Here is a 50,431-nt window from a genome sequence, read left to right as displayed (position 1 = left end):
ACCGGAGAGGTGGCCGAGTGGTCGAAGGCGCTCCCCTGCTAAGGGGTTATTCACTTCCGGATTTCCGCTTATTTTTCATATTCTTACCTGCATTGTCCGAAACGCCCTGTTTCGATTTTGCAGATTTCTCGATTTTCCCGCGGCGGAACGCATCATGAATAGATGCGGAACTGTCCTCCGCGTGGGCATAGGTGTCAAGCAAAATTCTCGGGCTTGACCAGCGGCCATGTTTTGCCGCCGTCACCGGGTCGATACCCTGCCGGACGGTCAATTCCGTTCCGAATCCGTGACGCCCGGCAGCATGCGGAGCTATGTACTCAATCCCCGCCCTCTCGCATGCCCTTTTCCAAACCTCATATACCCCGTGCCGCGAGGCATAGCCGAACACCTTGCCCTTTCTTGGCGGCAGGTTCGCCAGTTCCACAACAAGCTCGGTCATGATCTCGACCCATTGGGCCTGATGCCCCTTGGCCGGCGGCATGACGAGGCGGTGATTTTGCAGGTCCAGGTGATCCGGCGTGATCTCGATTGCCTGCCCGATCCGCGCGCCAGTTGTGAACATGAACAGCGCCATGGCAGACAGATAGGGGTTTGCCTCAGAGCGGAACGCAGAGAGCCATTCCCATGATCCGGGTGTCTTTGCCTGTCGCGATACCTTGTTGCGTCTCTTGTCCTGCTCTATGCGCTCCTGAGCGGTATAGGCGCGGACACGGATCGGCTGGCACTTTCCGAGTTCGTGCGCGTTGTTGATCACGGCGCATATCGGTGTGACGACTTGCCGCCGCCATGTGTCAGTCGCCGCGTCGGGGTAGATCCTCGCGCCAAGGTCGCGAACGAATTTCGGTTTGATCTCGCGAACCTTCATCTCGCCGATGAACGGCATTGCCTTTGCCAGAAAGCCCATGTTCGCCTCGCTGCTGCGATAGAACATGAAGGCTTCGGCAAAGGTTAGCTCGTCCTCGTCGCTTGGCGCATCGTTTCCAAGTATCGCACGTTGCCGCGCTTTCCGCTCGATTTCCCGGACTTTGGCTTTCGCGACATCTTCATCGCTCGTTCCAAGGCTTCGGTTGATGTAACCGGAATCGCCTTCAGGCCTTCCCCGGACCCACCATTTATTCCCGCGTCTGTAGTGTTCAAGCGGCATGCTGCGGCCTCAAATATCCTGTCGATGTGTTCCGGCTTCAAAAGCATAGCGTTACCGATTTTGCAAAAACTGCGAAGCCTCCGGGCTTCCTCGCGAATGGTGCGGGGCGAAACCTTGATACCCTGCTCGGCGAACACCTCCGCCCATTGCTCCGGGGTCTTTCCTGTCTCAAGGATTTTTGGGAGTGTCATAGGTCTTCTCCGACTTATGCAGCATTCTTTGGCCCAATGGCGTGATATGCCACCGTCTACCGTTCCCGCGATCTTCGCACTTCACATAGCCGACGCGGCGCATACTTTGTCGAACTCGGTCTTGCGCTCTGTCGGCATGCGGCAAATCTTTCCCGCGCGCGCCATCCATGCAGCGTTCCACCGCTCTCAAGAACTTTTCTGCCTCTGGTGTCATTCCCCGTCCTCCTTTCCTTCCTGTAGGGCTGCGTCGATCATTAAGGACCACCAGTCTTTGTGATCGCGATCGGGGGGGGGTACCCAAGTCTGTGTCGTAGCCGTCAATCGTGCCAGCATGGACAAGCATCGCCGGCATTGGTTCGCGCATTGCCTCAATGGCAGCACGGGCGCGGTCCATATACCGCTCGCGCTCACCTCGTGGCATGCCCTGAAGGGATCGGCCATCGAACTTCGCCTCACTTTCTGCAACGCGCTCAATCATTCCGGTCATATCTGCTTTCCTCTCTGCGTTCATAGGCGCGGTGGGGTTTCATAGTTTGGGGCCTCAAATTTCACCAGATCGATAGACGCCAGCTTGCCATCATTAAAGTGCGCCCGATATTTCCACCATCCACCATGATCTTCATCATCTGTGTAGAATTCTATGTCCCCGTGAAAATTGACCTGCTCAGGGTCATTCTCTTCGCGCCTCAAGCTACCGCACACAACCAGAAATTCATCGCCATCTGGATAAGGTCGTTCTTCCTTTGGAACCTCAAGCATCCTATATGGTCGCCACGTTAAACGTCCATCCGTAGTTATCGTGTAGACGGTTAGGTATTGATCCGGAGTGTCCTTCGTCTGAAACGGACCACATGGCGGATCGATGGCCGTCTTTGGCAGATCAGCCTCACACACGATATAGTCGAACATTCCCATCCGTTCACTCCTCTATATCGTTTCCGTTCCGCTCTCGCGGGTGTTGGTCATATACCTCTTGGGCTCTCGCCATTGCCTCAGCATCCGTCGCAAAAATATCGAATTTCTCGCCGGTTGATCTTGGGCATGAAAGCCCCCATTGCCTAACAGGGTCGCTTGGCCAATATATCTCGAATGTTCCGATATCGGTCTTTGCGTAAACCATGGCCTCTTGCCGTAATGACCCGTCCGGCCAAAACAGATCATTTTGGAATGTCCATTGTAGCCTTGATGCCGACGCCTTGGCCCCAAAGAGCCTACGTAGCAGCCAGCGCATCATGATGGCTTCCCTTCCCCCGTTCCCTGCTCCACAGGGTTTGTGTTGCTGTCGTGAGAGGCAAACAGATATGTGATCTGATATTTCCCGCCGAAGGTATCAGCGTTGATCCGTTCAATGTTCGCCACGTCACGGGACATGTGCTCGCAGCCGGTCGCATCGATAAAATAGGCGGCGTCTGGTTCTGTGTTTCCTCCGCGAGAGGCAATTGGCCTCCAAGCTGTCGGCTGAGATGATGGCATTTCGTCAGCGTTGCTTTCCCAGCATGCACCATCAGACCAGTCTTCCGGGTGTTCTCCTTCATGCACGGCTTGCCACTGATCGCAGGATTTTCCACCTGAATTCAGTGACGCATCAGGCATAAGCCGGGCTTCGAATGTCATACTGTTGCCTACCTTCACCCGCACGACGGTTTTGTATGGGGCCGTCTCGATTGGCCTCCACTTTTCATCCACGGCAGGGACAGGGGCGGCGTAGATGTGGCGCTGCTCAAACTCAATTACGCCGTCGAATGCGCGTGAAGGTAGGAGGCCATTGATCCAGTCAGACCACGGCCCATCAGGATCACGAAAACGGTGCTGCCTTCCAACAGGCTCCTGCTCCTTCAGCCCGGCAAGCTCGGCGCGCAGGCGTTCGATCTCGTCTGCTGCCTTGTGTGACCACTCTGCGATTTCACCAAGCGAGACGTCTTGCGGATCGTCGCCATACCCTCGAAGCCTTTCCACGATGTCAGTCATTGCCGTTCTCCTTATCCGCCGCATCCGTCTTGACGAGCATGCTCCGTATGAATTCGTCTGTGCAGGCTTCGCACTTATCGCGCGTTGGGTCGGGCCACGTCAAAATTGCGGGCGTGAATACCTTTCCGCACTTTCCGCATGGCCGCTCAACTGGAATGCTTTCCTTTACGCTCATTCTGTCTTCTCCTTCAGTGCGCGGATGGCGGAGGCAAGTCTCTCGGCAGCGTCGGCAAGGCCGGAAAACCTCAGTATCCCATCGCTGTGCTTTTGCTTGTCCATGGCGTCTTCGTACCTGCGCATTTCGTCGTCGCAATGTTTTGCCGCTTCCTCAAGCGCCTGATTGCGGGCCTGCTTCTCCCGCTCCATTGCATCGGCTCCGGCCCGTAGCATGGCGGCAACGCCTTCACCGTCGCATGCGTCGGCAAAACTGCGCAGGTCTTCAGGTGTGTAGGTCATCGCTTCTCACTCCATAGGCCGACGCAGATCACGGCGGCAATTGAAATAAAGACGCAGCTTGTCACTATCGCTTCAGGCCAATTCATCCCGTCACTCCCTGCATAATGACCGCCGTAGCGGCCTCGGTTGCAGCCCGGCATGCCGCCCGGCCCTTGTCAGTGATTGAATATATTCGGCGCGGGAAACCTTCGATCGTCTCCTCCTGCTCCTCCTCAGACGAAACAAGGCCTGTGGCTTCCAGTCTTGCCAGATGCACGTAGACTGATCCTCTCTTGAGGATACTCGACCGTTTCACCATCTGAATGCCATAGAGGCGCTCGCCTGAAGAAAGCAGCACCAGGATTTCCATATTGGCAGAAATCATGCTCAATCCCTTTCCATCACATGCCGGCCCTTTGACCAGTCGAATTTAGCGCCCTTTGGCTTCCGGAAGCCGCGTGACGGCTTCTTGATGCCGATGTGCTTCTGTCGCGTTCTGGCGATTTTGGCTTTGATCTTCATTTCGGTTGCTGTCTTGCGCTTGTGGGCTTCCTTCAGCGCCGGCGCGAGGTTGCTTTCGCGGTGCTCGCCTCCGAGTATTAGGGCATGGACATGTTCAAGCTCCCATGCCTCGCCGGGGCAGATCTTGCGGCCTGTCAGATGACAGATGCCGCCGTGCCGGTCGAACACGCGCTGGCGGACCTTTGGCGGAACCTTCTGGTCATCGTGCTTCGCTATCCATTCCGGCACTGATCTTGCCATCACGCATCCTTTCCGAATATCCAACGAATGAACCGAAGTCTCTTTCTGGCGCGGTACTCTCTCATGCAAAGCTCGTTCTCCCGCCGCAACTGCGCTGTCATGGCGTCTCTCTTTTCCTTTTCAGCACGGCGACGTTCGAAGGTTCCTAGCCTTGCATGGGGGTGCTTGGCGGCGGTGGTGTGGAGGTCGGTCATTTGTAGCCCTCCATCGCGATCAGGGCCTTGAGGATTGCGGTCAGCCACGCTCTGACCGGGTTGCCGTCGCATTTCGTTTCAATCTCATGGCTCTCCTCGTCACCAAATGGAATTGATGCCACATACGCGCTACTGTCTCTTGCGCTAATGATCCAAATCCTATCTGGCAAAACCGTCTCATGCAGCGCCTTGGCGGCGTCAAGTGATCCGTGAAATGCCGGGTGTACCTTGTGAAAAGTGCAAGGGCCTCCCCCGCTTTCCGGCGGGAAGACAGATGCGGCGAGATCAATCATCCTGCGGATGTCTTCCCCGCCTTCGATCACCTTCAAAAGCTCCAGAAGCGCCACTTTCCTGTTCATGCCACCCTCCCTTTCACCCACCGCTTTTCCTTCGCGGCATATTCCTCTGCCTTGTCGGTCAGCTCGACCAGCCCGCGATACTGTTTCGATCGCCGAAGCCATCCGCCCGCTTCCATCGCATTCATCAGCCCTGTATCCGTGAACCAGAAAGGCTTTCCGCTTCCGGCGTTCTGCATTATCTTGGTGTGGATGGCGGTGTTCATGCCGCGCTCTCCAATTCCCGCTTCTCGACGCCAAGTAGTTCCGCGACATAGCTCAGAACGGCGTCCTTCGATTCCTGAAACCGCCTCTTTCCCATCGCCCTCATGGATTGTGAGTGCGCAGTAAAACGGTAGATTGTCGGCCCATCGACCTTGTAAATGCGGTATTCACTGTCGCCAGACTTGAGGAACGCAACGAACCGTTGCGCCTCAGCCTTGCTGGAACAAACGAATGTGGCGCTGTCGCAGAAGCCGCCCTTGATCAGCGCGAACTTGCGAAGCTCGTCTTCATTTGCAAACTTCTCCGCAATGTGCTCTGGAAGCGAAAGCCAAGCCTCGTGAAGCCATGCGAATTGATGCTTGTGCGAAACCCACGACCTGTACTCTTGCACCTCCATCTTGTAGTGTTCACCGACCACGAATTCAGCATTGGCCTTGTTGTGGTATCGGCTCATGGGGCGCATCGTTTCGCCGTCCCATTGAAAGATCATGTCTGTTGTATCTGCCATGGTGCCGTCCCTTGTCGATTAAAACGGAATCGTATCTCCGTCGAGATCATCAATCGGCCTCCGCCAGCTATCTCTCTTGTCGTATCCAGCCGAGGAGTCACGCTGGGGCGCTTCACGCTGCTGACCGGCGTCTTCGTTGCTGCGACCGTCCAGCATCGTCAGAACTGCATTGAATCCCTGAAGGACTATCTCAGTTGAGAACTTGTCCTGTCCGCTCTGGTCGGTCCATTTGCGCGTGGCGATCTGCCCTTCCAGATAGACCTTGCTGCCCTTGCGGAGGTACTGTTCCGCGATCTTGCAGAGGCCTTCCGAAAACACAACTACGCGGTGGAACTCCGATCGTTCCTTGCGTTCCCCGGTGGACTTGTCGCGCCAGCTTTCCGACGTGGCGACCCGCATATTAACGACGGGGTTGCCATTGGCCATGCGCCTTACCTCAGGATCGGCCGTGAGGTTCGAGACCAAAATTACCTTGTTGACTGTTCCGCTCATTCTGCCGCTACTCCGCTGTAGTTTGTTTCGTTCGATCCGGGAAAGCCGTCATCACTTGCCGCCTGAATTGCGTCTCTTCGCTGCTTGAATTTTGGAGGGACGCAATCCATGAAATCTTTCGGCCACTGGTCGCGCTTCATGATGTTGCCCCAAACCTTAGCGCATTTGTCCACGTCTGCGATGGTGACGCAGTCGACCAAGTCTTCGTCAATCTCCTCAAGCTGTTTCTTCATTGATGCGCTGGAAGGCTTAACTGATGAATTTGCCGCGTCGTCAGTATCCTCAAATGACTTCCGGACATCTGCGACGTACTTCTGATCATCCCATCGTCCAAGGAAAATGTTCGCCGCAATTCCAAGGTGGGATGCAGCTTTAACGATCGCATCAGTCTGGCTTTTCTTAGGTGCATCCTCATCGGACATAAGGCCACTTTTCGTTTTCATCAGTGCCTTTGTCTGCCCGTACTCCTCGAAGGTGTTATCTCTGCTCGTATGCCAAAACCGGATGCGACACCAGTGAAGAACCTCATCCCCTAGAGGCTGAAAACCTTCAGCAATGACTTCCCATCCAAATCCTTGACCCACCGGACCAAATAACTCCGTCAGGCATTCAATGACATGCTGAGGGCTGGGAGACGTTCCCTTGTATGCCTTGCCAGAGATCGGTTTGGTGTATTTCGGGTTGATGTCAGCAAATCTATTCCAGATGGCTTTGTTATCAGTCATGCTGCTTCTCCCAATGCCTTCATCATCTTTCGGTGGATTGACCGAACCCGTTCAACGTCATCGCGGCAGTACTCTGCGATTGCCTCATGCTCGCCGCGCTCGAACATTCCCGCGACCATGCTTCCGTCAACGCCATCCTTGCCGCCGACGCCGAACGCCTTGCAAAGACGGTCCAGTCCGATTGTGTCCCGCGCGCCGGCCCAGGCTGTCATCGTGTCGAATACCATCGCGTCCCACGGCTTCGGGTCTCTCGGAAGCCATGCCGGGACGCGGATGCCAAGAACCATACTTCTCTGCCAGAGAAATCGCAGGTCAAAGCCGGTGATGTAATGGCCGACAATAACCGGAAACGACATGTTCAGGGCATCAGAAACAGTATCATAAAACCCGCCCAAAAGCAGCCTTTCACCGCTCGCATTCAGGGGAAAAGACATGGAAGTCACAGGACTATCATCGACCGCAAAGCCGATGCAGGAGACGCTTCCATAAGCCCCGTCAAAAGACGTCTTGTCGATCGCCTCCTTGATCGCATCCGGCTTTTGTTCCGCTTCCCATTTCGCAATGGTTTCCTCTTTCTTCATCGAAGCAGGCGGACGGATATTAGCCGCGATATCGCGCTTAACCTCGTCGTCCTGTGTCGGGATAGTTTCGATATCAAGATACAGGTACGTCATAGCCAAACATCCTCATTCTTTCTTCGTACCAGCCCGCGTTGTCATGCATGCGTTGTGCCTCGCTTTTGAGGTAGTTCTGGCGGATCACGTTCCGCTCATCCTCCGCGTCTTGCTCGTATTCCATCGCCAAGTGCCGTGCATTGACGAGCGCGTATTCAAGTGCGTCGTTGTATGCCGTCTTTGTCATCGTCCGTCCTCTTGTTAACCAGCCCTGACGCGCCGTATAATCACGTCCTCGCGGGGCTTGAGCCGTGGCGGGTCCACTATGTTCTTCGCAGTCGCCAGTTCCTCGGCATCATCGTGTTTGTAGATTTCGCCGATCGATACGCCATCGGCATCGACCAGAGCCCATATTGGGCCTTCGCCTTCGACGGTGATGGGGGTCTTGATGGTCATCCGAAACGCTCCACCAAAGCGCCGGCTAGGAAAGCGATAGGAACCGCCGTAACCAGAGCAATGAAGTAGCCGGACCAGAACCGCTCTTGTGTGTCTCGCGCCGTCCGGTTGAATTTGTGGATGGTGATCATGCGTCACCGCCTTTCTCTGCGCGGTCAAGGCGCTCGATTTCTGCGAGGATGAGGGCTCCGGCCTTCACGAGGTCGCACCGACGACTGGTCGGCTTCCACCATTCATCCGCGAACGGCCATATTTCGGTGCTGATCATGCGAGGGTGCGGTCCGTCGGTATCGTCCGCCGTGTTCAGGGCGTAAGCTGCGCCTGCAACGGCAAGTTCACCTTGTGACCACTGCCGATCATGCTCCGGCGTCCATCCCTCGCTGTAAATCTGCCGATACCGTTCGCCGAGAATGCCCATCATAGCGATAAGCGTTTCATCTCTGCCTTTCGGCGGAAGCTTTCGGGTCGCCCCGGTGTCTGCCGGTTCGAGGGCGGAAAGGAGGCGGCGTTCGTAGTCGGCCTTGATGTAATCCTTGGCTTCATCCGGAGTGTCAAATGCATCCACGTGGCCATACTTTTTCGCAAGCATATAGTGACCGTTATGAAGCGGTTCCCATTTGCTCATAAGCCCTTGAACGCTGTAAGCGCCAACCACGGATGATGTCTCAAGGCCATCCCATTTGAGCGGCTTCACCTTCACCTGGCCCTCTGCGCTCTGAGGGGCGCGGGTGTTCCATGCGACGCGTGCGAGATCGAAAGCCTTTTCATCATCAGTGAGGTTCGGCCCGCGTGCTCTGCAGTCCTTGCAAATTGCCTCAGCGCCGATCGCTCTGCTATTCGCATCAAACTTGGTGCCGTGAATTGTGGTCCTGGTGCTGCCGCAATGAGGGCACGGCTTTATTTCCGTATTACTCATTCTCCTGTTCCTTCGATCTTGGCGAGGATGGCGCGGGCGCTATTGGCGATCCTGCGGGCGTCTGCCTGCTGTTGGGCTACCAATGCGTTAATTTCTTCCTGGCGCACAAAGCCGACAGCGGCGCGAACGTCGTCAAGGTTTTTTATGCCTTCGCGGTTCATTGCTCTATCCTCTCAAGCCGCTCTGTCTGCGGCGGTCTCTGCCTGGATCGTCGGCAGGTCGGTTATCGGTGTCTTGGTGATGCGGTAGGCGTAGGTTGCGCCGCTCTGAAAGGCGCTGACTTGAATGTCGCCGACGATGGCCTGATCAACGTGCCGAGGCTTGATGCCAGCGGCGCGAAGCACGTCCTTGACCTTGTGCAGCGTGGCCCGGTCGCCTTCGATGCGGCTGATTTCCGAGGCAAGGTCTTCAAGTGCGATACGGGTCATGATGTTTTCCCTTCTGCCTTTGCGAGTGCCGCTCGGGCATCTCTCAGATGATGGCAGCACACGTTGTCTTCGTGCTGGCCTTCGCAAACCTGCTCGAGCGTGATGACCGCGTTCTGAAGCGCCTCGTACATCTCCGGCGCTGCGGCGATCAGGTTCGCGTGTGTGCGCTGCATCTTCTTCGTGATGAAGTTCCTGCCGTGCACTTCGCTCGGGTCTGAATTCATGACGATCGCGATGTCGTCCCATTCGTAGGTCGGCAATCCTGCCTGCACGATCCACAGTCCGTTATCCGCGCCCATGGGGCTTTCGACGGCCCACGGACCCGAGATGATCTTACCCAACGACATGACCGGCCCCCGTGGTGTAGAGCGTGCTGTAGGCTCGGACGGGGCTGAAACCCTTCTCGATACGATAGTCTTCCGCGTAGGCTTCCAGCGCTTCCGAGTTCTTGACGAAATCGGGCAGACGGTCGTCATCGGGATCGCCGTCAAAGGTCGCCATGAACGCCTTGGCGCATTCCTCGGTGATGTCTTCCAGCGTCATCGTCTCGCGATCGAGGCGGAAGGCACGGACGAATTCAGCGCCCTGGATCGCATCGGCTGCGGTCGCATAGGTCGTGCCGTAGCAATCGCTCTCCGCAATGAACCGGGGTGCGCCGGCGATCTGGTCTTCCAGAAGCAGGGTCTCATGCGCTTCGATGAATTTGGTACGGTCTGCCATTGGTCAGTCCTCCGGTTACGCTGATCACCACATGCGGGCGAAAAGCTTGTCGCAGTGAGCGTGCCAGTCCTTGACGTATTGCTGGTACGTGGCGTCGTGTTTCAGTTCATTGGAATATGCCTGAGCGGCCAACTTCGACGTGAATGCGTAGTGGCAGTTGCCGCCGAACGATTCGATGTTGTAGGAGCCAAGGATCTCCTTGGTTTTGAACCATCGGTCGTTGGTCTTCTTGCGTCCGATGCACGCATGATCGTCGATCACATCAACAAACCATTGTCCCGGGTCGTTCTCTGAGGTGAAGCTCAGTCCAGCGTCCTCGGGCTTATGAAGCCGCGAACGGGAGTAGATATAAAAACAGTCCAGCCGCCCGCCCTGTGTGACGGTATAGACGCGGATAGCCTTCTTTCCCTTGCGAGCCTCAATTACGAGGTCGCGGATTTCCTGCCGATACAGGATTGCGCCCGCTGGCGGCTTCATCTCAATGCGACGATCTTTCGGTGATCCAAACATTGCTTCGTCCTCTCTTGTTCATCACTTTCGATATGCCGCTGTGGTGGGCGGCATGCCGCAAGTGATCAGGTGTAGGGAGCGAAACGCAGGTCACGGACCGATGCCAACGGAACGCGTTCCCGTCTGGAACTCACGAAGAAGAATTCTTCGTTGAGGACAAAGCCGCCGCGCAGAATGCTGCCAACGCGAGCTTCCGCCTGTTTGCCGCTCTTCTGAAGATCATGGTATTCTTGCGTGGTCATCTCTCTCATTCCTCTCGTTATCCGCTCCGTTTCGCGTCTTCGCCTTGGCGGGCTCATTCGGTGCGGGGTTGATGAGAGGAATGTAACGCGACACGTTACTGCGGTCAAGAAAAATCGTAACGCATGGCGAGACAATTTTATTGACGGGGGGTAAGGGGCTGGATTATCAAGGCAAAAGAAAAACCCCGGCGGGGTGATCCGACCGGGGCTTTAGACGCCAAAAATTGTGATGATTTCCCTTAGCACATTGTGCTGATTTGAGAAATAAAAAATGGCGTCTGAAGGCGAGAAATTCGCAAAATATTGGGTCCGCTCGGAGGTTCCCGCCAATATTTTGTGTCTCGATCGCGAACAGACGCGGTTTTTCATGGATTTCTCCCGCGCCTACCGATCAGCCCGGCTCATGAAATTCGAGCGGTACCGGTGCCAGGCTCACCGGGCGAAGTCACACGGGGTTGATGGCCCGCCCGATCAATTGTTTTGCAAACCACGGGATAACCAAGAGCACCTTTCGAGGAGCCCGGAGAAATCCGGGACACTGGCATAAATCCGATTGCACCGCCTGACCAGCGGGAGGAGCCACCTCACAGCGCAGTAGCGGCTGCGAAAACAAACCGAGCTCTTGGGCGATATGGACTTCTCGGATGCTTGGCGCTGGAAGACGGCGCAGGGTTTGATGCTCCTCCTCAGGACCATCATTTAGATAGCGTATTGCCTAAGCCGCGCCGCTCTCTTTCGTCGGCAGTGCTGAGAGAATGGCCTTGATGGTGTCGATGTCTTTCCCGCGCACCATGTCTTTCAATTCCACGACTTCGCTTTCGACCGCAGGATTTACCGTGAGCAAATCCGCGACGGTGCACTGAAGCGCGACCGCCGCCGCCTCCATAATTTCTTGGCTGTATTGCTGCTGCATCTTCTCGATGCGGCCCAGGTTCGCAAAAGACGTGATGGGGACGCCCGGCTGCGCTTCCATGCGGTCGGCAAGCTTCCTCAACGAGAGCCCACGGTACTCTCGCCATTCCTTAAGGTAGTGCCGGCCAAGCTGCTTTTTTTCCATGGCGAAAGTCATATCACCAACTGTGTGACGTGTGGTAACGCACAACGTTACAAAAAACACTTGCGTGCAGTAACGTTCAGCGTTACAGTCGTGATCATGAAACAGCATCCTTTGCACAAATACGTGGAAGACACGGGAAACTCGATCGCCAGCATCGCGGCCAAGGCCGGATGCAGCCGCATGACGGTCTACCGGGTCATTGATGGAAGCCAGAACCATACGGTTCGGCTTCTCGAGAGGATCAGCGCCGCCACCGATGGCGTCGTTTCTGTTGCGGAGCTTCTTCCGAAGAATGAGAGCGCAGCATGACCGGCTGGAACTTCGACATATCCGCAGCGCCTCAAGGACATCATTCCGTCTCCACCTACAAGACGAACACCGGAGAGACGCGAGAGCGCCGGGACTTCGTGCCGGAAAAGGTCTGGATCGCGACGAAATGCGAAAAGGTCTTCCCGAGCTACCGGCTTGAGAATGGCCGATGGGGAGGACTTGCGACCGGCGAGGAGCCGATTGCCTGGATGCCGTACGATGTGCCGGTTCATCCCGACCTCGTGGAGGTTTCGGTATGACACCCCGCCAATTCGAAGAAGGCTTTTCTACGGATTACCACGCGATCCAATCCTTTCTGGAGCGGCACGGCTACTGCCTTCGGCAGAGCGTGGGCCGGTGTCAGATCAAGAAGCCCGGATCGCGGAAGTGGAGCAAGAACATGCACTGGACGAAAGTTCTGGATCTTGTTGACGACATTCGGGCCGCACAGGGCCTGACAACGATCAAGGTGAGGGCGGCATGAAGGACGATTTCGGAACGACAGATTGGGATCGCTACGGCGAAGACGACGATCACACCTATTACCCCAATGACGAAGCGCCTTCGTTCGCGATGGCGGCTTTGGCCCTGATATTCACCGTCCTTGGTGGCGCTGCATTTCTGGTGTGGTTCAATGGCCTCTGAAGCAATGACTGCTCCCAAGCGCAAGATCAGCGTTAGCAAGGACGTCAAGACCTCCGACAAGAAATATGAAGCGATGATTGAGCGCCGCAATCTAGCTGCTCTCCGCAAAGCATTGGGCTGCTGACTTCTCCCTCAGTGCCCATAGGCGTCCCGGTTTTCCTCTCCCTCCGTTGGCCGGGACGCCACCTTTTTCAGAGCGACAACGCTCAACAATTTGAAGCGCCAGAGAGCCGAGAGGGACGGCGGTTTCTAAACTCTCTGGCGCGGCAATGACCGGTAAGGACGGCAATCTTTCCCGGTCAATGCAATCAGTTTTTGGCTTTGTGTGGTTCATCAAAAGCCCCTTTGGACGAGGAGTAATGAACCACGGTGAGGCTGGAATGTCCGACAATAAAGTTTCCGATTACGGAAAGGTTTTTTCCGAGGAAGACATGAGTGACACGGCGTTAGATGAAGCGGTCAAGTGGACCGACTTTCTGTTGAAGAACGAGTACCGAGGTCGGGGCGATAAGGAATACCTGGCTCGCTACCGACTGGCGAAGCGCACGGGCGTTTCGGAGAGCTATATTTACCGGCTGACATACAAGGCCGGTGAGATGAGAGACGTTGCCGGAAGCGTTTATAAGGCACTCCGGGAAACGTACATCAAGGCATGTGAAGCAAACGAACGAGAAGCGGACCGCATGGCTGCGGAGCGCCGGGAGCTAAGCAATGAAAAGACTGACGAAAAGTCTGGTGCGCAGGTTTTGGGAGAGGATCAGGCTTAGGTGGGCAAGATGGAGGCGCGGGAAATGACCGAACGAATGACAGCAGCGGAAGCCCGCGAACACCTGAAGCCTGCCAAGCAGAACAAGTACCGCAACAAGCCGGTGGTGATTGACGGCATCCGCTTCGACAGCACGGCAGAGGGCAATCGTTATAACGATCTCAAGACGCTTCAGAAGGCCGGAGAGATTGTCGAGCTACAGCGCCAGGTAAGCTACAGGCTGGACGTAAACGGCGAACATGTGTGCGCCTACAAGGCCGATTTCGTTTATTTCGATTGCCGGGAAAAGAGAACGGTCGTTGAAGACGTGAAGGGCGTACGAACCAAAGATTACGAGATCAAGAAAAAGCTCATGCGGGCTGTTCACGGGATCGAAATTCAGGAGATCAGCGCATGACTGAAGGTCCGGAATGCACGGTAGAGATTGAGGTGGTGGAATGAGCGACGAAGACGACGAATGGAAAAGCGCAGGTGAGTTCGCGGCGGAACTGATCGAGAAGCTGAGACAGAAGCAGACGGCAGACTGAAGGCACAAAGGACGGCAACCGATGGACGGCACATTTCAGAACATTCCTATTCACGGCGTCAGTGCATCCGATCGTATCCGCGAGTCGGACGCGCGGCAGGTGTCCGCGCTTGCTGAGAGCATTCGTGAAGTTGGGCTTTTGAACCCTATCACGGTCGCGCCTGAAAGCTACAGCTACAAGCTCATTGCCGGACTGCATCGTCTTGAGGCTTGCCGCTCGCTTGGTATGGAGCAGATAGCGGCCTTCGTGGTCGATCTTGATGATCAGCGCCGCATCATTGCTGAGTGCGACGAGAACCTTTGCGCGCCAACGCTCACGCCGGCAGAGCGGGCGACATTCACGGCAAAGCGCAAGGCGGCTTACGAGGCGCTGCATCCAGAGACGGCCCACGGTGCAATTGGCGGAGGGCATGACCAGAGTCGCCAACTTGGCGACTCTGCCAAAGCCGACCGCTTCACCGCCGACACTGCCGCGAGAACAGGCCAGTCAGAACGCGTTGTTCAGCGTAACGCAGAGCGCGGCGAGAAGATCGCGCCGGAAGCGATCGAGGCGGTTCGCGGGACGAAGCTGGACAAAGGCTCATACCTGGACGCGCTCAAGAAGGTTCCAGCCGAGGAGCAAGCCGCGAAGGTGAAGGCGGACCTTGAGGCGCCAGAGAAGCCGAAGACCGCAGCAGTCGCCGATACGCCCCCTGACGATCCTTATGCGGACGAGCGCAAAGAGCTTCGCGGGCTGACGCGCGAGGGACTTGAGGATGAGGTGATCGGGCTGCGTGAGGAGAATGCAGAGTACCGCGCCGCGATTGCAAAGCTGAAGCGCGAAAATGAGGAATTGAAATGCGCAAACCGCGATCTGTCATCGAGCAATCAGGGCGCTGTTATCTCGCGGCTGACGAAACAGCTTCAGGGGATGAAGTTCGAGAAGCAGAATGCACTTGAGGATGCTCGAAAGGCGACTTGGCAGCTGAATAAGATGAAGAAGGAGCAAGCGTCATGAACCTTTTTCAACCTGAATCACAAGAGATTGTCTTGCGCCCCTATCAGTCGGCTGCGATTGATGCCCTTCGCGATAAAATCAGGGAAGGCAAGCGCCGCGTTATCCTTTGCGGGGCAACGGCGTTCGGGAAGACGGTTTGCGCGTCGAAGCTTCTCAAGGAAGCAGACAACAAGGGCAGCTATTCGGCATTCATCGTTGACCGGATCACGCTGGTAAACCAGACGAGCGATGTCTTCGACCGGTACGGGATCGGTCACGGGATTGTGCAGGGCATCAATGATCGCTGGTCGCCGTTCGAGAACATTCAGGTGTGTTCGGCGCAGACCCTTGCGCGCCGGATGCTCCCCCGTCCGCCCAAGCTTATTGTTGTCGATGAGGCGCACGCGCAACACAAATCGACATTGAAGTTCATGGAGGAAAACCCGGATGCGGTTTGCGTTGGGCTGACCGCAACGCCATTTTCCGCCGGGATGGCCGATCATTGGGACGGCATTGTCGATACCGTGACGGCGCGACAGCTTATCAATGAGGGTTATCTGATCGAGCCGAAAGTTTTTGTCGCCAAAAGCCCGGAGGATTCGGAATATGGCCGCAACAGCTTTGGCGAGTTCTCGGACGAAAGCGCGGCATCCGCAGGCATTCGGATTGTTGGCGATGTCGTCAAGGAATGGATATCGAAAACCCACGAGTTCTTTGGTGGTCCGGCCAAGACTATAGTGTTTTCGCCCACGGTCGAGCACGGGCGTGAGCTTTGCGCGGCCTTCGCGGCGGCTGGCTACAATTTTCAGCAAATCAGCTACATGGACCGCTCGGACGATGAGCGCGCGGCCAAGATCGGGGAGTTCCGACGTCCCGACAGCATAATACATGGCCTGGTCTCGTGCGGGGTGCTCACAAAGGGTTTCGATGTAGCCGATTGCCGTATCGGGATTTCCTGCAAGCCTTACCGCAAAAGCCTCTCCAGCCACATGCAGGAAGTCGGCCGCCTTATGCGGACGCACCCGGACAAAGACCTTGCTTTGTGGATCTGCCATTCCGGCAATTTTGAGCGGTTCGCCCTCGATCTCTATGACGTCTGGGAAAATGGAGTCGGTGAGCTTTCGAAAGCTGAGAAGCATGACAAGAAGCCGAGGGAGCGCAGCGAGCAAACACGTGAAAAGGTGGTTTGCCCGGAGTGCAGCGGCGCATTGCGCGGTCTCGTTTGCACATGCTGCGGCTGGGAGAAGCCAGCGCGATCTGGCATTCATGCGGTCGACGGGGAGCTCTATGAGTTCAACGCGCAAGCCTTGGCAATGGAAGCGCGGCCCGGACTGCGCGCCGCGTGCCTAAAGGACCCGAAGGCGGTTTATAACGCAGCCCTTTGCTATGCGATCGAGCATTGCCGTGACGGTGACTGCGAAAAGTCGCGCAAGCAGGCATATGCGATATGGAAGGGTATCTTTCCAACCGAGAAGCCGCCCTTTGGCTGGTTCGACATGAAGGCGACCCTGCCGGATGCGGGCGCATATTCCTTGGCTGAACGGGAAGTGAAGCGTTTCCGCAAGAATAGTCGGAGAGCAGCATGAACATTCAGGACGCCATGAATGATGCATGCCGGTCGATCGGCATCAAGCCCCCGAAATCTCTGCGGTATGGGCAATGGAACCGAACAGACACGCTTGCGAAGAACGGCAAGCAGGACGCTTCGGTTCTGATCTTTGGCGATGGTGTCGCCGGGATCGCGAAGAACTGGCAGACGATGCAGGAGCAGTATTTCAGCATCAGGGGTGCTGGTGAGTATGTCGCCCCGCCGCCGAGACAGCGCGACTACGAGGCCGAGCGCCGCGCCGCCGAGCGACAGCGAGAAGTAGAGGAAATCTGCCTCAAGGTTGTTCGCTCATGCGAGGCCGAAACGCATCCATATCTTGAGCGCAAGGGCTTTCCGAATGAGCTTGGGCTTGTGTTGCATGACGTGGCCGGGGTCATCCCTGACACTGACGTAGGCCGGGCGATGCTGAAATATCTGCCAAAGAGCGATGCCCCTTTGCTGATCGTTCCGGGCCGCGTCGGCAAGATCGTGACGACGTTCCAGGCAATCACAATCGACGGCGACAAGAAGAACGCGCTTCACGGAAAGATGGACGGCGCATTCCACAGGATAGCCACAGGACGCGAAACGTGGGTGTGCGAGGGGATTGCTACCGCATTGGCCGTAAGGGCCGCTCTGAGCCTCCTCGGGCGCTCTGCGACGGTTCTATCCGCGTTCTCTGCTTCCAATGCGGCAAAGGTTGCCGGCTCCATCCGTGGCGCTGTCATTGCGACCGACAACGATAAGCCTGTCGAGGCCTTCGGCGGTCTCGGCACTGGCGAGTACTGGTCACGCAAGAGCGGGTGCCGTTGGGTGATGCCGCCGGAGCGCGGAGACTTTGACGACATGTACCTGAGCGAAGGCGTTCGGGCTGTCGCGCTGAAGCTAAGGGGGCTAGCGCCTCCTTAGTTTTGGGTTGCCCGCCTTTGCGAAGGGCACTCGCTTGGTGGGGTCGATTTCCGCAATGGATGTTGCGGATGTTCGGGGTGAAAGGTTCGGGTGGTAACGAACTGATACGGCCCTAAACGGTCAACATAGTCGCTCTGATACGCCACAGGCAGTGGCCCGCATCCCGGAACATGACGGGACCGGAAACCCCGGCAGGGGACGCGACAAGCCCATTACCCGCACAGGACGCACACGATTGATGTGCGGCCACCACACGTCGCCATCGGATCGTGTGGAAGGTGCCGCCAGGTCCCGAAAGGGAGCGAAGCGAAGGACATGGATTGACAGCCTGACCCCAATCCAGCGCGATAATGGCGCATCCTTTCCGATGGTTTGCGACGGCAGTCCCATGAGGTCCTCATGCCAAGCAGCACTTCGTCCCGACGACGGGCGAAGTGTGCCCAACAGAGCCCGAGCATCCTATGCCAAACAATGAGAGAGACAGATGAACGATACAGAAAAGATGATTGAGGCTGCAAAAACGAAGAGCGGCGGTTGGAGCAAAGAGACGCTCGCGAGTTGGGGCGTTCCGTGGCCGCCGCCAAAAGGATGGAAGGTCGCTCTAATTCGGCGCGATGCGCTCAGCGGAAAGGAAAAGTCATGAACGCAGCAGAAGCAATCGACTATCTCGCGACGAACAGACGCAACACGATCGAGCGGAAAGCACGGATATGGAATCCGCGTGTTGTGAAACCCGCAATGATTGAACAGGTTGTGGAAAAACCTGTGGCGGTCGAGGCTCGCAAGCCGTCAAATGTGCAGCAAGACTGGCACATGGTAGAGTGGCGCAAGTACTTCGGTTCACGCGCAAAGCTGACGATATATGCGCGGGCTATTCAGTCGGGTTTCGAATATGCCGATTTGGTCGGCAACAGGCGCTTCAAGGCAATGACCCTCGTGCGCCAGATCGCGTTTTTCGAGCTTAAGGAGTTCTACGGTAAATCGTTTCCCGAGATCGGGCGGATGATGAACAAGGACCATACGACAGTGCTCCACGGATACCGGAAGATCAGAGACCTGATCAAGTGTGGCGGGCTTCAGGCGGAGGCGGATCGCGTTGGTGCTGACTTGAGTTTGTTTATCGCCGGTCTGATTGATCGCGGCGAATACGTGCCACAGGTGGCGGGATGATCTACGGAAGCGTATGCAGCGGAATAGAGGCGGCGAGTGTGGCGTGGGGCTCAATCGGCTGGAGGCCAGAATTTTTCTCCGAGATTGATCCGTTCCCAAGCGCCGTCCTTCGACATCACTACCCGGAAACGCCAAACCTTGGCGACATGACAGAATACGAGGAGTGGCCAGATCATGTTATCGATGTTCTCGTTGGAGGAACCCCGTGTCAGGACAACAGCATCGGATATGCTGCCGGAGCCAAGCGAGCCGGTGACGGAATGGATGGCGCGCGTTCTGGACTTGCCTTCGACTTTGCCGGAATTGCCGGTAGATATGAGCCTGAGTGGGTTGTTTGGGAAAATGTCCCCAATACCCTATCGGCACGGCATTCCGGTGGGTTTCTGCGGTTCCTCTCCGAGCTTGGGGACGCAGGGTATTTTTGTTCCTGGCGCGTTATTGACGGGCGCTGCTTTGGACTGTCCGACCAGCCGAGGAAACGCCTTGTCGTGGTCGGAAATCGTAGCGACTGGAGACGTGCCGCAGCGGTACTACTTGAGCCAGAAGGCACTACAAGGAATAGCGAAAAGGTCGCGTCGACCGCCCCTGTTCTCACTGCAAGAGGGGGAATGGCTCTCGATGACAGAACGCCATGCATATTGGATGAGTACGGCGCTCGTTTGAGTACGCCGCTTGAATGGGAGAGAGCTATGGGGTTCCCAGACCACTACACAGCGATACGTTGGCGAGGAAAGCCATCACAAGACTGCCCTGACGGGCCACGCTGGAAGGCGTTGGGAAACAGCATGGAAGTCAGGATGATGCGATGGATTGGTTCCAGAATAGAGGCGGTCCAGAGTATGACGGCAACACTCAAGGCGGAATAGACGGCAAAGGACGGCGGCATGAAAGCATACAGCAAGGCGGCAAAGCTGGAAGTGAAGCGGAAGCGGGGAAGGCCGCGCAAGGAAGGCCCGCGCACGGACAGCGGCCAGCTATCCCGCGCCAAGGAAGACCCTCGCAAGGTGGCTGTAGAGGCTCGTATGCGGCTGTTCGGCCTTTCCAAGCATGCAGCCTCAAAGCAAGAGGCAAACAGCGTCATAGGCCGGATGGAGCAGCGCGGAGAAATCATGTATCGCCAGTACGAGGCTCTGCGGGAGTATCATCGATTGGCGACGGCATACAAGCGGAGAATCGGCGCTCCTGACAGCCTGTGTTCCTCATCTGCCGGACCTGTAATTGAGATGAGCGAGGAAGACGAGGAGCAATCAATGAAGGCTCTCCGAAAGCGGTATGACGAGGCCAACGCGGCTGTTCGGGCCGTCATGAGAGAGGGCGGATTCTCGAACGGCTTCAAGGTCATTGAGTGGATGGTTTTCCGGGATATCGAGATGCCTCATCTGGTCGGAGTGCTTCGACTTGTGGCGAACGGACTGGCGCGAAACTTTGGCTATGATAATCTCGAAAGGGGTGTTGACATTGGGTGACGGATCGAATTAAATGCGATCAATGGTATTGGCCGAAGTGCGTTCGCAAGAGGGCAAATCACCCCCAAGAGTTTCCGGCAGCTTTCATGCTTTATGTCCGGGCCAGTGCGAAGGCTGGTGAATTTGACCTTCGAAGTCGTCGGATGCATACGGCGCAACGCCATAAGAACGAGGAAGCGCGTGGGTTAGAGCCCTTAAGCCTCGGTTGAGATGGAGCCATTAAGTTGGCGGTGAAGTCGAAGCTAAACATCGCAAATTTCGCCCGAATGGGCAACGAGAGAGCGACGCCAGATCCACCGGGGCAGGCGCTATAAACTGGAAGCGGTGGATGCGCGGTCACGGCGCGTCGGAGTCACAACCGGCTGATTTAAGGGTGATGCTCATTCTGAGGGTAATAGAACGGGTTCAGGCATCCCGTTACCACTGCCTGGCAGTTTCGAGGCGATAGCCTCAAAGAGTTTGGCGGAGGAGCTTCTTGCTCCAGTAAGGTGAACACGGGTCAGGTTGAGGATTGACCTCAGACGCGAGAGCGGATTGGCGCACCAGAGACCCTTTTTGGGTAGCAGCCGATGAACCCTCCCTGAACCGACAGGGCTGCCAATTCATTCCGAAGCGGGAATTCCCGCTTCGCTCAGTTTGGCGGCGGCGCTGAAGCAGAAGCGCAGTCAGACGTGACAGGACGGCAATATGTGGTAGCAGAGCCGTTCACGATAGGCGAAGCAGGTTTCGAAGCTGTTTTGCTGTGACGTGTATGATGCTGGTTCGAAGCCAGCCAAGCCTCGCCGGAGTAGCGCCCGGCCCGCCAATTCAATTCTGCCTTCGCTTTCGGATCGGCACAACGAGTCCCCCGAAAGACGCTGGCAGGTCAAGGCCCGGTGTCGCAAGCATCGGGCCAATTCAATAGCCTGAAAGGGCAAAGAGCTGATCATTCGCATGAGGTGCGCACCGACAGGCGCTCTGTGTCGGCAGGTAGTGCGGATGATCGTTATCAACGCAGTGTAGCCAAGCCCGGTTAAGGCTCTCCGCTCATAACGGAGCGATCGCCGGTTCAAATCCGGCCACTGCAACCAATATGGGCCTGTAGCTTAAAGCGTAAAAGCTGACGTAGCCGAAAGGGGCGGAGATACCGGTAACGCAGCCGGTCGGGTCCACCAAATTCCTCTGGCGCTTCATAGCGACGGAAAACAGATCGGGAGAGTGAGCGACAAGGACTTCCAGATCGTTCTTGGCGCTTTCGCTACGCTCTCCCGTGCTCCATCACCGGTTCCAAGGGATTGAGGCATCTCGATCGCGAGGTAACGCTGCAGCGCCGGTGAAAACGCCCTGGACAGGGTCGGCCTCCCTCTAACCGGGGAGGCCTTTTGCATTCCTGAGATCATCGTTGATCCGAGATCGCCAACCTTTGCCGGTAGCCTTGTAGGCCTCGACAACATCGGCATCCAGGCGGAGAGACACGAGAACCTTGGCGTTGCCGGTCTTTGGTCTTCCGCGCTTCGATCTCGACATACCGATATCGGTCTTTTTTGATGGTGTCGGCTTGGCCGACGTCGTCGGCTTCTTCGACTCGCTGCCTTGGTCGAACCTGATGGCCATTGCTGTCTCCGATGGTGCTGCATTTAGCGTAACACGGTAATTCAATTTCCGTAGCACGATAATTCGGGAAGCTTGAAAAACAATTGAGGAAATCAAGATGGCGCAACATGGCGGTGCCCGCTCTGGCGCTGGGCGCAAACCGGGCAAGGTCGGCAAGGCAAAGCGCGAACTGATCGACATGGCGAAGGACCATGCGGAGAAAGCGCTGAACACGCTGGTCAACATTGCCAACGATGACGAGGCCCCGGCGGCGGCACGAGTGAGCGCGGCAAACGCGATCCTTGATCGGGGCTACGGCAAGCCGCCACAGGCTCTTGAACACACGGGTAAGGACGGTGGTCCGATACAGACCGAAGAGAGATCATGGCGGGAAGTGCTGCGCAGCGAGAAGGGTTAGAGGGTAGCACCTATCTCACGAATCCCGCACTGTTCGAGTTTTGGGAAAGTGCATTTGAGCCGGGAGTTGATATTGCTGTCCTGCATGGCGGTCGATCAAGCTCGAAGACAAGGGACACGGCTTGCCAGCTAATCAGGCTGGTCAACCACGTTCCGGTTCGGATGCGGGTTCTCTGCATCAGGCGGTTCCAGAACAAAATTCAGGAGTCGGTCTACACCGAATTGAAGTGGGCCATTGCTCATCTTGAGCTTGAGGCTGAGTACGACGTCCAGAAGACGACGATCATTCATCTTCGCACCGGGTCGGAGTTCGTGTTCTACGGTATCGAGCGCAACCTTGAGGAAATCAAGGGAACGTCCGATATCGATATCCTTTGGGTAGAGGAGGCGGAAAAGCTCACTGAGGAACAGTGGACAGTTATCGCCCCGACGATCCGAAAGGAAGATAGCCTTTCTATCCTGCTGTTCAACCCGAAGTTCGTAACGGATTACGTCTGGAAGAATTTCGTCATCAACACGCCACCGCATTGCGTGGTGCATCAGATCAATTACGATGAAAATCCGTTCCTGAGCGAGAAGGCATTGCGCGATATCGCAGCGATGCAGGTACGTGACCCGGAGACGTTCGAACATATCTACGGCGGCGTTCCGCTTGGGGATAGCGAATATTCGATCTTCAAGCGCCGCTGGCTTGATGCTTGCATTGACGCTGACAAGGCTCTTGGATTGACACTTGAGGGTCGCAACGTCATAGGCTTTGACCCGGCTGATGACGGAGAAGACAAGTGCGCCACGGCTGACAAGATTAAGGGCGTGTTTCAGAATGTCGAGGACTGGTCATCTGACAAGGATGAACTGGTCCAAAACGCAAAGAAGGTTTGGGGCAAGGCCCGCATCCTTGGTGCGACGATTTCATACGACACGATCGGAGTTGGCGCTTTTGTCGGCGGATATGTCGATGAGCAAAACGAGGCGAATGGTGCATCGGTTGAGCACTTCGCGTTTCATGCCGGCGGCGCTGTCATGGACCCGGACGAGCCGAGCGACGAGCAGAACGACAACAGCCCGACGAACCGGAACGAGTATCTGAACCTAAAGGCTCAGGCATGGGCGAGAACGGCGCACAAGGCGATGCTGACGTTCAACGCTGTGGTTCGCGGTCATTCGATCCGGCCAGAGGACGTTTTGTCGTTCTCGTCATCCATGGGGCAGGAAAAGCTTGACGCATTGTTCACCGAACTTTGCATCCCTTGGTGGGTGGAGAGTGAAGGTAAAAAGCGTGTCGTGCCAAAGCTGAAGCTCAAGAAAGATATGGGCGTGAAGTCGCACAACCTGGCTGATGCGGTGATTGCGGCTGACAACATCAATATCGAAGTCGGGCCGGCTGTAGCCATGTTCCTGACCAAACGCCACCGTTGAGGAAGATATGAACGCACAGATCCCGGCGCGATCGTTCCTCGCCAATGCGGCGGCGCGGACGTGGGCAAGCATGTTTGGCGGGGTGTTCAATACGAACGCCAAGCACAACCATTACAAAGATTTTGGGTTTCCGGATCAGGTCACGTTTACGCACACCTATGCCGCTTATAACCGCAATGGATTGGCCCGGGCAGCGGTGAACAAGACCGTTGAGAAGACTTGGCAGGATCAGCCGTTCTTGCTCGAAAAGGAACGTGACGGCTCTCAGAAGGGCAAGACGGCGGAAACCTCGCTCGAAAAGGACATTCGTCAGCGCTTCTCTGATCTTCGCGTTTGGGCTCGCCTGGCCGAGGCTGACCGGCGGGGCATGGTCGGTCGGTATTGCGCCGTTATTCTCCGCCTCGCCGATGGGCAGATGTTCGACAAGCCCGTGACCATGACCAATGGCGGGCTCGAAAAGCTCATCGAAGTTATCCCGGCTTGGGAAGGGCAGATCACGGTAAGCGAGTGGGATGAGGATCAGTCGTCGGAATCCTACGGCCTGCCGAAGATGTACCAGTTCACCGAAAGCGCGGTGGGCGACAGCAAGAACACGAATCGAACGGCTCGGCAGTTCCTTATCCACCCTGATCGGGTGATTGTTTGGTCGGCGGACGGAACCCTTGATGCGCGATCGGCGCTTGAGCCCGGTTTCAATGATCTGGTCACGCTGGAAAAGATCATTGGCGCGGGTGGCGAGGGGTTCTGGAAGAACGCTAAGTCTGCCCCGGTCCTTGAGGCGCAGGACAATATCAACATTCAGGCCATGGCGCAGGCCATGGGGGTCAAGCCTGACGAGATCGCCGACAAAATGTCGGAGCAGGTCGAGGACTGGCAAAAGGGATTCGATCAACTCCTTATGCTTCAGGGCATGCAGGCCAAGACCCTAAACGTCACCCTGCCGAGCCCGGAACACTTTTTCCTGATCGCGCTTCAGTCCTTCGCCGCTTCCAACTCGATCCCGCTGAAGATTTTGGCCGGATCGCAGACAGGCGAGCGCGCATCAACGGAAGACGCGGACGAATGGGCACGGACGTGCATGTCTCGGCGGGCGAACCAGACTGTTCCGAACATCATGCTGTTCGTCAATCGTCTTGAGCGGTTTGGCATCCTGCCGGAGCGCGATTGGTTCATCGATTGGACAGATTTGCTCGATCCAAGCCCAAATGAACGTCTTGAGCGCATTGAACGTATGGCTAATGTAAATGATAAAATGCACGCAACCAGTGAATGGATATTCACCCCAGAGGAGATGCGCGCAGAGGGTGGATATGAGCCACTGTCTGATGCCGAGAAATATCTTGATGATGCAACAGACGGAGAGGTTGATGCCGCTTCGCAATCTCAGGCGGATGAGGTAGAATAAGCAAACCCGCCGAGCATCTCACCTCTCGACGGGTTCTAACCAGCCCAACCTATTGTGGAGGTCAAGATGGCTTCAAATCGTTTATGCTCTATTCCCGATTGCTGCAAGAAGCATGTCGCTAAAGGGTGGTGTGAGGATCACTACCGCCGGTTCAAGCGGCACGGAGACCCGCTCGCCGGGGGAACGCCGCAGAGGGCACTGCCAACGTGGATTGATAGCATAGCCCTTGCGTATGATGGCGACGAATGTTTGATCTGGCCTTTTGGTCGGCACAAAGACGGGTACGCTCAGGGAAGATACGCTGGGTATCCGTCAGGACGTGCAGATCGCATCATATGCGAGTTGTTTCACGGCGCACCGCCGAGCGACAACCATCAAGCGGCTCATTCGTGCGGCAGGGGCAGAGACGGTTGTGTTAACCCGAAGCACTTGCGATGGGCAACGCCATCGGAGAACGAGGCAGACAAGTTGATCCATGGGACGGTCGTGCGAGGATCTAGGCATAAGAACGCCAAGCTCACAGAGGACGATGTCATTTCTATCCGGTCCATGCTTGGACAAGCTACTCACGAGGACATTGCCGCCATTTATGGGGTGACAAGGGCAACTGTTAGCTTGATATCATCAGGTGCTACATGGTCTTGGCTCACCTGACCGAGAACCAGATAGACGGATAAACAAGAGCGGCCCAAGCAAGGCCGCTTTTTTTGTTGCCGACGACGTGACCGAAGAAGAATCGGACGCCGCCGCTGGCATCACGCCACCAACAGAAGAGGTGTAGCCTGATGAACCAGGTACGTGTCAACGTCAAGACATTGGCGAACGTGAAGGCTGCGCGCAAGGAAAAGCGCAATGGCCGAGATGTGGTCATCGTGCCAAGCGCCACACTTCCCGACAACATCGTCATGAACAGCATCATGTACCCAGCGGAAGAGATCGCCAAGAGCTTTACCGGCCTTGAGCGCACGCCGGCTCCGCTTGGTCATCCGATCATCAACGGCAAGCTTGTTTCGGCCCGCGACCCTGAAGGCATCAACATCGGGCACATCGGTGCCTGGAACGAACGGGTGAGGCAGGAAAATGGGCGAGTCCTTCTTGATAAGGTAATCGACGTCGAAGTCGCGAACCGTAGCGAAGGCGGCAAGGCCGTCCTGAAGGCGATAGAGGACGGTGGGCCGATACACACGTCCACGGGCCTTCTTGCCAGAATGGAAACGGTGACCAACGAAAAGGGTTATTCGAAGATCGCTCGCGACATGGTTTGGGATCATGACGCCATCCTCCTGAATCAGGAAGGGGCAGCAACTCCCGATCAAGGTGTAGGAATGCTTGTCAACGCCAATGGCAAGCAGGAAGAAATCAACGTGATCAACAGCAGCATCGAAGACGATGCGGATCGCGACATGAATTGGGCGGTGGAAAGCCTCGCCCGAGCTTTGGACCGCAAGCAGAAGGCTGGTGCTCTGGAGCGAATGAAGACCGCGATATTGGAAGCCATCGGCTTATCCGAGCGGGAACCCTCTGCAAACAGAAAGGAAGCAGACATGGCTGATGAAAAGCAGCTTGGTGAGCTTTCCGCGAAGGTTGACGCCCTCTCGGAAGCTATCGGCAAGATCGGTGATACCGTTGGTACCGCCGTGGCAAACGCCGTAAAGCCGATTGTCGATGCTCAGAACGAGATGGTCGCCAATCAGAAGGCCAAGGATGACGCCGAACTCGGCGAACTCCGCGAGAAGATCGTCAAGGCAAACCTGATGGACGAAGACGGCGCAAAGGAGCTTACGCTCAACCTCGCCCGTTCCCTCTCCAAGACGATCAAGAACGACAAGGCGGCTCCCCTCCGCTCCGGCTTCAACGGCGGCAACGACAAGCCGACGTTCAAGCTGCCGGCATCCGAGAAGAAGGAGGCCTAATCCATGGCTCGGTACAACAAGATCTACGCCGGCCCTGTATCTGAGGTTCTGCCTCAGGTCCAGGAGCGCACCGCCCCGGCAAACGCCATTCCCGGCCGCATCGTCGTAGAAAACGGCGCTGCTTGGGCTCTGGCGGGCACCTCGACCGTTGGCAAGGTCTATGTCCTTCAGGACAACTATCTCGCCATGAAGGGCGTTGATGATGCCTATACCACTGGCGATGTCGCCATGGGCATGGAAGCGCTGGACGAACAGTTCTTCAACGTCCGTGTGGCCACCGGCAACAACGTCTCTCGCGGCGCTGCCCTGACGCCGGCTGCGAATGGCGAACTCGCCATCGCCTCGACTTCCGACATGGTCGTTTTCTTCGCTGAAGAGGCCTACAACAACACGTCCGGTTCTGGTCAGCTCGTCCGCGCTCGCGTGGCCAAGGGCTACCTGACGGCAGCAGCGTAAAGGGGTAACCAGATGCGCTATTTTGACGAACAGCTCGTCGCAAACTCCCGACCGCACCGTGAATGGTGGAATGAACTCACGGTCAACCGTGAACACTTCCACCAGGTCGAAGACCACATGGCGAGCCTCAGCAACGCCGCCGCCGTGCTTCCGCGCGACGCATGGCTGGAAATGGACACCATCACCCGCCGCGTCATGCGCGACGATGAAGGTGAAGTGTTCATGTCGGACCTGATGGCGCTGGCCAAGCCGGTGAACATCGGCAAGCTGGTCCATATGACCCGTGTATCGTCCGACACGAATGCGCCGGTCATTCGCTCCATGAGTGGTCAGACGCCGGTTCCGATGGACAAGGTCGTCTATGACTATCGCGGCACTGTCGTTCCGATCTTCCAGGATGGCTATGGCCGTGAATGGCGGGAATGGAACACCCTGCAGTCGGAGAACTTTGACGCTTTGGCGGACGATCAGGAGGCCACCGTTGCGAAGCTCCGCAGCGACATGGCCGACTACTCCCTCGATGGCGATGACAACATCGTATTCCAGGGCTACGCAGCCACCGGCATTCGCTCCAACGCTCTGTCGAAGACGATCAACATCGGCGCGTCCGGCGCCAACATCGACCTGACGTCCGCATCCACCACGTCCGACGCGATCGACGCATTCTTTACCCAGACCTTCGGGGCGGTGATGGATGCGAACCTGATCACGCGTCCGGTCAACGTCTACATCTCTCCGGAGATCGGGCGCAACTTCGATCGGTCCTACTCGGGGTCGGGCGGCTTCAAGGGCGGCACGCTCATGAGCTACCTGGAGACCAACCGCCGCATCAACAAGATCGCGGTGACCTACAAGCTGACGGGCAACGAGTTCTTCGCTTTCGTTCCGTCCGCCGAGTACATCCGGCCCCTGATCGGCATGGCTGTCAACACGACGGCAATGCCGCGCCAGTATCCGACTGCGAATTACCAGTTCCTTTGCATGGGTGCGATGGGTCTGGAAATCCGGGCGGATTACAACGGCAAGGCTGGCGTCATCTACTCGACCAGCTCGTAACATGGCTTGGCCTCGCTTTCGGGCGGGGCCTTTTCTCAACAAGGATCAACCCGATGAAAATCCGCCTGAAGGCCCCTCATGGCCGCACCACGACCGGCATCTATGGTGCCGAAGGCAAGGAATATGAGGTCGGCACGGAACTGACCGTCAAGGAAGAGCCGACGAAATGGCGCGGTCGCTATGACATCGTCAGCGACGAAAAGGGCAAGGAGCCCGTTGTCAATCCGGACAACACCGAACCGCCGAAGACTGGCTATGCCATCGCCGAGCAGTCCGCCGGCTGGTATGCCGTCACCAAGGACGGCGCTGTCGTCACCAAGAATATGCGCAAGGGCGATCTCGAAGGCTTCGACGCCATGTCTGACGACGACAAGGACGCATTTGTCGAGCTCCATAAGCCTGAATAATCGGAGGCCGCGACCATGGTTGACCAACTGCCAAATCTTACAGGTGACGGTGGTCGCGGCGTCGAGGTAACTCCTGTTCTTGCCGTTGACCAGGATGGAAACCCTGTTTCTGCTGGCGGGCAGGGTTCGGTTGATGCGGCAAATAGCACTGACGTTGAGCTAACTTCATCTGGAACGTTCACCGGCGAGTGGGTTAGCAACACTGACCCGCATATCGGGTTCAACGTCAAGGCAGATCAAGACGGCACACTGTTCGTTGATATTTCGCCAGATGGCGGCGTAACGATCACCCTTTCGAAGCAATACGACATTCGCGCCGGTGAAGCGCGCTTTGATGCCTTTGTGAAGGGGCCACGGTCGCATCGTGTTCGGTATGTGAATGGGGGATCGGCTCAAGGTTCATTCGTCCTATCGACGTTTACCGGGTCGGGGCTTTATCCATTCGCCATCAGCGACAGAGACGCTCCGAAGTTCATCGCGTATTCCGGATCTGGGATATCGGGCACGACTTACGCTATGCTGGTTGACCTGTCGGATACGACAAATTTCCCGCACAACGACACTGGCCGAATTGATCTGTATTCGACGTTCCTGCTGGTTGACAAAGCGGCCAACTCTGCGGGGTCCGTTCGTCTTGGCGTGATAACGAGAATTGACGGCACTGACGCTGATGTTTCCTTGGTGCAAGGCGTGAGCTTCACAAACACCTCTGACCGCTCAATCGAGCGCGACCGAATATTCGACCATCCTCTCAAGCTTGGCCAATCGGGCGGGGAACTGACAGACGTCGCCACAGCCTTCAAGCTTACCGGCGTTACGGCGATAAACACCGGCCTGACGCTGCCGTCGCCGCGTGGGAACGTGACCCCGGCTTTGGGTGATGTCGTGATCCAATTCGCCTACACGTCTGGATCGGCCTACAACGCTTCAGTCTCAGGGCAATACGCCGGAAATGTGAGTGCGACCTGATGACCTACGGAACGATTGCCGGGTGGCGAGCCTATGCTCTTGAGCGTGGCGACAGTGCGCCTACGGACGCATCAGACGCCGACGCAACCGCAGCGCTGGTCAGGGCCTCAGACTATATCCGCATGCGCTATGTTTCCAATCTGGTGGCTGCTGGCTATGCCGCAGACTTCACGCCCGATGGACATGATCTGTCGCTTGCTGAAGAAGGAACCTATGTCGCTGCCTCGTATGAACTAGCAACGCCTGGCTTCTTCTCGAAGACATACACCGCATCGGAACAGAAGGTGCTCACCGAGGTCAAGGGCATCAAATGGACGGTGACGGGCGACAGCAGCAAATATTACGCCTATATGCCCACGTCATCGCTCATTGATGCGCTATTCCTGCCTTATGTCTATGACCGAAACATGCCGAATTTCATGTTGAAATCCATCGGCCCATCAATCCAAGGATGCTGATCAATGGCCCTTACAGGTGTGCACTTCGGGTGCTGTCAGATTGCAAGAACGCCCGGAGACGATCCGGTAAATGTCAATGGTCGGTCTATCTGGTCGGAAGAGACCGCATCTAATACGGCTTCGACCAACACCGTTCCAAACCTGCCGAACGACGGAAACCGAGCGGTGATCCGTGTTTACGCCTCTGTCGCTGCTTATGTTGCTTTTGGCGTCGATCCAGATCCCACCACATCGCCAAGGCACTATATTCGAGCCGATAGCATCGATTGGTTCGAAGTGAAGACCGGAGACAAAGCCGCGTGGATCGCTGATACCTGATGGCGGAAGATTGGGCCGCGGTCGCCGCAGAAGTCACGGAAGCGCTTGCCGAGGTTGGCGGCACGGCTGCAATCATCAGGATGGAAACGACGGGCGGATATGATCCGACGCTAACACCTGTCGAGTATCCGTGCACCTTGTTTCAGGACATGCTAGACATGACGAAGGTAAAGGGCACGCTGATCGAGGCGACAGACCGGCGCGAATATATCGCTGCATCGAACCTCGAGATTGTGCCGACGACAGCTGACAAGCTTTTACTCGCTGGCAAGGAATACACGATCAAGAGCGTTCAGCCGCTTCAGCCCGACCCGAACGGGCCTGTGATCATGTACGAAGTCATTTTCGTTGGGTGAAGGGAAAGATTATGGAACTTGCACAGCTTGGTATTGGCTTCGACGCCAAAGACGCCATGGAATCAATAGCAGAATTGACGGTTGCTCTCGACAACCTTTGCGCTGCGGCGGAACGAGCGTCTGAGGCGGTATCGAATATCAAAGGCCCCGGCGACATTAAGATTGACCTTCAAGTCAAGTACGACGGCAAGACGGGGAAGGTTGACCCTCTCACTACGTATGCATTCCTTCGCCGGTCGAAATGATCTTTGACGAACTCTATGAAAAGCACCGCGCGAAGGTAGCAGCGGCTTTTCAGGATGCCATGTCAACGATCCGGTCTCGCGTCATCCTCGATGTGGTGACTGCTCGTCTCCGCGTAGGTGATATCGAGGGCGCGATTGACGCGATCCAGGTTGACCCGGCTGCGTTCGGAGTGCTTGAGCGCTCATTGCAGGAAGCCTTTGCCGATGGCGGCGAGGCGATGGTTGATGAACTGCCGAACCTGCGCCGTCCCGATGGCCCTGCCGTGGTCTGGACCTTCAGTGTTCGCAACCTTGAGGCGGAAAGACTTGTCCGCGAACAGTCTTCGACGCTGGTAACCCGGATCACGGAGGATCAACGTCAGGGACTACGCGTTGCTTTCTCCGAGGGGCTGGCACGTGGCGACAATCCGACACGGACGGCGCTTGATGTCGTGGGCCGCGTTTCCCGCGTCACAGGAAGGCGTGAGGGCGGGTTTATCGGTCTGAATGAACCGCAGATCAGGTTTATCGAAAGCGCGCGTCAGAAGCTCTTGTCGGGCGATCCTGAGTTGATGCGGGAATATCTCACGCTAGGAACCCGCGACAAGCGCTTTGACAGAACCGTGGCGAAGGCGATCCGGGAAGAAAGGCCCGTTGATCGCGACATGCTGACACGCATCATTGATCGACTGAAGGATAGGAACCTGAAGCTGAGGGCCGACACAATCGGCTTGGAGGAAACGAGAACGGCGCTATTCTCCGCCCGCGCAAACGCTATGAGGCAGCAGATAGATAGCGGTAAACTTTCCGCCAGCGACGTGAAAAAAAAGTGGAAGCATTCTGGATCTGGGCATCCCCGATTGCAGCACGTCGCAATGAACAACGTGAAGGTTCAGATTGACGAGCCTTTCGTTATGGCGGACGGAACGCGAATGATGCACCCGCATGATCCAAAAGCGCCAGCGCGTCACAAGATCGGATGCAAGTGCAGGGACGAATACGACGTAGATTACATCGCCGCCGGTTATAGGAAATATCGGGCGCGCATTAATGGCTAAGCTCTCATTCTCCGCGACCATTCGCGATTGGGCCAAGAAGGTTCCAGAAGCGGCAGAGGCCGTCCGGAACGAAAGCGCCAAGGAAGTTGTCAGGGATATGCAGACGCTCGACTCTGAGGGCGGTCGCATGAGATATAAGACCGGGTTTCTTTGGGGCTCCCTCTTGGCGTCCACTGCGGCAATGCCATCCATTAATCCAAGCGCAAAGCCATCGCCGGGGCAGAAATACAGCTTCGATTTCGGTCAGGTCGAGGCGGTTATCGCCGGCTCTGATTTCGAGGATACGCTTTATTTCGGCTACACCGCAAATTATGCCGGGTATCGGGAATACGGCGCGCGTGGTCAGCCGCCAGATGCATTCGTGAGAACAGCGGCACAGAAATGGCCGCAGATTGTGGAACGGAACACTAATCGGGTTCGGAAGGCTTTCGGGCTTTAATCGCCTCGTTCTCTTGCGTCTCTTCTTCTTGGGCCTTCAGGATGCCTAAGGACAGCAGCATCAGTGCGCGGTGCGCTGCCTTAACCGTGGTGTCCGCAAGCACTGTATCGCCTTCCTTGCCTGAAAGAAGGGCAAGACAACGAAACAGCAGGTCGTGAACCTGATTTTCTGACAACTTATCGGACATGAGGCGGCACGCTAATGGCAACTGGCGTTGACGGCAACATCTTTGTGGCGTTGGCGAACCGTCTTTCGGCTCTGACGTTCATCCCGGCGCTCGATATCGCTTGGCCGAATGTGGACTATCCCGGAGAGGGTGGGGCGAAGGCGAGCATCTTCCTTGAGGCCCAGCATATCCCCAACGAGACCGTCACGTATTCTGTTGGCAAAGGGCAGGGGATGCGTCAGGGCTTGTTTCAGGTCTCGGTGATGTACACCAAGGGCGCGGGTATCGTGAAACCGCTCGATATCGCCCATGAGGTCATCCTCCACTTTGCCAAGGGTACAATCCTTTTCTCGGACAGCGCGAAAGTCGTCGTGAACCGGGTTCCGTGGGCTTCAGGCCCGATTATCGATGATGACCGGATCAAGATGCCGATCACCATCCCCTATGAAGCCACCGCAATCTAAAGGAGCGAAACATGGCTTATGATAACGTGCGGACGCGCGAAGGCCAGCGCGTTCTTGTGTCTCAGACCGCATATGGCTCGGCTCTGACGCAGGCTCAATATGAGGCAATCACCGACTGGTTTGAGGTCGAGAACGTCGGGCAGGTGCCGGCCACCGGTACGGAGACGAACTATCCGACCTACAACCTGATAAAGGACGGACTTGCCCGCAAGGCTCGTGGTGTTCGCACTCCGGGTTCGGGTTCGGTGGAATATGCCCGCGCTTCCGATGCGCCGGGGCAGAAGCTGTTGCGTGGTCTGGACCGGGATTACACCTATCCCGTGGCAATCGTCATGAATGATGCGCCGGTCGGCAAAACCAACACTGTGATATACAACCGGGCCCACATCGGCCTGCCGTCCCGCCCAGACGCCCAGCTTGAGGATTTCGACATCGAAACTGTCGCGTTCGAGATGACGGATTACGAGGTCTACGCCGATCCCGAAGCGCTGGTCACCCTCGCGAATTCCGCAGTCCCCACGATCAGCGGCACGGCATCTGTCGGTGAGGTTCTGACCGCAACCGGCGGAACGTGGACCGGTTCCGGCCCGATCTCTCTGGCCTATCAGTGGTATTCCGAAGGCGTTGCCATTTCCGGAGAGACGGCTTCGACATACACCGTTGGTGCTGGCGAAAGCGGAAACGATATCACTGTGGCCGTAACCGCCACGGGCAATGTCGGCACGGAAGTCACCGCCACGTCCGCCGCCACGACCATCTCGTAAGGAGCGCATGCGTGGATATCTCCAAGCTTCACGACAAATCCCATCTGTTCAGCCTCGATATCGTCAATCCTGAAACGGACGAGCCGGTCGGCATCTCCATGAAGATCCGATCGGTCAGCAGCGACGATGTGTCTGCGGTCATCCGCCGCCACACCAACGAGAACGTCGAGCTTCGCCAGAAAGGCAAGACGCTCAGCGCCAAGAAGCTGGAAGAGCAGGAAGCTGAAAAGACCGCCGCATGCATCGCCTCATGGGATTGGGGTGAAAACACCTATGGCAATCTCGGCGTCCCTGCGGATACATGGGAAAACAAGGTTAAGGTGCTGATCGAGCAGGGCTGGATTTATCAGCAGGTGGCCGAGGCTGCAAACACCTTCGGAAATTTTACCACTCAATCCGGCAAGGCTGCATCGAAGCCGTCGAAATAACGGCACGGTATGGGACGCCGGACGAAAATGGCGAGACGCGCGCTCAGAGGAATGCGCGTTTCAAGCAATCGCATCTGACGCCGGAGCCGGAATGGCCCGAAGGGTCTGAGCAGATACAGGACTGGTTCTGGCGCATCCGTGTTCGCATCCGATCGGGAATGAGCGGACCGGAGCCGATGGGATACGGCGATATTGAGACGTTCTCTCGCGTTACGGGTGAAATCATGATGCGTGAGGAAATCGGCCTGTTGCTTGCCATGGACGATGCATACTTGGCTGCGGTCAACGAAGAACACGATCAGGCGCGCAAGCGTAGTGAAGCGAAGAAGGGTAAATGACATGGCCGACATTGCCCAGCTTGGTATCGAGATTGACAGCCGAGGCGCGAAGAAGGCAACCGGCGATCTGAACACGCTTGCCGGCGCTGCTACGAAGGCGGAAGGGGCGACAGATCGTCTTGAGGCTTCGGCAGACGGCGCAAGCGCGGCGAACAAGCGCCTCGGAGCATCGGCCTCAAGCGCGGCGGCTCAGGTCAACAAGATGGCCGCGAACCAGAACAGCGCGGCGGCTCGCATGGGTGGCAGCTTCTCTGGTCTTGCTGCACAGGCTCAGGACATTGGAGTTACTGCCGCAATGGGCATGAACCCGATGATCATTGGCCTTCAGCAAGGCACGCAGATCGCTGGGCAGATGCAGATGGCCATGCAGAGCGGCGCATCGGCTGCTTCTGTCTTTGGCACGGCAATCCGTTCCCTGATCTCGCCCATATCTCTTGCTTCGATCGGTCTTGCCGCGCTCCTTGCGGCTGGCATCCAGATGGTCAATTGGCCAATGGCAGCGGCATCCGCTCTTGATTTCCTCGCAAACAATCTCGAAGCAATCGTCACCTATGGCGGGTATGCGGCTGGCGCTCTGGCGCTGATGTATGCCCCTGCCATTCTCGGCGGTATTGCGACCGTTACGACAGCGGTTTGGGGTCTTGGCGCTGCTGCTGTCGGCGCAGCGGCTAGATTTGCAGTGGCATGGGCCGCTGCTGCTGGGCCTTTCACGCTCATCATCGGAGCAATCGCTGCCGTGGTTGCTGCTGTCTACATCTTCCGTGACGAAATCGCTCAGGCTATCGGCATTGATATCGTTGCTGAAGCGAAGAATGCTGGCAACAACATCATAGGCGCTTTGGTAGGCGCCTATGATGCCGTGATCGCCACGTGGAGCAATATCCCTTCCGCGCTCGGTGATTTGTTCGTGCAGGCCGCAAACAGTGTTCTGAAGGTCGTTACCGATATGGTGAACCGTCAAATAGCCCTGTTGAACAAGTTTATAAGCGGCATCAGCAGCCTTATGAAGAGTTTGCCGGGCATGGAAATGTTTGGCGGCTTGAATACCATTCCAGATATTGGAGCACCATCAATACCGAACCCATTTGCTGGCGCTCGTGATCGCAATGCCTCTATGGCCAGTGAGGCCTTCAATGCAGCACAAGGTGTCGATTATATCGGCGGCGCAACGAGCTTGGCTACGATGTATATCGGTGATGCCAAAGAACGCATCATGGGCCTTGCCGACAGCATCCGTTCATTTGGAGATGAGGGCGAAAAGGCTGGAAGGAAAGCCGGAGGCGCTGCCAAGAAGGCGATCGATCAAGCCGAGCGCGCCGCCGAAAAGTTGCGGAAGACCTTGGCCGATGCGGTCGGAGAGTTGGGGCAGGGGATCGGCTCCGCGCTCAAGGGTATTCTCGACGGCACAAAGAAGATCGGCGATGTGCTGATGGATATAGGCAAGACCGTCCTTCAGTATTTCAACAAGGTCAACGTCGCGAAGGGTGGTTCTGGAATCTTCGGCGGCGGTCTGCTTCAGGGTGTCCTTGGCGGGCTGCTCGGGATCGGCTTTGCTTCTGGTGGGTATACCGGGAATGGCGCGGCGTCTAAAGTCGCTGGCGTTGTTCATGGCGGTGAATATGTGTTCTCCAAGCCCGCAGTCGATCGTATCGGGCGCGGCAATCTTGACGCGATGCATAAGGGTAGAGCCGTAGCGCCACGTCCGGCGAACAGCAACCAATCGCAGAACGTGCACGTCACGGTTGGCGTATCGGCCGACAGCAGCGGCACGATCGCCCCCTATGTTGAAAGTGTCGTCGCCTCGTCTGAGCGCCGCACCAATGAGGCCATGTCGTCGAACCTCAAGGGCGAGCAGGCCCGCGTTGCAAGCTACAACCAGGCATCCAGCCTCAAGAGGCCAGTTCGCCGATGACCCGCAGACTTCTAAACGCTCCCGACGTTGAGATTGTCGAACAGTCCTATCCCGGTGGTCCTCGCACGGTCGGGGCGGGGCAGACATCGACCATTGGCAACTTCACACAGGATTACGCATCTCCCTTCGGAGCTGTTGCTCTCAAGGTCACGTTTGGACCGATGCGCGGCTTGCGCGCTCGCCTTCTGTCAGGATGGGCAACGGCGATGCATGGTGGCGCGAACGCTTCTCGCTGGCCCTACCTTGATCCGGATCGACGGGATGCGAAAGAGCTTGGCGTTGAAATTGCGAATGTTCCAAATACGGGATTGGTGTATCGTCCTTATGATTTCTCGACGGTCACCGGTGATGCATTAGACGATTATATCGGCGCTTCGCTGGATTTTGTAACCGGGGAATACAGCCTTTACGATTCCATCGAAACGCTGCTTGGTGAGTACGTCCCTACCTCGCTTCCTTATTCCAACGGCATGTACAACGAAGGCGCTCCGCCTGTGGTTAAGGTTGAAACCGGATCGCCGATTGATAGCACAACGATCTATCTCACCGATGAATGGTGGGGCCGGTCTCTGGACCTTGGCGACGTGATCGGGTTCTTCCCGTTTCACCTTGGCGCATACAAAGTGACGGAGGTTCTCGACCTTGGCGTTTATCGCATCTGGCCTCCGCTGCGAAAGGCGGTATCTGCAGGCGACTACTGCACTTTGAGGCCAGTTCTCGCGGTGAAACTATCCGGGCAAGACGGCGCGGACCTGTCCCGCACGGATTACCTGCTTCAGGGGGCGAATGTGACGCTGATCGAAATTCAGGACTACTACATCAGAGAGAGTTTCACTGGCTGAAGGCAATGCCTCTGGCCATGATTCCCTCCCAGCAGTTTTTGATAGGAGCCATCGGATCGTTCGCGACAGTCACAGAATGAACGGTGTTGTAACCGCGATCCTTCGCCTGTTTCTTCATCAGATTGACGGCGTTGTCTTTGCTTGCGCGTGGGTCCCAAAGCTTGTTCTTGCAGCTATACCCCTCGACTCGCTGCTTAGGGTCCGTTTGGCGCGGGCCAGTTTCTACGATCTGGACTTCTTCAACAGGCTCGATCGCTCGTTGCCCCATTGAGAAGCCAACACCAACGTCAGCGTTTTCAGCCACGGTTCCGCAGCTAGCGAGCGGCGCTAGACATGCCGCCATAATGATAAATCGCTTCATTGGTTTCTCCGAAAGGCCATCCCGTAGCGATGGTTACGCGGCTGGGAAATTAAGTCAAGTCAGCCCTTGAGGTATCCGTTGCCGATGAGCCAGTCGCGGAGGATGGTTCGGAAGGCTTCCGATTGATTGATCGGCGGTTGAACCTCTGAGCGGTATGCCTCGACGGCATCAAGTATCGTCTGATCAATAGCGATCAACTTTTTTATCGGAAATGCAGAAGGACGTCCGCGAGGTGGCATAAATAATTTCCTATATATGTTATTGACGGGCAGTAGAATAACCTATATATGAAAATCAGGCCGATGGGAAGCACCACCTTCCGCACCGGCCCTAACCGAAACCAATCTTGTTGGAGATTGATATGGCTGATCGTGGAAATACCACAGGCGGCAGTGCAGCCGCAAGAATTCTCGCTCTCGTCGCTCAGATGACAAAGCCGCAGCAATCGGCATTCAACCGCATTCTTGACGCCGCTCTGGCTGGCATCGAGGGTCCGGAGTTCGATCGGCTAGTCAACGAATTTTACGCATCATGAAATTCTGAAATTCCTCGCCGCCAATGAGGATGTAACGCGAACACTGAGCTTCATAAGCCCCGGTGTTCGTGAAAGCGAACCCCTGTGCGTTACCGGGCTTGGCGGGCCGGGCGCTTATGGAGACTGAAATGGCTGTAGCAAAGAAAGAGAATATCGGTATAGAACTTCCCAAGCTTGACATTCGCATGATGGAGGTAGCCGTCATCGGCGATAGCCCTCTGATCGTTCATGCGTGGTCTGAAAAGGCCAAGCGGGAAATGCTCGACAAGCAGATGAAGAAAGCCAAGGGCGCGAAGGAAGCGAAAGACCCCAAGGCTGACTTCGAAAGCTCGCTGTATCGCCTCAAGGACGGCTTCGGCTTTCCGTCTGTCGGCTTCAAGAGCGCGGCGGTCACTGCGTGCACGTCTGTTGCCGGGATCACGAAAATCGCCGCCCGGCAGGCCTTCCATATCCTCGGCGAAGATGTTGACGTCCAGGGTGTGTTCGAAGGTACGAAGGGCCGGCACAATCTCGTGAAAATCGAGGGCTGCGAGCCCTCAATGCGCGAGGACACGGTTCGGATCGGGATGGGCACCGCAGACATTCGGTATCGCGGCGAGTTTCCGGACTGGCATGCCCGGCTTCTGGTTCGCTACAACGGCAACGTCCTGAGCGAAGGGCAGATACTGAACATTCTGAATGTGGCGGGCTTCGCGGTCGGCGTCGGGGAATGGAGGCCCGAAAAGGACGGCATGTACGGCATGTTCCATGTTGCGACCGAGGATGAGATTGAAAATCTGGAGGCTGCGTGATGCGGATCGCTGGATTTGAATTTGCCGAAGGGGCTCGCTTTCAGGCCGGAGCGTCGAAAAATGCGAAGGAAGTCGGTGAGCATCTAGAAATGCTCCGGCAGCGCTTCAAGGGCGAGCTGACCCCTGAAGACATTCTTGACGATGCCAAGCATGACAATTCGCCGCTGCATTCGTTCTTCGAGTGGGATGACAGCGCGGCGGCGCATCAATACAGGCTCAAGCAGGCGCGCGGTCTGATCCGATCTGTGGTAGCCGTCTATGTCAGTGATGACCGCCCGGCGGTCAGGCAGAGAGCGTATGTCCATGTCGCGGAAGCCGGCATCCCGCACTATCGGGAAACCAGTCACGCCATGTCGATGACGAAGACCCGGGATATGGTTCTGCAACAGGCATGGCGAGAGTTGCAGGCTTGGCGCAGGCGATACGCCGATCTTTCGGAATTCTCCGACCTGATCGACGTGATAGACGCCACGAAAAAGAAGTTCAATTGAGCCCATGGAGTTACGGCGGGAGTTCTCCTATCAACCCCGCGCCCGGAATGGATTAAGGCAGGTAAGGCGCGAATTGGTTAGGCTAGGCGGGGCGTGCTAAGGCGGGTTCTGGCAGGCGAGGCAAGGTCCGGTGTGGCAGGTCGAGGTCTGGCATGGTCGGCAGGCAAGGTTAGGAGAGGCTGGCCGGGTCGGTGCATGGTTGGGCACGGCAGGCAAGGTTCATTGTGTAGCGCCAAGTCAACCAACGCCATAGTGTGGCATATCAAACTAAACAGAAAGGCTCGCTTCGGCGGGCCTTTTTTATTGAGGTCATCATGAGCACAGAATTCACAGAAGCCGAAAAGCAGTTCCTCGGCTCATCGATGTCGATTTTCCGCGCGTGGTTTGCAGAGATCACGATGCCGGATGACAGTATTTGGCGGGTGCACACCGCTTCAGGGCGAAAGGTCATTGATGGCGTCACTTGGGAAGGTGTTGGCAACCCTGACAAGCATCAGTTGATCAGCGTCGGTGACGTTGTCGATTCCAGGTTCGGAGAGACGGCCAAGATGGAAATCATTCTATCCGGCTTCACCTCTGAATTCCTTGCCTCGATCAAAGAGCAGGCAGCGAATATCGAAGGACAGTCGGCAACGATCTATTGGGCCTGCTTTGACCCCGAAACAGAGACGATATGGCCCTCCGGCCTAAAGCTGCTTTTCAGGGGGAAGCTCTCTGCCCCTTCCAGACACTGGGGGAATGCCGACGGACAGCGCTTCAGGATAGTCAACATCAATATCGAAAGCGAGTTCTCCGCGATCAATTTCGAATGGGGCGGGCTTTGGAACTACAGCGGCCAGCTTGAACGCTATCCCGGTGATCAGGGTTTGCAGTTCGTAGGTGTCGATGTCCAAGAGGTGATCGTTGCATGACTTGGGCTGATTGGATTGCGCAGTGGAGCGAAACGCCGATCACATGGGGCGTGGATGATTGCTCCGCTTTTGCGGCCCTTTGGATCAAGGACGCGAGAGGAATTGATGTCCCGCTTCCGCAATGGTCAAGCCGAAAGGAAGCCAAGAGGCTGATAGCAGAGGCAGGCTCTCTGTATGCCTTATGGCAAGAAGCGCTGGCTAAATCACACATCTATGAAATCCCCATTCATCGGGTCCGAACCGGCGATGTTGGAATTCTGAACACGACTATCAGCGGCCCGGTTGGCGGCATCTTCTTCGCGTACGGAGGAGGTTTTGCCAGTCGCTTCAATGACGGCGTTAAGCGCCTCCCTGTTCGACCTGCGAATGTCATAGCCGCATGGTCGGTTGGGTATCAAGGCCAATGAAAAAAAGCATCCTCTGGTTTGCAACGTCATCGTATCTCGCGATGGCGGTTCCGGCGCATGCCGAAATCATATCGATCAGCAATGCGATCTTTTCGTTCCTCTATTCGGCTGGTGTGGCGGGTGCTGTTGCCAACGCCGTTGCAAACGTTCTTCCGTACGTGGTCTTGGGTGCAACCGTTCTGGCGGGAAGTCTCGGTCGAGGAAGGTCCGGAGCTCTAAAAGGCAACGATGTCAAGAACACGTTCTCCAACAACGAGACGGCGGTCATTGAGGCCGGTGGACGTGTCCGCATCGGCGGACTGAAGGCATTCGGCAATACGGATGGGTCTACCCGTTGGCGCGAGATTTGCCACCTCCAAGGGCCGATTGATGGGGTCGAGGAATATTGGCTTGCCGGGAAAGAAGTCGTGGTTGACAGCGATACTGGACTTGTCCAGTCGCCGCCGTGGAGCAAGCCGGGCGGATCATGGGCGACGTGGCAGACAAAGATAGGAGACGGCACGGAAATAGCATGGCCTGCGCTTGTTAGCGCATTCCCCGGCATATGGACCGCGAACCATCGCAACCGAGGCATCTTTCAAAGCCTACTGACGTTCTACAATCCAGGCATCGATGACGACAAGTTTCTGACGCTCTATCAGGGCGAGTTCGACAAGGCTGAAGTTGTTGTCCGCGCCTCTCCGATCTATGACCCGCGCGACGGGGCACAGAGCGCGGAAAATGAGGCGACATGGCAGTGGTCCGACAACGGGCCGCTCTACGTCATGCACATGATGCGCCGGCTTCCTGAATACTTCAGCGCCTCGCTTTGGGATATGACGCGCATGCAAGCCTCGGCCAATGCTGCCGACGTTCTGGTTTCGACGAAGACAGGCACGGAAAAGCGGTCACGATTTTGGGGCATATGGGAGCATTCCGGCACTCGTGGCGAGACGCTCAATGACGCGCTGGAAAGCATTGGTGGCGAACTGAGAAAGACCGATCAGGGGCTTTATTACATCGCCCTGATTGATGACGACCCCGCGTCTGAGGTCGATTTCAGCAGCGCGGAAGACTACTGCATTGACGTAACGGAAAAGCTCGGCCCTGACGCGGCGGAGCGGCCAAACAAATGCGTGGTGAAGTATTACGCGCCAGAGATGGACTACGAGCTGACTCAGGTCGATATGACCGGCATTGCGTGGGCCAATGTCACCGCCGAAATCAACAAGTATGGGCCGAAGGAATTCACGGTTGATTTGCCGTTTTGCCCTTCCGTATCGCAGGCCTGCCGTATTGCCCGCAGGCTATTTTATCTTCAACGCGCATCGACCGTTTCGATGACGACAAACATGGTGGGCTTAGCGGCATGGAACAAGCACTACGCCACCATAATCCTTCCAGACGAGGACACGGCGACAAAGCTTCGCATCAGCGCTCCGCAGGTGAGTGACGCGGACGGTGTTGTCAAGCTGAGCGGTAAGGTATGGCCCGCGCTATCTCCATTTAATCCCGCCACGGATGAAGCGGATCCGCCGGAAGACAGGCCACAAATTGGCTTCACGTCATCGATTGATGCACCAAGCGCTCCAACGGCATTTGCTCAGGTGCAATATCCGAGTGGCGGGTATGAAATGCGCCTTCAGTACGCTGCAGTTGGCTATGACGGAGCGGAGGCGAATTACCGCAGTTATACGGGGGGTAATCCTAATCCGTGGCAGGCCATGACTGAATCGGGAGGTGCAACCGGAACGCTTTCATACGTTTCTGGGGATTTCACGGGTCAAGTGCTTGACGGAAGAGTGCGTGCGATCGACGGCGAAAGCGCTTCAAGCTTTTCACCCATCTTCAATGGAATTGTAGCGGTCAATAATACATTGCCCGGCATTCCTACAATCACAGATTCAAACAACACCGGGCCCGGAGAAAGTCACTTTGTAACGGTGCAAGCGCCTGCGGAAATAAGCGTCGTAGCGATCCGTATAACAGCGCCGCTCTTCATCGACAGAACCACAGAATGCCGACCCGGTGACGCGGTGACATTCTCTAATTTCGCAGGAGACGAAGGTAAGACCTTCAGCATCTTTGCGCTTACTTCAGATGGCACGCCTGGCCCATCAACAACTTTCAACACCTGAGGCAACCATGGCAGATATCTTTACTTATAGCGGCATTGAGATTTGGGCTTCGCAAAATCCGGATGGAAGCGCGCGCGGCCCGAATATGGGCGAGATGCAAGTTTGGTCCGTCGAAATGGAGGCTTCGGTCAAGGCATTTGTCAACACAACTGGAGGAACAGCCAAGACGACACGCGCGCTACTTTACGCAGATCTTGCGCACGATGCCGGCGCTCTTGCGTGGGTTTATGCCGATAGCACTGCTGCCTACAACGGCATCTACATCAAGTCTGGTGTATCCGGATCAGGATCGTGGACCCGTATTCTTTCGCTACCTTATCAGTATGCAAGGGCGACCAATACCGGAGGCACAAATGCAATCACGGCAACAACTGACATTCCGCTGACCACAGGTATGCTTGTGACGCTTCCAGTGGTGAACACGAACACCGGAAATATGACGGTCGTGTTTAATAGCGGCGCTGCGGTTCCCATCAGGTCAGCCAGTGGCAATCAGATCACGGCGGGCGGCGTTGTGGCTGGAATGCAGCTTCTTGGCGTTTATACGGGCACGGAATTTCGCTTGATCTCAGACCAAGCGTCTTCGGCGATTCTTGCGGTGGTTGAGGATGCGAAGAACGTCGTTGTCGGGGTAATGACGACGGTCATTGATCCGCAGTTCGCAAACATTTCGACCGCTGAAGCATTCGCGCCTACTCTTGCGCCGGATTATATTCGCACTGCGGGTTATGCAGCATCAGGTGATGGCGGAGGAGCTTTGTACAAGAAGGCGGCAAGCGAGCCGTCGCATGACGGTAAGTTCTTCATTACACTCGATGATGCCGTAACGGATGTTTGGTATGAGTTAGCCGAGACGAAGGCCCGCCCCGAATATTTTGGTACAGGCCGAGCAGCGCTGACATCAGCAAAAGGGTACACCGTAGCAAAAGGTACAGCAATCCTTCTCGGTCCAAACGACTACAACATCGGTGATACTCTCCCCGGATTTGATTTCGAGGGCGTAACGATCGAAGTTGATCCAGGTGCGTCGATAACTGGAGCGGTACTTATTTATGGCGGGACTCCTCCACGCGTTACGGCAGAACTCACGATCAACTACGAGGACAGCACCGGGGTCGATTTCTCCCACACTTTCACGCCATCATATACAACACCTCAGTCGCAGAAAGACATGTGGCTTGGTGAGGGAGACATTGATAGGTCCTTCTATTCAAATGTTGATGCGATCAATATGGAGCATGCGACGATTGCATGGCCTTCCAGCGACACATGGACGCCTTCAGCCGCCCCTACAGGTGATGCGAGTGAGATAAACTGGCCCACATCTTCCGACGCAACATGGCGGGCTTCTTTCACGCCAATGCGCGGGGGTCAGGAGCTAAACTGTGTGTTCGGTGCTGGCAGCTATCAGCGTGCGGCATTTATCCGAACGAGCCGTGGATATTTCGTTTTCTATACCCCTACTGGCAGCGGATCAGGTCTCTATGCCTACAAGCTGACAGGTGACAGCGTTGTGTCGTCTGCGGTGGATTGGATAGCGCGATCCGATCATCTCTCAATGCAGCCTGCAAACGCGATGTGGACGATCCGCATCATCGATCACCGTACATGGTCGGTTCTTCTTAACGGCATGGAAGTCATCGGCAAGCAGGATATCGGCGACGGCATCATCTATGACGCTGGGTTCGGCTCGTACGGCGATGCCTCTGCCTCGGTCAAGATTGAACTTGTCAGCAAGAACAATCGCAGCATTTCTCAAACGCCAGCGCCGTCGCGCCTCTTGATTGTTGGCGATAGCATTTCTGCGCCTATTCAGGGTGATTGGCCGTCTCAGATGCGTCAGACCATGGACGGATCGTTTGGTCTCCGCCTGCTCGAAGTCGTGAATGTTGCGGTTGCTGGAGCGAACAGTTCCGACATGGTCACGGAAATCAACAACAACGGAACCAGGTCTTGCAATTATGGATTAGTCTTGATCGGAACAAACGATATCCAAGGCGGCGCATCTGCGGAAACGACGCTTGGAAATCTAGGCTTCACTGATGGTGACGGCGGGTTGCTGTCTCTGCTGCGGGCTTCATTCTGCGAGCCAATAGTTGCGATCCCTCCGCTTTGGTATACGCAAGCCTTGTCGGGCCAAGGCGGGGAGACATTCAACTATGCCGCTGGAGCACGAACGAGGGCTGCAATCGTAAGGCTTTGTGCGCAACGCGGGATCAAATGTATCGACCTTCAGCAAGCGCTGGGGCCGATGATCGCTAACTACATCGCGCTTGCCGATGTGGACAATGGCCTTCGCGACAACATTCATGGGACGCTGGCAACAAACAGGCTGATCGCAATGGCTTTTGCTCGCGCGCTTGCAGACAAGATGTTCCGCAAGATGACCCCCGAAATCTCGCCACGATCAGTGCCAAGCCTGTTTCAGAATGGATGGTCGTCGGCCAGTGCGAGACTTCGCGTTTCTGAGGATGGAGTTGTCACGCTATCAGGGGGTGTAAACACAGGAACAAAAACAGACGGGACAGTTTTTTATGTGCTCCCTGTCAATCTTCGCCCCTCAGTGGATCTCGTATTTATTACCGCGACAAACGACGCTGGGGATCCAGCTCGAATTGATGTGCAAGCGGACGGGAACATTACAATCCGCAATATTTCAACTGCTACGTATGTCGTTCTTGACGGTATTTCATGGAAGGCTGAATAAATGGCTACAGAACAGAAAAACGTGGCGACCTCCGGGCCTGCGGAAATCGCTGATTACGTCCTGGCTTCACAAGCCGAAGTGCAGGAGACGCCACAATGATAGCACTTGGATTTGGACTGAGCTTCGTGACGAGAATGCGGGCATGGTGGACGTCCACCGCCTATCTCGCCATCGATGCAGCCACCGGTGAGAGTGCCAGTCCTGCGGCCATTCTGAATTTCGCGGAGAACCGCTATGCTGGTTAAAACCTTCACGGACATGATCACGTTCACGCGCGCGGGCGCGGCGACCTACATCGATGCTGGCGGCCTGATTCAGACAGCTGCGGCCAATCAGCCGCGCTTCGATTATACGCATGGCCGAAGGCAGTTGCTGCTGGAGGGACCGGCGACGAATTTGCTTCTCAATTCGGCAGTGCTGGCGACACAATCGGTCACGGTAACAAATGCTAACCATGTCCTGAGTTTCTATGGCTCCGGTTCGGTGACCCTTACAGGTGCGTATTCTGGCGTACTGGCAGGTGCCGGGGCGAATGACAGGAGCAGGATAGCATTTTCTGCTGCCGCTGGAACGTTGACAATCACGGTCTCGGGGGATGTAAGGAGCGCCCAACTCGAACTCGGCTCTCATGCAACCTCCTATGTCCCGACCGCAGGCAGCGCCGTCACCAGACCCGCAGACAAAGCGCAACTGACAGAGCCTGTTGTGGCGCTGCTGCGGAGCAATGAAGCCTCGTTCCTGGTCCAGTTTCAGGGGCTCTCCGGCAGCGGTTCGATGAGGATCATGGGTGCGGAATCGTTCTTCCCGATCATATCCCTCGACATTGGAGGAACGCTGCGGTTCGATCCAAGCCTCGTTATCGAGACCGGTTTGACGCAGCCGACGCCGGCTGCTGGCGTTGCCGCCAGCATAGATCGGGCGGCGCCCTTGCGATCGGCGGCCTACAATGGCGGCTCCGTGAAATCGAGCGCCAGTTCGTTGAACGCGCAACTTGATTTCGTCTATCTCGGTCGGGATCGGGATGCTTCAACCGACCGTTTCGCCAATGGCTGGTATGATCAACTCGTGATCTGGCCGTTCCGCATGACGGATGCCGATCTTCAGGCAAAGGCGGTGCCCTATGCATGATGTCTTTCTGAAATTCGCGGACCATACGCAAGCGCTGGCGACGCTTGAGGCGGCCGGCATTGTCATCCGACCCAGCGAAAGCGAGGTGGTTCGCATCACCTATCATGACACCGGTCTGCCCGTGGGCATGCTGATCGTGAAGGCTGTCGGCGCGGTTTGCGATGGAACCGTCTATCAGCAGACGGGCGAGACGGAAACGGACGCGGAAGGGTTTGAATATCCGGTCATGGCCGCCGTGGAAGGTTTCCATGTCAATATTCGGATCGAGGACGGCGCGGACCTGCCCGAGGCGCTTTCGGCCTTCGAAGTGGCGCCGGAGCCAACGACCCCGGCGGAACGGTTTGCGTGACAGACAATCGCTGGCTCCCCACAATCAAGCATGGAAAAGCGGAATGACTAGAATCTATGCCCCTTTCCGACGTATTCCTAAGAGTGCTTCTTGGTCGCCAACTGGCCGAGAGAAGTTAATAGTTCAGTTTCAACACGAAAACCGATTGAAACATCTGGACCGAGTCGGAAAACGAGGTCCGTTCCGTCGAGCGGTTGATCAGTCGCAAAGCGGCTTATGGCAGCGTTCGTGGGGACAACTTCGACAGTATCTACGGCTTCAAGTTCTTTGTTTTGTGCGGGGCCGAGCGCCTGTCCGCGTGCCGACAACATTTGAAGGGACTGGCTGGCTAACTCAATCATATCAGCCATCGAAAGATGAACTTCAATCTCGTTTCCACTGGAATCGGAGACGTGAATGATGCCAATCCGAAAATCCTGCGTTGATTGCAGACCTTGAAAGCGGGCAGCTACGATAGGCTTCGGTTTTTCCGCCATGGGGAATCCTCCTCTTTTACAAAGATATTGAAGCCTGACACGGGCTTCCACGTCAATCTGCGGCTTGACCATGAAGCGTCGCTGCCCGTGGCGCTCGCTGCTTTCGCGGTGACGCCGGACCCGACAACACCGGCGGAGATTTTCGCCTAGCCCACCCTCAATCCAACACGAACACCCGCACCGCCTCCGTGCTGAGGCGGGCGGCAACGCCTGAGGAGGCGGATTAGTGACCGACTTCAACTATTTCAAAGGCCGCGCCAAGCGGATAGATGATATCGACCTGCCACGCATCGGTCATCAGATCGGCGTCGGAGAGGACGAAATCCACGCTTTCATCGACGCGGAGACACGGGGCAATGGCTTCGACAAGCAGGGGCGACCGCGCATCCTGTTCGAACGGCACAAATTTTACAAGTTCTTGCCAGATGACAAGAAAGCCGCTGGCGTTGCATCCGGGATCGCGAATAAGTCGCCGGGCGGCTACGGCAAGGAAAGTGAGCAGTATGGCAAGCTGATGCGGGCCATGGCGATCGATGAGCGGGCGGCACTGTTATCTTGTTCGTGGGGCATGGCGCAAGTCATGGGTTTCAACTATGCACTTGCCGGGTATGACAGCGTCGAAGAAATGATCTTCGCGTTCATGGATGACGAGGAAAACCACCTGCAGGCGGCGGTCAACTTCATCATCAACGCGGACCTCGACGACGAACTGCGGAATCATGATTGGGCCGGGTTCGCTCGCGGCTACAACGGATCGAACTATCGGATAAACCGATATGACGAGAAGCTTGCCGAGGCGTATGCAAAATGGGCGAATATCAGGGATACGCCTTTTGACCCCGTGAAAGACGCACAGAAGCCCACTGAGAGCGATCCGCCACCGGACGCACCAACACAGCCCGAAACCCCGCCGTCCGCATGGGCGGCTTTTTTTATGGCAATCGCCAAGCTTTTCGGAGGCAAGAAATGATGAATGCCCTCATGGGGCCGACCGCCCGCATTGCTCTTCGCTATGGTGCCGGCGCGCTGTTCGGCCTTGCGGTCGGCAAAGAACTGGCGTCCGATCCCGATGTCGTCGCAGTCACTTCAGCCGCGCTGTCGGTGATTATCGGTGTCGCGACGGAGCGGGTTTACAAGATCGCCAAGGCGAAGGGCTGGAAGCTGTGATCGCCCTACTGAAACAAGCGCCGGCGGCGATTGCTGGAGCTCTCGTTGGCGCTGCCGTGGTCTTCCTCATGATGGAACTCATCTTCCTGCCGCGTGCCAGGATCGAAGGCCGCAACGCCGAACGTGCGGCGGTCGCGCAAGCCACGCTCGATGCAACAAAAGAAAGGGTGAAGGACGATGCGAAACTTCAGCGTCTTGGCGCTTATGATCTGTGTGTCGAGTATCTTGGCCGGGTGCCAGAGTGTGAGCGGCTGCGGACCGTTCGTAGCGAATAACCTCTCTCCGAATGAAACGGTCGCCCTCCTCGCTGTCGGTGAAGGCGGCGGGTTGCGAGTGATCGGAAATGACCGGGCCGGCGAACGCCTCGGCTGTTGGTAAGATATAGCGGGCGGCGGCATGGGTACTGAGACAGATTTGATAATGCAGGAGTTGCGCGAGATAAGGCAAGACTTGCGCGACTCCAGAGCGGAAAGCACAGAGAGCCGAAAGGCCATCAGAGACCGCGTTGACAGGCTTGCGGCCGACATAGCCCAAGCACGCACAGACATCACTATTGGCGTCCATGCCGACGCACAGGTGCGCGAGGAATTGAAAGACCTGAAAGCCGCCGCCGCCGACTGGAAGCGGATCAAAACGCTTGGTCTTGGCGTAGCGGGATTGATTACGCTGTCAGGTGTTTCGGTCGGCGTGATCGCGGCTTCGATGGGCGAGGCGTTTGCGCAATGGGTTCGCCATCTACTCAGAATACCTTGACCGATCCACGGCATCATGCATTTGTCATCTCCATCAACAAGGGAGATGAATATGGCAAAGAAGCCGACTGTTGAAGGGCTGGACCTTTCGGCCCTATCGATCGATCAGAAAAAGCAGATCATGGAAGCGCTGAGCGCGGACGTTGATCGCTCTCGAAAAGCTGAGGAACGCCGCCGCGAGCGCCTCAAGGAAGTCTTCGATGAAGCTGAATTGAAGCGCCAAGGCATTCTTGAAGACCTGCAATGGCTCCGCGCTCAGGAACGCAAACACAAGATTGAACTGATCAGCGAGGAGTTCAAGCGCCCCTTCCTCGACAAGAAGGGGGCATTTTCGCCGGCAAACTTCTGGCCTCCGATTGCCGACTGAGAACGATGCGGGAACAGGACTGTACGGGGTTTGCACGGGCAATGCCGCTTGTTCCAATCATGTTCCCGCTTTCTTCTGCAAGTTTCTGCGAGGCTACCATTTCGTGATCGTCAGTGATTTTCTGAAAAATACCCTTGATCTCAATGGCATTTGCCCATAAACGAGCCTCACCGGAGAGGTGGCCGAGTGGTCGAAGGCGCTCCCCTGCTAAGGG

Annotated in this window: 75 protein-coding genes and 1 tRNA gene; 48 read left to right on the top strand and 28 right to left on the bottom strand. The window is 56.4% G+C overall.

Features of this window, described 5'->3' with window-relative positions; all coding sequences use genetic code 11:
- Nucleotides 1-46: 46 nt before the first annotated feature.
- The 24 genes from HPQ62_RS20155 to HPQ62_RS20970 form a co-directional block, all read right to left on the bottom strand.
- Entirely contained in the window at nucleotides 47-1,144 is a 1,098-nt protein-coding gene (locus tag HPQ62_RS20155; protein ID WP_174804402.1) for a tyrosine-type recombinase/integrase, read from the bottom strand.
- A gap of 168 nt (nucleotides 1,145-1,312) precedes the next feature.
- On the bottom strand, nucleotides 1,313-1,822 hold the full coding sequence (locus HPQ62_RS20150; RefSeq protein WP_174804401.1) for a hypothetical protein: 510 nt from the start codon (nucleotides 1,820-1,822) through the stop codon (nucleotides 1,313-1,315).
- A gap of 20 nt (nucleotides 1,823-1,842) precedes the next feature.
- The gene (locus tag HPQ62_RS20145; RefSeq protein ID WP_174804400.1) at nucleotides 1,843-2,250 is read right to left on the bottom strand and encodes a hypothetical protein; all 408 of its coding nucleotides are present in this window, start codon (nucleotides 2,248-2,250) and stop codon (nucleotides 1,843-1,845) included.
- A gap of 315 nt (nucleotides 2,251-2,565) precedes the next feature.
- On the bottom strand, nucleotides 2,566-3,303 hold the full coding sequence (locus tag HPQ62_RS20140) for a hypothetical protein (RefSeq protein ID WP_174804399.1): 738 nt from the start codon (nucleotides 3,301-3,303) through the stop codon (nucleotides 2,566-2,568).
- 171 nt (nucleotides 3,304-3,474) lie between these two features.
- Nucleotides 3,475-3,759 carry a hypothetical protein gene (locus HPQ62_RS20135; RefSeq protein ID WP_174804398.1) on the bottom strand — a complete coding sequence of 95 codons (285 nt, stop codon included), beginning with the start codon at nucleotides 3,757-3,759 and terminating at the stop codon, nucleotides 3,475-3,477.
- Between the two features lie 82 nt (nucleotides 3,760-3,841).
- Nucleotides 3,842-4,123: a PadR family transcriptional regulator gene (locus HPQ62_RS20130; RefSeq protein ID WP_174804397.1), complete on the bottom strand. Its 282-nt coding sequence runs from the start codon at nucleotides 4,121-4,123 to the stop codon at nucleotides 3,842-3,844.
- A gap of 2 nt (nucleotides 4,124-4,125) precedes the next feature.
- Nucleotides 4,126-4,500 carry an HNH endonuclease gene (locus HPQ62_RS20125; protein WP_174804396.1) on the bottom strand — a complete coding sequence of 125 codons (375 nt, stop codon included), beginning with the start codon at nucleotides 4,498-4,500 and terminating at the stop codon, nucleotides 4,126-4,128.
- Nucleotides 4,500-4,694, bottom strand: coding sequence for a hypothetical protein (locus tag HPQ62_RS20120; RefSeq protein ID WP_174804395.1), 195 nt, complete (start codon nucleotides 4,692-4,694; stop codon nucleotides 4,500-4,502). Before HPQ62_RS20120 ends, HPQ62_RS20125 begins: the two co-directional genes overlap by 1 nt.
- Nucleotides 4,691-5,053: a hypothetical protein gene (locus tag HPQ62_RS20115; protein WP_174804394.1), complete on the bottom strand. Its 363-nt coding sequence runs from the start codon at nucleotides 5,051-5,053 to the stop codon at nucleotides 4,691-4,693. Before HPQ62_RS20115 ends, HPQ62_RS20120 begins: the two co-directional genes overlap by 4 nt.
- Nucleotides 5,050-5,256: a hypothetical protein gene (locus HPQ62_RS20110; RefSeq protein WP_174804393.1), complete on the bottom strand. Its 207-nt coding sequence runs from the start codon at nucleotides 5,254-5,256 to the stop codon at nucleotides 5,050-5,052. The genes HPQ62_RS20115 and HPQ62_RS20110 overlap by 4 nt, the downstream gene beginning before the upstream one ends.
- Entirely contained in the window at nucleotides 5,253-5,762 is a 510-nt protein-coding gene (locus HPQ62_RS20105; protein WP_174804392.1) for a hypothetical protein, read from the bottom strand. The genes HPQ62_RS20110 and HPQ62_RS20105 overlap by 4 nt, the downstream gene beginning before the upstream one ends.
- A gap of 18 nt (nucleotides 5,763-5,780) precedes the next feature.
- Complete coding sequence (gene ssb / locus HPQ62_RS20100; RefSeq protein ID WP_174804391.1) at nucleotides 5,781-6,254, bottom strand: single-stranded DNA-binding protein; 474 nt, start codon at nucleotides 6,252-6,254, stop codon at nucleotides 5,781-5,783.
- Nucleotides 6,251-6,979: a hypothetical protein gene (locus HPQ62_RS20975; protein ID WP_206678109.1), complete on the bottom strand. Its 729-nt coding sequence runs from the start codon at nucleotides 6,977-6,979 to the stop codon at nucleotides 6,251-6,253. The genes ssb and HPQ62_RS20975 overlap by 4 nt, the downstream gene beginning before the upstream one ends.
- Complete coding sequence (locus HPQ62_RS20090; RefSeq protein WP_174804390.1) at nucleotides 6,976-7,653, bottom strand: 3'-5' exonuclease family protein; 678 nt, start codon at nucleotides 7,651-7,653, stop codon at nucleotides 6,976-6,978. The genes HPQ62_RS20975 and HPQ62_RS20090 overlap by 4 nt, the downstream gene beginning before the upstream one ends.
- The gene (locus tag HPQ62_RS20085; RefSeq protein ID WP_174804389.1) at nucleotides 7,634-7,840 is read right to left on the bottom strand and encodes a hypothetical protein; all 207 of its coding nucleotides are present in this window, start codon (nucleotides 7,838-7,840) and stop codon (nucleotides 7,634-7,636) included. The genes HPQ62_RS20090 and HPQ62_RS20085 overlap by 20 nt, the downstream gene beginning before the upstream one ends.
- Nucleotides 7,841-7,854: 14 nt before the next feature.
- Nucleotides 7,855-8,049, bottom strand: a complete 195-nt coding sequence (locus tag HPQ62_RS20080; protein WP_174804388.1) for a hypothetical protein — start codon at nucleotides 8,047-8,049, stop codon at nucleotides 7,855-7,857.
- A 127-nt stretch (nucleotides 8,050-8,176) separates the two neighbouring features.
- A complete protein-coding gene (locus HPQ62_RS20075) occupies nucleotides 8,177-8,965 on the bottom strand; it encodes a Lar family restriction alleviation protein (protein WP_174804387.1) in 789 nt (262 codons plus the stop codon).
- Nucleotides 8,962-9,126, bottom strand: coding sequence for a hypothetical protein (locus HPQ62_RS20070; RefSeq protein WP_174804386.1), 165 nt, complete (start codon nucleotides 9,124-9,126; stop codon nucleotides 8,962-8,964). The genes HPQ62_RS20075 and HPQ62_RS20070 overlap by 4 nt, the downstream gene beginning before the upstream one ends.
- Nucleotides 9,127-9,138: 12 nt before the next feature.
- On the bottom strand, nucleotides 9,139-9,393 hold the full coding sequence (locus tag HPQ62_RS20065) for a hypothetical protein (RefSeq protein WP_174804385.1): 255 nt from the start codon (nucleotides 9,391-9,393) through the stop codon (nucleotides 9,139-9,141).
- Nucleotides 9,390-9,692, bottom strand: coding sequence for a hypothetical protein (locus tag HPQ62_RS20060; protein WP_174804384.1), 303 nt, complete (start codon nucleotides 9,690-9,692; stop codon nucleotides 9,390-9,392). Before HPQ62_RS20060 ends, HPQ62_RS20065 begins: the two co-directional genes overlap by 4 nt.
- Before the next feature lie 34 nt (nucleotides 9,693-9,726).
- Nucleotides 9,727-10,113, bottom strand: a complete 387-nt coding sequence (locus HPQ62_RS20055) for a hypothetical protein (protein ID WP_174804383.1) — start codon at nucleotides 10,111-10,113, stop codon at nucleotides 9,727-9,729.
- A 24-nt stretch (nucleotides 10,114-10,137) separates the two neighbouring features.
- Entirely contained in the window at nucleotides 10,138-10,623 is a 486-nt protein-coding gene (locus HPQ62_RS20050) for a hypothetical protein (protein ID WP_174804382.1), read from the bottom strand.
- Nucleotides 10,624-10,688: 65 nt separating this feature from the next.
- A complete protein-coding gene (locus tag HPQ62_RS20045) occupies nucleotides 10,689-10,865 on the bottom strand; it encodes a hypothetical protein (protein ID WP_174804381.1) in 177 nt (58 codons plus the stop codon).
- Nucleotides 10,866-11,580: 715 nt separating this feature from the next.
- On the bottom strand, nucleotides 11,581-12,141 hold the full coding sequence (locus tag HPQ62_RS20970; RefSeq protein ID WP_206678108.1) for a helix-turn-helix domain-containing protein: 561 nt from the start codon (nucleotides 12,139-12,141) through the stop codon (nucleotides 11,581-11,583).
- Between the two features lie 86 nt (nucleotides 12,142-12,227).
- Here HPQ62_RS20970 and HPQ62_RS20030 point away from each other — a divergent pair, with 86 nt between their 5' ends.
- The 13 genes from HPQ62_RS20030 to HPQ62_RS19975 all read left to right on the top strand — a co-directional run bounded on the left by HPQ62_RS20030 (nucleotide 12,228) and on the right by HPQ62_RS19975 (nucleotide 21,347).
- Entirely contained in the window at nucleotides 12,228-12,491 is a 264-nt protein-coding gene (locus HPQ62_RS20030) for a hypothetical protein (protein ID WP_174804378.1), read from the top strand.
- A 220-nt stretch (nucleotides 12,492-12,711) separates the two neighbouring features.
- On the top strand, nucleotides 12,712-12,876 hold the full coding sequence (locus tag HPQ62_RS20025; RefSeq protein WP_174804377.1) for a hypothetical protein: 165 nt from the start codon (nucleotides 12,712-12,714) through the stop codon (nucleotides 12,874-12,876).
- Complete coding sequence (locus HPQ62_RS21205; protein WP_280516319.1) at nucleotides 12,866-13,000, top strand: hypothetical protein; 135 nt, start codon at nucleotides 12,866-12,868, stop codon at nucleotides 12,998-13,000. Before HPQ62_RS20025 ends, HPQ62_RS21205 begins: the two co-directional genes overlap by 11 nt.
- A gap of 145 nt (nucleotides 13,001-13,145) precedes the next feature.
- On the top strand, nucleotides 13,146-13,643 hold the full coding sequence (locus HPQ62_RS20020) for a hypothetical protein (protein WP_174804376.1): 498 nt from the start codon (nucleotides 13,146-13,148) through the stop codon (nucleotides 13,641-13,643).
- A 9-nt stretch (nucleotides 13,644-13,652) separates the two neighbouring features.
- A complete protein-coding gene (locus tag HPQ62_RS20015) occupies nucleotides 13,653-14,039 on the top strand; it encodes a DUF1064 domain-containing protein (RefSeq protein ID WP_244629790.1) in 387 nt (128 codons plus the stop codon).
- Nucleotides 14,040-14,190: 151 nt separating this feature from the next.
- A complete protein-coding gene (locus HPQ62_RS20010) occupies nucleotides 14,191-15,165 on the top strand; it encodes a ParB/RepB/Spo0J family partition protein (protein WP_174804375.1) in 975 nt (324 codons plus the stop codon).
- Nucleotides 15,162-16,730, top strand: a complete 1,569-nt coding sequence (locus tag HPQ62_RS20005) for a DEAD/DEAH box helicase (protein ID WP_174804374.1) — start codon at nucleotides 15,162-15,164, stop codon at nucleotides 16,728-16,730. Before HPQ62_RS20010 ends, HPQ62_RS20005 begins: the two co-directional genes overlap by 4 nt.
- On the top strand, nucleotides 16,727-17,641 hold the full coding sequence (locus HPQ62_RS20000) for a primase/helicase family protein (protein WP_174804373.1): 915 nt from the start codon (nucleotides 16,727-16,729) through the stop codon (nucleotides 17,639-17,641). The genes HPQ62_RS20005 and HPQ62_RS20000 overlap by 4 nt, the downstream gene beginning before the upstream one ends.
- 484 nt (nucleotides 17,642-18,125) lie before the next feature.
- A complete protein-coding gene (locus HPQ62_RS19995; RefSeq protein WP_174804372.1) occupies nucleotides 18,126-18,284 on the top strand; it encodes a hypothetical protein in 159 nt (52 codons plus the stop codon).
- Nucleotides 18,281-18,811 carry a helix-turn-helix domain-containing protein gene (locus HPQ62_RS19990; protein WP_174804371.1) on the top strand — a complete coding sequence of 177 codons (531 nt, stop codon included), beginning with the start codon at nucleotides 18,281-18,283 and terminating at the stop codon, nucleotides 18,809-18,811. Before HPQ62_RS19995 ends, HPQ62_RS19990 begins: the two co-directional genes overlap by 4 nt.
- Complete coding sequence (locus HPQ62_RS21310; protein WP_174804370.1) at nucleotides 18,808-19,677, top strand: DNA cytosine methyltransferase; 870 nt, start codon at nucleotides 18,808-18,810, stop codon at nucleotides 19,675-19,677. The genes HPQ62_RS19990 and HPQ62_RS21310 overlap by 4 nt, the downstream gene beginning before the upstream one ends.
- Nucleotides 19,678-19,695: 18 nt before the next feature.
- Nucleotides 19,696-20,277 (top strand): hypothetical protein, encoded by a 582-nt coding sequence (locus tag HPQ62_RS19980; protein ID WP_174804369.1) that lies wholly within the window; start codon nucleotides 19,696-19,698, stop codon nucleotides 20,275-20,277.
- A gap of 992 nt (nucleotides 20,278-21,269) precedes the next feature.
- Nucleotides 21,270-21,347 (top strand) — tRNA-Ile (locus HPQ62_RS19975).
- A gap of 274 nt (nucleotides 21,348-21,621) precedes the next feature.
- Here the strand turns inward: HPQ62_RS19975 and HPQ62_RS19970 are convergent.
- Nucleotides 21,622-21,870 carry a BrnA antitoxin family protein gene (locus HPQ62_RS19970; protein WP_174804368.1) on the bottom strand — a complete coding sequence of 83 codons (249 nt, stop codon included), beginning with the start codon at nucleotides 21,868-21,870 and terminating at the stop codon, nucleotides 21,622-21,624.
- Nucleotides 21,871-21,967: 97 nt separating this feature from the next.
- Between HPQ62_RS19970 and HPQ62_RS19965 the strand changes: the two genes are divergently transcribed.
- The 14 genes from HPQ62_RS19965 to HPQ62_RS19895 all read left to right on the top strand — a co-directional run bounded on the left by HPQ62_RS19965 (nucleotide 21,968) and on the right by HPQ62_RS19895 (nucleotide 32,744).
- On the top strand, nucleotides 21,968-22,267 hold the full coding sequence (locus HPQ62_RS19965) for a hypothetical protein (RefSeq protein WP_174804367.1): 300 nt from the start codon (nucleotides 21,968-21,970) through the stop codon (nucleotides 22,265-22,267).
- Complete coding sequence (locus HPQ62_RS19960; protein ID WP_174804366.1) at nucleotides 22,234-23,685, top strand: PBSX family phage terminase large subunit; 1,452 nt, start codon at nucleotides 22,234-22,236, stop codon at nucleotides 23,683-23,685. The genes HPQ62_RS19965 and HPQ62_RS19960 overlap by 34 nt, the downstream gene beginning before the upstream one ends.
- Before the next feature lie 7 nt (nucleotides 23,686-23,692).
- Entirely contained in the window at nucleotides 23,693-25,090 is a 1,398-nt protein-coding gene (locus HPQ62_RS19955; RefSeq protein ID WP_174804365.1) for an anti-CBASS protein Acb1 family protein, read from the top strand.
- A 785-nt stretch (nucleotides 25,091-25,875) separates the two neighbouring features.
- Nucleotides 25,876-27,003, top strand: coding sequence for a hypothetical protein (locus HPQ62_RS19945; protein WP_174804363.1), 1,128 nt, complete (start codon nucleotides 25,876-25,878; stop codon nucleotides 27,001-27,003).
- Nucleotides 27,004-27,006: 3 nt separating this feature from the next.
- Nucleotides 27,007-27,459, top strand: a complete 453-nt coding sequence (locus HPQ62_RS19940; RefSeq protein WP_174804362.1) for a hypothetical protein — start codon at nucleotides 27,007-27,009, stop codon at nucleotides 27,457-27,459.
- 12 nt (nucleotides 27,460-27,471) lie between these two features.
- Nucleotides 27,472-28,515, top strand: coding sequence for a major capsid protein (locus HPQ62_RS19935; RefSeq protein WP_174804361.1), 1,044 nt, complete (start codon nucleotides 27,472-27,474; stop codon nucleotides 28,513-28,515).
- 53 nt (nucleotides 28,516-28,568) lie between these two features.
- Entirely contained in the window at nucleotides 28,569-28,922 is a 354-nt protein-coding gene (locus HPQ62_RS19930) for a hypothetical protein (protein WP_174804360.1), read from the top strand.
- Nucleotides 28,923-28,937: 15 nt separating this feature from the next.
- Complete coding sequence (locus HPQ62_RS19925; protein WP_174804359.1) at nucleotides 28,938-29,891, top strand: hypothetical protein; 954 nt, start codon at nucleotides 28,938-28,940, stop codon at nucleotides 29,889-29,891.
- A complete protein-coding gene (locus HPQ62_RS19920; RefSeq protein ID WP_174804358.1) occupies nucleotides 29,891-30,349 on the top strand; it encodes a hypothetical protein in 459 nt (152 codons plus the stop codon). Before HPQ62_RS19925 ends, HPQ62_RS19920 begins: the two co-directional genes overlap by 1 nt.
- 3 nt (nucleotides 30,350-30,352) lie before the next feature.
- Nucleotides 30,353-30,667 carry a hypothetical protein gene (locus tag HPQ62_RS19915; protein WP_174804357.1) on the top strand — a complete coding sequence of 105 codons (315 nt, stop codon included), beginning with the start codon at nucleotides 30,353-30,355 and terminating at the stop codon, nucleotides 30,665-30,667.
- On the top strand, nucleotides 30,667-31,023 hold the full coding sequence (locus tag HPQ62_RS19910; protein WP_174804356.1) for a hypothetical protein: 357 nt from the start codon (nucleotides 30,667-30,669) through the stop codon (nucleotides 31,021-31,023). Before HPQ62_RS19915 ends, HPQ62_RS19910 begins: the two co-directional genes overlap by 1 nt.
- A gap of 11 nt (nucleotides 31,024-31,034) precedes the next feature.
- Entirely contained in the window at nucleotides 31,035-31,268 is a 234-nt protein-coding gene (locus HPQ62_RS19905; RefSeq protein ID WP_174804355.1) for a hypothetical protein, read from the top strand.
- Complete coding sequence (locus HPQ62_RS19900) at nucleotides 31,265-32,305, top strand: head morphogenesis protein (protein ID WP_174804354.1); 1,041 nt, start codon at nucleotides 31,265-31,267, stop codon at nucleotides 32,303-32,305. The genes HPQ62_RS19905 and HPQ62_RS19900 overlap by 4 nt, the downstream gene beginning before the upstream one ends.
- On the top strand, nucleotides 32,298-32,744 hold the full coding sequence (locus HPQ62_RS19895) for an HK97 gp10 family phage protein (RefSeq protein WP_174804353.1): 447 nt from the start codon (nucleotides 32,298-32,300) through the stop codon (nucleotides 32,742-32,744). The genes HPQ62_RS19900 and HPQ62_RS19895 overlap by 8 nt, the downstream gene beginning before the upstream one ends.
- On the opposite strand, the gene HPQ62_RS19890 is transcribed toward HPQ62_RS19895, so the two are convergent.
- The gene (locus HPQ62_RS19890; RefSeq protein ID WP_174804352.1) at nucleotides 32,713-32,931 is read right to left on the bottom strand and encodes a hypothetical protein; all 219 of its coding nucleotides are present in this window, start codon (nucleotides 32,929-32,931) and stop codon (nucleotides 32,713-32,715) included. The two genes, HPQ62_RS19895 and HPQ62_RS19890, sit on opposite strands and share 32 nt — an antisense overlap.
- Nucleotides 32,932-32,945: 14 nt before the next feature.
- Between HPQ62_RS19890 and HPQ62_RS19885 the strand changes: the two genes are divergently transcribed.
- From HPQ62_RS19885 to HPQ62_RS19860, 6 genes are all read left to right on the top strand, one after another.
- Nucleotides 32,946-33,374, top strand: a complete 429-nt coding sequence (locus HPQ62_RS19885) for a phage tail terminator-like protein (protein ID WP_174804351.1) — start codon at nucleotides 32,946-32,948, stop codon at nucleotides 33,372-33,374.
- Between the two features lie 11 nt (nucleotides 33,375-33,385).
- Nucleotides 33,386-34,138: a phage tail tube protein gene (locus tag HPQ62_RS19880; RefSeq protein WP_174804350.1), complete on the top strand. Its 753-nt coding sequence runs from the start codon at nucleotides 33,386-33,388 to the stop codon at nucleotides 34,136-34,138.
- A gap of 11 nt (nucleotides 34,139-34,149) precedes the next feature.
- A complete protein-coding gene (locus HPQ62_RS19875; protein WP_174804349.1) occupies nucleotides 34,150-34,566 on the top strand; it encodes a hypothetical protein in 417 nt (138 codons plus the stop codon).
- 176 nt (nucleotides 34,567-34,742) lie between these two features.
- Nucleotides 34,743-34,904 (top strand): hypothetical protein, encoded by a 162-nt coding sequence (locus tag HPQ62_RS19870; RefSeq protein ID WP_174804348.1) that lies wholly within the window; start codon nucleotides 34,743-34,745, stop codon nucleotides 34,902-34,904.
- A 1-nt stretch (nucleotide 34,905) separates the two neighbouring features.
- Nucleotides 34,906-36,816, top strand: coding sequence for a hypothetical protein (locus HPQ62_RS19865; RefSeq protein ID WP_174804347.1), 1,911 nt, complete (start codon nucleotides 34,906-34,908; stop codon nucleotides 36,814-36,816).
- Nucleotides 36,813-37,658: a hypothetical protein gene (locus tag HPQ62_RS19860; RefSeq protein ID WP_174804346.1), complete on the top strand. Its 846-nt coding sequence runs from the start codon at nucleotides 36,813-36,815 to the stop codon at nucleotides 37,656-37,658. Before HPQ62_RS19865 ends, HPQ62_RS19860 begins: the two co-directional genes overlap by 4 nt.
- On the opposite strand, the gene HPQ62_RS19855 is transcribed toward HPQ62_RS19860, so the two are convergent.
- On the bottom strand, nucleotides 37,648-38,019 hold the full coding sequence (locus HPQ62_RS19855; protein WP_174804345.1) for a hypothetical protein: 372 nt from the start codon (nucleotides 38,017-38,019) through the stop codon (nucleotides 37,648-37,650). The two genes, HPQ62_RS19860 and HPQ62_RS19855, sit on opposite strands and share 11 nt — an antisense overlap.
- Before the next feature lie 361 nt (nucleotides 38,020-38,380).
- Here HPQ62_RS19855 and HPQ62_RS19850 point away from each other — a divergent pair, with 361 nt between their 5' ends.
- From HPQ62_RS19850 to HPQ62_RS19805, 10 genes are all read left to right on the top strand, one after another.
- Complete coding sequence (locus HPQ62_RS19850; RefSeq protein WP_174804344.1) at nucleotides 38,381-38,554, top strand: hypothetical protein; 174 nt, start codon at nucleotides 38,381-38,383, stop codon at nucleotides 38,552-38,554.
- Nucleotides 38,555-38,616: 62 nt separating this feature from the next.
- On the top strand, nucleotides 38,617-39,345 hold the full coding sequence (locus HPQ62_RS19845) for a hypothetical protein (RefSeq protein ID WP_174804343.1): 729 nt from the start codon (nucleotides 38,617-38,619) through the stop codon (nucleotides 39,343-39,345).
- Complete coding sequence (locus HPQ62_RS19840) at nucleotides 39,345-39,836, top strand: hypothetical protein (protein ID WP_174804342.1); 492 nt, start codon at nucleotides 39,345-39,347, stop codon at nucleotides 39,834-39,836. Before HPQ62_RS19845 ends, HPQ62_RS19840 begins: the two co-directional genes overlap by 1 nt.
- Before the next feature lie 314 nt (nucleotides 39,837-40,150).
- On the top strand, nucleotides 40,151-40,747 hold the full coding sequence (locus tag HPQ62_RS19835) for a transcriptional regulator (protein ID WP_174804341.1): 597 nt from the start codon (nucleotides 40,151-40,153) through the stop codon (nucleotides 40,745-40,747).
- Nucleotides 40,744-41,154, top strand: a complete 411-nt coding sequence (locus HPQ62_RS19830; protein WP_174804340.1) for a DUF6950 family protein — start codon at nucleotides 40,744-40,746, stop codon at nucleotides 41,152-41,154. Before HPQ62_RS19835 ends, HPQ62_RS19830 begins: the two co-directional genes overlap by 4 nt.
- On the top strand, nucleotides 41,151-43,271 hold the full coding sequence (locus tag HPQ62_RS19825) for a phage tail protein (RefSeq protein WP_174804339.1): 2,121 nt from the start codon (nucleotides 41,151-41,153) through the stop codon (nucleotides 43,269-43,271). The genes HPQ62_RS19830 and HPQ62_RS19825 overlap by 4 nt, the downstream gene beginning before the upstream one ends.
- 7 nt (nucleotides 43,272-43,278) lie before the next feature.
- Complete coding sequence (locus HPQ62_RS19820) at nucleotides 43,279-45,978, top strand: SGNH/GDSL hydrolase family protein (protein ID WP_174804338.1); 2,700 nt, start codon at nucleotides 43,279-43,281, stop codon at nucleotides 45,976-45,978.
- A gap of 95 nt (nucleotides 45,979-46,073) precedes the next feature.
- Entirely contained in the window at nucleotides 46,074-46,223 is a 150-nt protein-coding gene (locus HPQ62_RS19815; protein ID WP_174804337.1) for a hypothetical protein, read from the top strand.
- A complete protein-coding gene (locus HPQ62_RS19810) occupies nucleotides 46,213-47,106 on the top strand; it encodes a hypothetical protein (protein WP_174804336.1) in 894 nt (297 codons plus the stop codon). Before HPQ62_RS19815 ends, HPQ62_RS19810 begins: the two co-directional genes overlap by 11 nt.
- Complete coding sequence (locus HPQ62_RS19805; RefSeq protein WP_174804335.1) at nucleotides 47,099-47,455, top strand: hypothetical protein; 357 nt, start codon at nucleotides 47,099-47,101, stop codon at nucleotides 47,453-47,455. Before HPQ62_RS19810 ends, HPQ62_RS19805 begins: the two co-directional genes overlap by 8 nt.
- 77 nt (nucleotides 47,456-47,532) lie before the next feature.
- On the opposite strand, the gene HPQ62_RS19800 is transcribed toward HPQ62_RS19805, so the two are convergent.
- Nucleotides 47,533-47,931, bottom strand: a complete 399-nt coding sequence (locus HPQ62_RS19800) for a hypothetical protein (protein WP_174804334.1) — start codon at nucleotides 47,929-47,931, stop codon at nucleotides 47,533-47,535.
- Nucleotides 47,932-48,157: 226 nt separating this feature from the next.
- Between HPQ62_RS19800 and HPQ62_RS19795 the strand changes: the two genes are divergently transcribed.
- The 5 genes from HPQ62_RS19795 (at nucleotide 48,158) to HPQ62_RS19775 (ending at nucleotide 50,217) form a co-directional block, all read left to right on the top strand.
- The gene (locus HPQ62_RS19795; RefSeq protein ID WP_174804333.1) at nucleotides 48,158-48,901 is read left to right on the top strand and encodes an N-acetylmuramidase domain-containing protein; all 744 of its coding nucleotides are present in this window, start codon (nucleotides 48,158-48,160) and stop codon (nucleotides 48,899-48,901) included.
- Nucleotides 48,898-49,098 (top strand): hypothetical protein, encoded by a 201-nt coding sequence (locus tag HPQ62_RS19790; protein WP_174804332.1) that lies wholly within the window; start codon nucleotides 48,898-48,900, stop codon nucleotides 49,096-49,098. The genes HPQ62_RS19795 and HPQ62_RS19790 overlap by 4 nt, the downstream gene beginning before the upstream one ends.
- Nucleotides 49,095-49,373 carry a hypothetical protein gene (locus HPQ62_RS19785; RefSeq protein WP_174804331.1) on the top strand — a complete coding sequence of 93 codons (279 nt, stop codon included), beginning with the start codon at nucleotides 49,095-49,097 and terminating at the stop codon, nucleotides 49,371-49,373. The genes HPQ62_RS19790 and HPQ62_RS19785 overlap by 4 nt, the downstream gene beginning before the upstream one ends.
- Nucleotides 49,374-49,494: 121 nt before the next feature.
- Nucleotides 49,495-49,851 (top strand): DUF1515 family protein, encoded by a 357-nt coding sequence (locus HPQ62_RS19780; RefSeq protein ID WP_174804330.1) that lies wholly within the window; start codon nucleotides 49,495-49,497, stop codon nucleotides 49,849-49,851.
- A gap of 51 nt (nucleotides 49,852-49,902) precedes the next feature.
- Complete coding sequence (locus HPQ62_RS19775; RefSeq protein ID WP_174804329.1) at nucleotides 49,903-50,217, top strand: hypothetical protein; 315 nt, start codon at nucleotides 49,903-49,905, stop codon at nucleotides 50,215-50,217.
- The last annotated feature ends 214 nt before the right edge of the window (nucleotides 50,218-50,431 follow it).

Source organism: Martelella limonii (assembly GCF_013344475.1).
Taxonomy (GTDB): Bacteria; Pseudomonadota; Alphaproteobacteria; order Rhizobiales; family Rhizobiaceae; genus Martelella; species Martelella limonii.
This window is presented reverse-complemented; position numbering and strand designations above follow the sequence as displayed.

Bases quoted from the DNA above. Each gene is read 5' to 3' on its own strand.
- HPQ62_RS20155 (WP_174804402.1), bottom strand. From the start codon at position 1,144: ATGCCGCTTGAACACTACAGACGCGGGAATAAATGGTGGGTCCGGGGA.
- HPQ62_RS20150 (WP_174804401.1), bottom strand. From the start codon at position 1,822: ATGACCGGAATGATTGAGCGCGTTGCAGAAAGTGAGGCGAAGTTCGAT.
- HPQ62_RS20145 (WP_174804400.1), bottom strand. From the start codon at position 2,250: ATGGGAATGTTCGACTATATCGTGTGTGAGGCTGATCTGCCAAAGACG.
- HPQ62_RS20140 (WP_174804399.1), bottom strand. From the start codon at position 3,303: ATGACTGACATCGTGGAAAGGCTTCGAGGGTATGGCGACGATCCGCAA.
- HPQ62_RS20135 (WP_174804398.1), bottom strand. From the start codon at position 3,759: ATGACCTACACACCTGAAGACCTGCGCAGTTTTGCCGACGCATGCGAC.
- HPQ62_RS20130 (WP_174804397.1), bottom strand. From the start codon at position 4,123: ATGATTTCTGCCAATATGGAAATCCTGGTGCTGCTTTCTTCAGGCGAG.
- HPQ62_RS20125 (WP_174804396.1), bottom strand. From the start codon at position 4,500: ATGGCAAGATCAGTGCCGGAATGGATAGCGAAGCACGATGACCAGAAG.
- HPQ62_RS20120 (WP_174804395.1), bottom strand. From the start codon at position 4,694: ATGACCGACCTCCACACCACCGCCGCCAAGCACCCCCATGCAAGGCTA.
- HPQ62_RS20115 (WP_174804394.1), bottom strand. From the start codon at position 5,053: ATGAACAGGAAAGTGGCGCTTCTGGAGCTTTTGAAGGTGATCGAAGGC.
- HPQ62_RS20110 (WP_174804393.1), bottom strand. From the start codon at position 5,256: ATGAACACCGCCATCCACACCAAGATAATGCAGAACGCCGGAAGCGGA.
- HPQ62_RS20105 (WP_174804392.1), bottom strand. From the start codon at position 5,762: ATGGCAGATACAACAGACATGATCTTTCAATGGGACGGCGAAACGATG.
- ssb (WP_174804391.1), bottom strand. From the start codon at position 6,254: ATGAGCGGAACAGTCAACAAGGTAATTTTGGTCTCGAACCTCACGGCC.
- HPQ62_RS20975 (WP_206678109.1), bottom strand. From the start codon at position 6,979: ATGACTGATAACAAAGCCATCTGGAATAGATTTGCTGACATCAACCCG.
- HPQ62_RS20090 (WP_174804390.1), bottom strand. From the start codon at position 7,653: ATGACGTACCTGTATCTTGATATCGAAACTATCCCGACACAGGACGAC.
- HPQ62_RS20085 (WP_174804389.1), bottom strand. From the start codon at position 7,840: ATGACAAAGACGGCATACAACGACGCACTTGAATACGCGCTCGTCAAT.
- HPQ62_RS20080 (WP_174804388.1), bottom strand. From the start codon at position 8,049: ATGACCATCAAGACCCCCATCACCGTCGAAGGCGAAGGCCCAATATGG.
- HPQ62_RS20075 (WP_174804387.1), bottom strand. From the start codon at position 8,965: ATGAGTAATACGGAAATAAAGCCGTGCCCTCATTGCGGCAGCACCAGG.
- HPQ62_RS20070 (WP_174804386.1), bottom strand. From the start codon at position 9,126: ATGAACCGCGAAGGCATAAAAAACCTTGACGACGTTCGCGCCGCTGTC.
- HPQ62_RS20065 (WP_174804385.1), bottom strand. From the start codon at position 9,393: ATGACCCGTATCGCACTTGAAGACCTTGCCTCGGAAATCAGCCGCATC.
- HPQ62_RS20060 (WP_174804384.1), bottom strand. From the start codon at position 9,692: ATGGGCGCGGATAACGGACTGTGGATCGTGCAGGCAGGATTGCCGACC.
- HPQ62_RS20055 (WP_174804383.1), bottom strand. From the start codon at position 10,113: ATGGCAGACCGTACCAAATTCATCGAAGCGCATGAGACCCTGCTTCTG.
- HPQ62_RS20050 (WP_174804382.1), bottom strand. From the start codon at position 10,623: ATGTTTGGATCACCGAAAGATCGTCGCATTGAGATGAAGCCGCCAGCG.
- HPQ62_RS20045 (WP_174804381.1), bottom strand. From the start codon at position 10,865: ATGACCACGCAAGAATACCATGATCTTCAGAAGAGCGGCAAACAGGCG.
- HPQ62_RS20970 (WP_206678108.1), bottom strand. From the start codon at position 12,141: ATGGTTCTGGCTTCCATCAATGACCCGGTAGACCGTCATGCGGCTGCA.
- HPQ62_RS20030 (WP_174804378.1), top strand. From the start codon at position 12,228: ATGACCGGCTGGAACTTCGACATATCCGCAGCGCCTCAAGGACATCAT.
- HPQ62_RS20025 (WP_174804377.1), top strand. From the start codon at position 12,712: ATGAAGGACGATTTCGGAACGACAGATTGGGATCGCTACGGCGAAGAC.
- HPQ62_RS21205 (WP_280516319.1), top strand. From the start codon at position 12,866: ATGGCCTCTGAAGCAATGACTGCTCCCAAGCGCAAGATCAGCGTTAGC.
- HPQ62_RS20020 (WP_174804376.1), top strand. From the start codon at position 13,146: ATGACCGGTAAGGACGGCAATCTTTCCCGGTCAATGCAATCAGTTTTT.
- HPQ62_RS20015 (WP_244629790.1), top strand. From the start codon at position 13,653: ATGGAGGCGCGGGAAATGACCGAACGAATGACAGCAGCGGAAGCCCGC.
- HPQ62_RS20010 (WP_174804375.1), top strand. From the start codon at position 14,191: ATGGACGGCACATTTCAGAACATTCCTATTCACGGCGTCAGTGCATCC.
- HPQ62_RS20005 (WP_174804374.1), top strand. From the start codon at position 15,162: ATGAACCTTTTTCAACCTGAATCACAAGAGATTGTCTTGCGCCCCTAT.
- HPQ62_RS20000 (WP_174804373.1), top strand. From the start codon at position 16,727: ATGAACATTCAGGACGCCATGAATGATGCATGCCGGTCGATCGGCATC.
- HPQ62_RS19995 (WP_174804372.1), top strand. From the start codon at position 18,126: ATGAACGATACAGAAAAGATGATTGAGGCTGCAAAAACGAAGAGCGGC.
- HPQ62_RS19990 (WP_174804371.1), top strand. From the start codon at position 18,281: ATGAACGCAGCAGAAGCAATCGACTATCTCGCGACGAACAGACGCAAC.
- HPQ62_RS21310 (WP_174804370.1), top strand. From the start codon at position 18,808: ATGATCTACGGAAGCGTATGCAGCGGAATAGAGGCGGCGAGTGTGGCG.
- HPQ62_RS19980 (WP_174804369.1), top strand. From the start codon at position 19,696: ATGAAAGCATACAGCAAGGCGGCAAAGCTGGAAGTGAAGCGGAAGCGG.
- HPQ62_RS19970 (WP_174804368.1), bottom strand. From the start codon at position 21,870: ATGGCCATCAGGTTCGACCAAGGCAGCGAGTCGAAGAAGCCGACGACG.
- HPQ62_RS19965 (WP_174804367.1), top strand. From the start codon at position 21,968: ATGGCGCAACATGGCGGTGCCCGCTCTGGCGCTGGGCGCAAACCGGGC.
- HPQ62_RS19960 (WP_174804366.1), top strand. From the start codon at position 22,234: ATGGCGGGAAGTGCTGCGCAGCGAGAAGGGTTAGAGGGTAGCACCTAT.
- HPQ62_RS19955 (WP_174804365.1), top strand. From the start codon at position 23,693: ATGAACGCACAGATCCCGGCGCGATCGTTCCTCGCCAATGCGGCGGCG.
- HPQ62_RS19945 (WP_174804363.1), top strand. From the start codon at position 25,876: ATGAACCAGGTACGTGTCAACGTCAAGACATTGGCGAACGTGAAGGCT.
- HPQ62_RS19940 (WP_174804362.1), top strand. From the start codon at position 27,007: ATGGCTCGGTACAACAAGATCTACGCCGGCCCTGTATCTGAGGTTCTG.
- HPQ62_RS19935 (WP_174804361.1), top strand. From the start codon at position 27,472: ATGCGCTATTTTGACGAACAGCTCGTCGCAAACTCCCGACCGCACCGT.
- HPQ62_RS19930 (WP_174804360.1), top strand. From the start codon at position 28,569: ATGAAAATCCGCCTGAAGGCCCCTCATGGCCGCACCACGACCGGCATC.
- HPQ62_RS19925 (WP_174804359.1), top strand. From the start codon at position 28,938: ATGGTTGACCAACTGCCAAATCTTACAGGTGACGGTGGTCGCGGCGTC.
- HPQ62_RS19920 (WP_174804358.1), top strand. From the start codon at position 29,891: ATGACCTACGGAACGATTGCCGGGTGGCGAGCCTATGCTCTTGAGCGT.
- HPQ62_RS19915 (WP_174804357.1), top strand. From the start codon at position 30,353: ATGGCCCTTACAGGTGTGCACTTCGGGTGCTGTCAGATTGCAAGAACG.
- HPQ62_RS19910 (WP_174804356.1), top strand. From the start codon at position 30,667: ATGGCGGAAGATTGGGCCGCGGTCGCCGCAGAAGTCACGGAAGCGCTT.
- HPQ62_RS19905 (WP_174804355.1), top strand. From the start codon at position 31,035: ATGGAACTTGCACAGCTTGGTATTGGCTTCGACGCCAAAGACGCCATG.
- HPQ62_RS19900 (WP_174804354.1), top strand. From the start codon at position 31,265: ATGATCTTTGACGAACTCTATGAAAAGCACCGCGCGAAGGTAGCAGCG.
- HPQ62_RS19895 (WP_174804353.1), top strand. From the start codon at position 32,298: ATGGCTAAGCTCTCATTCTCCGCGACCATTCGCGATTGGGCCAAGAAG.
- HPQ62_RS19890 (WP_174804352.1), bottom strand. From the start codon at position 32,931: ATGTCCGATAAGTTGTCAGAAAATCAGGTTCACGACCTGCTGTTTCGT.
- HPQ62_RS19885 (WP_174804351.1), top strand. From the start codon at position 32,946: ATGGCAACTGGCGTTGACGGCAACATCTTTGTGGCGTTGGCGAACCGT.
- HPQ62_RS19880 (WP_174804350.1), top strand. From the start codon at position 33,386: ATGGCTTATGATAACGTGCGGACGCGCGAAGGCCAGCGCGTTCTTGTG.
- HPQ62_RS19870 (WP_174804348.1), top strand. From the start codon at position 34,743: ATGGGATACGGCGATATTGAGACGTTCTCTCGCGTTACGGGTGAAATC.
- HPQ62_RS19865 (WP_174804347.1), top strand. From the start codon at position 34,906: ATGGCCGACATTGCCCAGCTTGGTATCGAGATTGACAGCCGAGGCGCG.
- HPQ62_RS19860 (WP_174804346.1), top strand. From the start codon at position 36,813: ATGACCCGCAGACTTCTAAACGCTCCCGACGTTGAGATTGTCGAACAG.
- HPQ62_RS19855 (WP_174804345.1), bottom strand. From the start codon at position 38,019: ATGAAGCGATTTATCATTATGGCGGCATGTCTAGCGCCGCTCGCTAGC.
- HPQ62_RS19850 (WP_174804344.1), top strand. From the start codon at position 38,381: ATGGCTGATCGTGGAAATACCACAGGCGGCAGTGCAGCCGCAAGAATT.
- HPQ62_RS19840 (WP_174804342.1), top strand. From the start codon at position 39,345: ATGCGGATCGCTGGATTTGAATTTGCCGAAGGGGCTCGCTTTCAGGCC.
- HPQ62_RS19835 (WP_174804341.1), top strand. From the start codon at position 40,151: ATGAGCACAGAATTCACAGAAGCCGAAAAGCAGTTCCTCGGCTCATCG.
- HPQ62_RS19830 (WP_174804340.1), top strand. From the start codon at position 40,744: ATGACTTGGGCTGATTGGATTGCGCAGTGGAGCGAAACGCCGATCACA.
- HPQ62_RS19825 (WP_174804339.1), top strand. From the start codon at position 41,151: ATGAAAAAAAGCATCCTCTGGTTTGCAACGTCATCGTATCTCGCGATG.
- HPQ62_RS19820 (WP_174804338.1), top strand. From the start codon at position 43,279: ATGGCAGATATCTTTACTTATAGCGGCATTGAGATTTGGGCTTCGCAA.
- HPQ62_RS19815 (WP_174804337.1), top strand. From the start codon at position 46,074: ATGATAGCACTTGGATTTGGACTGAGCTTCGTGACGAGAATGCGGGCA.
- HPQ62_RS19810 (WP_174804336.1), top strand. From the start codon at position 46,213: ATGCTGGTTAAAACCTTCACGGACATGATCACGTTCACGCGCGCGGGC.
- HPQ62_RS19805 (WP_174804335.1), top strand. From the start codon at position 47,099: ATGCATGATGTCTTTCTGAAATTCGCGGACCATACGCAAGCGCTGGCG.
- HPQ62_RS19800 (WP_174804334.1), bottom strand. From the start codon at position 47,931: ATGGCGGAAAAACCGAAGCCTATCGTAGCTGCCCGCTTTCAAGGTCTG.
- HPQ62_RS19790 (WP_174804332.1), top strand. From the start codon at position 48,898: ATGATGAATGCCCTCATGGGGCCGACCGCCCGCATTGCTCTTCGCTAT.
- HPQ62_RS19780 (WP_174804330.1), top strand. From the start codon at position 49,495: ATGGGTACTGAGACAGATTTGATAATGCAGGAGTTGCGCGAGATAAGG.
- HPQ62_RS19775 (WP_174804329.1), top strand. From the start codon at position 49,903: ATGGCAAAGAAGCCGACTGTTGAAGGGCTGGACCTTTCGGCCCTATCG.